Source organism: Streptomyces sp. NPDC002499 (assembly GCF_053595415.1).
Genome location: NZ_JBSFXO010000002.1, coordinates 228281 through 284224, shown reverse-complemented (window position 1 = coordinate 284224; position 55944 = coordinate 228281). Strand labels below are relative to the sequence as shown.

The 55944-nt window shown below is 70.2% G+C and carries 53 protein-coding genes (2 of these 53 only partly in view); 23 read left to right on the top strand and 30 right to left on the bottom strand.

The features are described from left to right. The 6 genes in view from ACWD5F_RS05935 to ACWD5F_RS05910 are tightly spaced (at most 28 nt apart) and all read left to right on the top strand, a layout consistent with a single transcriptional unit that may run on beyond the window. Positions 1-560: the end of a YcaO-like family protein gene (locus ACWD5F_RS05935; RefSeq protein WP_451251488.1), read on the top strand. The gene continues 766 nt to the left of window position 1, outside the view; the window shows 560 of its 1326 coding nt (coding positions 767-1326); its start codon lies beyond the left edge, outside the window; the stop codon is at positions 558-560. Positions 561-588: 28 nt separating this feature from the next. Further along, a complete protein-coding gene (locus ACWD5F_RS05930) occupies positions 589-1767 on the top strand; it encodes a FecCD family ABC transporter permease (RefSeq protein WP_451251486.1) in 1179 nt (392 codons plus the stop codon). After that, the gene (locus tag ACWD5F_RS05925) at positions 1767-2576 is read left to right on the top strand and encodes an ABC transporter ATP-binding protein (RefSeq protein WP_451251484.1); all 810 of its coding nucleotides are present in this window, start codon (positions 1767-1769) and stop codon (positions 2574-2576) included. Before ACWD5F_RS05930 ends, ACWD5F_RS05925 begins: the two co-directional genes overlap by 1 nt. Further along, positions 2573-3580, top strand: coding sequence for an ABC transporter substrate-binding protein (locus ACWD5F_RS05920; protein WP_451251482.1), 1008 nt, complete (start codon positions 2573-2575; stop codon positions 3578-3580). The genes ACWD5F_RS05925 and ACWD5F_RS05920 overlap by 4 nt, the downstream gene beginning before the upstream one ends. Further along, positions 3580-4821 carry an MFS transporter gene (locus tag ACWD5F_RS05915; RefSeq protein WP_451251480.1) on the top strand — a complete coding sequence of 414 codons (1242 nt, stop codon included), beginning with the start codon at positions 3580-3582 and terminating at the stop codon, positions 4819-4821. The genes ACWD5F_RS05920 and ACWD5F_RS05915 overlap by 1 nt, the downstream gene beginning before the upstream one ends. Positions 4822-4830: 9 nt before the next feature. Continuing rightward, positions 4831-5166: a cupin domain-containing protein gene (locus tag ACWD5F_RS05910; protein WP_451251478.1), complete on the top strand. Its 336-nt coding sequence runs from the start codon at positions 4831-4833 to the stop codon at positions 5164-5166. A 34-nt stretch (positions 5167-5200) separates the two neighbouring features. Here the strand turns inward: ACWD5F_RS05910 and ACWD5F_RS05905 are convergent, their stop codons facing one another. Genes ACWD5F_RS05905 through ACWD5F_RS05895 form a run of 3 tightly spaced genes read right to left on the bottom strand, consistent with a single transcriptional unit; the run spans position 5201 to position 7691 of the window. Beyond that, positions 5201-5878 (bottom strand): response regulator transcription factor, encoded by a 678-nt coding sequence (locus ACWD5F_RS05905; protein WP_451251476.1) that lies wholly within the window; start codon positions 5876-5878, stop codon positions 5201-5203. After that, positions 5875-7248 carry a sensor histidine kinase gene (locus tag ACWD5F_RS05900; RefSeq protein WP_451251474.1) on the bottom strand — a complete coding sequence of 458 codons (1374 nt, stop codon included), beginning with the start codon at positions 7246-7248 and terminating at the stop codon, positions 5875-5877. Before ACWD5F_RS05900 ends, ACWD5F_RS05905 begins: the two co-directional genes overlap by 4 nt. Next, on the bottom strand, positions 7212-7691 hold the full coding sequence (locus ACWD5F_RS05895) for a hypothetical protein (RefSeq protein WP_451251472.1): 480 nt from the start codon (positions 7689-7691) through the stop codon (positions 7212-7214). The genes ACWD5F_RS05900 and ACWD5F_RS05895 overlap by 37 nt, the downstream gene beginning before the upstream one ends. Positions 7692-7845: 154 nt before the next feature. On the opposite strand from ACWD5F_RS05895, the gene ACWD5F_RS05890 reads away from it, so the two are divergent. After that, positions 7846-10299: a glycoside hydrolase family 3 C-terminal domain-containing protein gene (locus ACWD5F_RS05890; RefSeq protein ID WP_451251471.1), complete on the top strand. Its 2454-nt coding sequence runs from the start codon at positions 7846-7848 to the stop codon at positions 10297-10299. An 84-nt stretch (positions 10300-10383) separates the two neighbouring features. Here ACWD5F_RS05890 and ACWD5F_RS05885 read toward each other — a convergent pair whose 3' ends face one another. Beyond that, positions 10384-11121, bottom strand: a complete 738-nt coding sequence (locus ACWD5F_RS05885; RefSeq protein ID WP_451251469.1) for an SDR family NAD(P)-dependent oxidoreductase — start codon at positions 11119-11121, stop codon at positions 10384-10386. An 88-nt stretch (positions 11122-11209) separates the two neighbouring features. On the opposite strand from ACWD5F_RS05885, the gene ACWD5F_RS05880 reads away from it, so the two are divergent. The 3 genes from ACWD5F_RS05880 to ACWD5F_RS05870 all read left to right on the top strand — a co-directional run bounded on the left by ACWD5F_RS05880 (position 11210) and on the right by ACWD5F_RS05870 (position 13791). Continuing rightward, positions 11210-11884 (top strand): GntR family transcriptional regulator, encoded by a 675-nt coding sequence (locus tag ACWD5F_RS05880; protein WP_451251467.1) that lies wholly within the window; start codon positions 11210-11212, stop codon positions 11882-11884. 157 nt (positions 11885-12041) lie between these two features. Further along, positions 12042-12854: a phytanoyl-CoA dioxygenase family protein gene (locus ACWD5F_RS05875; RefSeq protein WP_451251465.1), complete on the top strand. Its 813-nt coding sequence runs from the start codon at positions 12042-12044 to the stop codon at positions 12852-12854. Positions 12855-12924: 70 nt separating this feature from the next. Further along, complete coding sequence (locus ACWD5F_RS05870) at positions 12925-13791, top strand: AraC family transcriptional regulator (protein ID WP_451251464.1); 867 nt, start codon at positions 12925-12927, stop codon at positions 13789-13791. Positions 13792-13965: 174 nt separating this feature from the next. Here the strand turns inward: ACWD5F_RS05870 and ACWD5F_RS05865 are convergent, their stop codons facing one another. Further along, on the bottom strand, positions 13966-15471 hold the full coding sequence (locus tag ACWD5F_RS05865; RefSeq protein ID WP_451251462.1) for a cellulase family glycosylhydrolase: 1506 nt from the start codon (positions 15469-15471) through the stop codon (positions 13966-13968). A gap of 336 nt (positions 15472-15807) precedes the next feature. On the opposite strand from ACWD5F_RS05865, the gene ACWD5F_RS05860 reads away from it, so the two are divergent. Next, positions 15808-17316 carry a discoidin domain-containing protein gene (locus ACWD5F_RS05860; RefSeq protein WP_451251460.1) on the top strand — a complete coding sequence of 503 codons (1509 nt, stop codon included), beginning with the start codon at positions 15808-15810 and terminating at the stop codon, positions 17314-17316. A 72-nt stretch (positions 17317-17388) separates the two neighbouring features. Here ACWD5F_RS05860 and ACWD5F_RS05855 read toward each other — a convergent pair whose 3' ends face one another. Continuing rightward, entirely contained in the window at positions 17389-19479 is a 2091-nt protein-coding gene (locus ACWD5F_RS05855; protein WP_451251458.1) for an NPCBM/NEW2 domain-containing protein, read from the bottom strand. Positions 19480-19729: 250 nt separating this feature from the next. Beyond that, positions 19730-21226: a HEAT repeat domain-containing protein gene (locus ACWD5F_RS05850; protein WP_451251456.1), complete on the bottom strand. Its 1497-nt coding sequence runs from the start codon at positions 21224-21226 to the stop codon at positions 19730-19732. Between the two features lie 174 nt (positions 21227-21400). Here ACWD5F_RS05850 and ACWD5F_RS05845 point away from each other — a divergent pair, with 174 nt between their 5' ends. Beyond that, the gene (locus ACWD5F_RS05845; RefSeq protein ID WP_451251454.1) at positions 21401-22930 is read left to right on the top strand and encodes a CoA transferase; all 1530 of its coding nucleotides are present in this window, start codon (positions 21401-21403) and stop codon (positions 22928-22930) included. 23 nt (positions 22931-22953) lie between these two features. Here ACWD5F_RS05845 and ACWD5F_RS05840 read toward each other — a convergent pair whose 3' ends face one another. From ACWD5F_RS05840 to ACWD5F_RS05815, 6 genes are all read right to left on the bottom strand, one after another. Next, entirely contained in the window at positions 22954-23565 is a 612-nt protein-coding gene (locus ACWD5F_RS05840) for a dihydrofolate reductase family protein (protein WP_401714722.1), read from the bottom strand. Positions 23566-23646: 81 nt separating this feature from the next. Then, positions 23647-24489: a helix-turn-helix domain-containing protein gene (locus ACWD5F_RS05835; protein ID WP_451251452.1), complete on the bottom strand. Its 843-nt coding sequence runs from the start codon at positions 24487-24489 to the stop codon at positions 23647-23649. A gap of 97 nt (positions 24490-24586) precedes the next feature. Then, positions 24587-25255 (bottom strand): dihydrofolate reductase family protein, encoded by a 669-nt coding sequence (locus tag ACWD5F_RS05830; protein WP_451251450.1) that lies wholly within the window; start codon positions 25253-25255, stop codon positions 24587-24589. After that, entirely contained in the window at positions 25255-25755 is a 501-nt protein-coding gene (locus ACWD5F_RS05825) for an SRPBCC family protein (RefSeq protein ID WP_451251448.1), read from the bottom strand. Before ACWD5F_RS05825 ends, ACWD5F_RS05830 begins: the two co-directional genes overlap by 1 nt. A gap of 3 nt (positions 25756-25758) precedes the next feature. After that, positions 25759-26100: an ArsR/SmtB family transcription factor gene (locus tag ACWD5F_RS05820; protein ID WP_401714714.1), complete on the bottom strand. Its 342-nt coding sequence runs from the start codon at positions 26098-26100 to the stop codon at positions 25759-25761. Positions 26101-26179: 79 nt separating this feature from the next. After that, the gene (locus tag ACWD5F_RS05815; protein WP_451251446.1) at positions 26180-27154 is read right to left on the bottom strand and encodes a helix-turn-helix transcriptional regulator; all 975 of its coding nucleotides are present in this window, start codon (positions 27152-27154) and stop codon (positions 26180-26182) included. A 63-nt stretch (positions 27155-27217) separates the two neighbouring features. On the opposite strand from ACWD5F_RS05815, the gene ACWD5F_RS05810 reads away from it, so the two are divergent. Together ACWD5F_RS05810 and ACWD5F_RS05805 are read left to right on the top strand one after the other, a co-directional pair. Further along, positions 27218-28366, top strand: a complete 1149-nt coding sequence (locus ACWD5F_RS05810; protein ID WP_451251444.1) for an epoxide hydrolase family protein — start codon at positions 27218-27220, stop codon at positions 28364-28366. Between the two features lie 151 nt (positions 28367-28517). Further along, the gene (locus tag ACWD5F_RS05805; protein ID WP_401714710.1) at positions 28518-29090 is read left to right on the top strand and encodes a MarR family winged helix-turn-helix transcriptional regulator; all 573 of its coding nucleotides are present in this window, start codon (positions 28518-28520) and stop codon (positions 29088-29090) included. A 27-nt stretch (positions 29091-29117) separates the two neighbouring features. Here the strand turns inward: ACWD5F_RS05805 and ACWD5F_RS05800 are convergent, their stop codons facing one another. The 10 genes from ACWD5F_RS05800 to ACWD5F_RS05755 all read right to left on the bottom strand — a co-directional run bounded on the left by ACWD5F_RS05800 (position 29118) and on the right by ACWD5F_RS05755 (position 39377). Beyond that, entirely contained in the window at positions 29118-29873 is a 756-nt protein-coding gene (locus tag ACWD5F_RS05800; protein WP_451251442.1) for a gamma-glutamyl-gamma-aminobutyrate hydrolase family protein, read from the bottom strand. A 20-nt stretch (positions 29874-29893) separates the two neighbouring features. After that, on the bottom strand, positions 29894-31384 hold the full coding sequence (locus tag ACWD5F_RS05795) for an aldehyde dehydrogenase (RefSeq protein WP_451251440.1): 1491 nt from the start codon (positions 31382-31384) through the stop codon (positions 29894-29896). A 122-nt stretch (positions 31385-31506) separates the two neighbouring features. Next, entirely contained in the window at positions 31507-32967 is a 1461-nt protein-coding gene (locus tag ACWD5F_RS05790; protein WP_451251438.1) for an APC family permease, read from the bottom strand. A gap of 193 nt (positions 32968-33160) precedes the next feature. Further along, the gene (locus ACWD5F_RS05785; RefSeq protein ID WP_451251436.1) at positions 33161-33757 is read right to left on the bottom strand and encodes a TetR/AcrR family transcriptional regulator; all 597 of its coding nucleotides are present in this window, start codon (positions 33755-33757) and stop codon (positions 33161-33163) included. 28 nt (positions 33758-33785) lie between these two features. Continuing rightward, positions 33786-34631, bottom strand: coding sequence for a fumarylacetoacetate hydrolase family protein (locus tag ACWD5F_RS05780; RefSeq protein WP_451251434.1), 846 nt, complete (start codon positions 34629-34631; stop codon positions 33786-33788). A 9-nt stretch (positions 34632-34640) separates the two neighbouring features. Continuing rightward, positions 34641-35576, bottom strand: coding sequence for a 3,4-dihydroxyphenylacetate 2,3-dioxygenase (locus ACWD5F_RS05775; protein WP_451251432.1), 936 nt, complete (start codon positions 35574-35576; stop codon positions 34641-34643). Next, complete coding sequence (locus ACWD5F_RS05770; protein ID WP_451251430.1) at positions 35569-37029, bottom strand: aldehyde dehydrogenase; 1461 nt, start codon at positions 37027-37029, stop codon at positions 35569-35571. Before ACWD5F_RS05770 ends, ACWD5F_RS05775 begins: the two co-directional genes overlap by 8 nt. Positions 37030-37152: 123 nt before the next feature. Next, a complete protein-coding gene (locus ACWD5F_RS05765) occupies positions 37153-37965 on the bottom strand; it encodes an acetoacetate decarboxylase family protein (RefSeq protein WP_451251428.1) in 813 nt (270 codons plus the stop codon). Positions 37966-37977: 12 nt separating this feature from the next. Further along, positions 37978-39189 carry an NAD(P)/FAD-dependent oxidoreductase gene (locus ACWD5F_RS05760; protein WP_451251426.1) on the bottom strand — a complete coding sequence of 404 codons (1212 nt, stop codon included), beginning with the start codon at positions 39187-39189 and terminating at the stop codon, positions 37978-37980. After that, positions 39189-39377, bottom strand: coding sequence for a ferredoxin (locus tag ACWD5F_RS05755; protein WP_451251424.1), 189 nt, complete (start codon positions 39375-39377; stop codon positions 39189-39191). The genes ACWD5F_RS05760 and ACWD5F_RS05755 overlap by 1 nt, the downstream gene beginning before the upstream one ends. A gap of 377 nt (positions 39378-39754) precedes the next feature. Between ACWD5F_RS05755 and ACWD5F_RS05750 the strand changes: the two genes are divergently transcribed. The 3 genes from ACWD5F_RS05750 to ACWD5F_RS05740 all read left to right on the top strand — a co-directional run bounded on the left by ACWD5F_RS05750 (position 39755) and on the right by ACWD5F_RS05740 (position 43821). After that, positions 39755-41068 carry a glutamine synthetase family protein gene (locus tag ACWD5F_RS05750; RefSeq protein ID WP_451252272.1) on the top strand — a complete coding sequence of 438 codons (1314 nt, stop codon included), beginning with the start codon at positions 39755-39757 and terminating at the stop codon, positions 41066-41068. 28 nt (positions 41069-41096) lie between these two features. After that, positions 41097-42383, top strand: a complete 1287-nt coding sequence (locus ACWD5F_RS05745) for a cytochrome P450 (protein WP_451251422.1) — start codon at positions 41097-41099, stop codon at positions 42381-42383. 73 nt (positions 42384-42456) lie between these two features. Next, a complete protein-coding gene (locus ACWD5F_RS05740) occupies positions 42457-43821 on the top strand; it encodes a pyridoxal phosphate-dependent decarboxylase family protein (RefSeq protein WP_451251420.1) in 1365 nt (454 codons plus the stop codon). Positions 43822-43859: 38 nt separating this feature from the next. Here the strand turns inward: ACWD5F_RS05740 and ACWD5F_RS05735 are convergent, their stop codons facing one another. Together ACWD5F_RS05735 and ACWD5F_RS05730 are read right to left on the bottom strand one after the other, a co-directional pair. Further along, positions 43860-44630, bottom strand: a complete 771-nt coding sequence (locus ACWD5F_RS05735; protein ID WP_451251418.1) for an SDR family NAD(P)-dependent oxidoreductase — start codon at positions 44628-44630, stop codon at positions 43860-43862. A gap of 203 nt (positions 44631-44833) precedes the next feature. Beyond that, positions 44834-45439 (bottom strand): TetR/AcrR family transcriptional regulator, encoded by a 606-nt coding sequence (locus ACWD5F_RS05730; protein ID WP_451251416.1) that lies wholly within the window; start codon positions 45437-45439, stop codon positions 44834-44836. Positions 45440-45647: 208 nt separating this feature from the next. Here ACWD5F_RS05730 and ACWD5F_RS05725 point away from each other — a divergent pair, with 208 nt between their 5' ends. Then, a complete protein-coding gene (locus ACWD5F_RS05725) occupies positions 45648-46442 on the top strand; it encodes an FkbM family methyltransferase (RefSeq protein ID WP_451251414.1) in 795 nt (264 codons plus the stop codon). A gap of 83 nt (positions 46443-46525) precedes the next feature. Here the strand turns inward: ACWD5F_RS05725 and ACWD5F_RS05720 are convergent, their stop codons facing one another. Both ACWD5F_RS05720 and ACWD5F_RS05715 read right to left on the bottom strand, forming a co-directional pair. Then, positions 46526-47920: a cytochrome P450 gene (locus ACWD5F_RS05720; protein ID WP_401714686.1), complete on the bottom strand. Its 1395-nt coding sequence runs from the start codon at positions 47918-47920 to the stop codon at positions 46526-46528. Positions 47921-48440: 520 nt separating this feature from the next. Beyond that, positions 48441-49076 (bottom strand): TetR/AcrR family transcriptional regulator, encoded by a 636-nt coding sequence (locus ACWD5F_RS05715; protein ID WP_451251412.1) that lies wholly within the window; start codon positions 49074-49076, stop codon positions 48441-48443. Positions 49077-49169: 93 nt separating this feature from the next. On the opposite strand from ACWD5F_RS05715, the gene ACWD5F_RS05710 reads away from it, so the two are divergent. Then, on the top strand, positions 49170-49823 hold the full coding sequence (locus ACWD5F_RS05710) for a CatB-related O-acetyltransferase (protein ID WP_451251411.1): 654 nt from the start codon (positions 49170-49172) through the stop codon (positions 49821-49823). Here the strand turns inward: ACWD5F_RS05710 and ACWD5F_RS05705 are convergent. Then, positions 49820-50731 carry an alpha/beta fold hydrolase gene (locus tag ACWD5F_RS05705; RefSeq protein ID WP_451251409.1) on the bottom strand — a complete coding sequence of 304 codons (912 nt, stop codon included), beginning with the start codon at positions 50729-50731 and terminating at the stop codon, positions 49820-49822. The two genes, ACWD5F_RS05710 and ACWD5F_RS05705, sit on opposite strands and share 4 nt — an antisense overlap. A gap of 103 nt (positions 50732-50834) precedes the next feature. On the opposite strand from ACWD5F_RS05705, the gene ACWD5F_RS05700 reads away from it, so the two are divergent. Together ACWD5F_RS05700 and ACWD5F_RS05695 are read left to right on the top strand one after the other, a co-directional pair. After that, positions 50835-51245, top strand: a complete 411-nt coding sequence (locus tag ACWD5F_RS05700) for a winged helix-turn-helix transcriptional regulator (RefSeq protein WP_451251407.1) — start codon at positions 50835-50837, stop codon at positions 51243-51245. A gap of 292 nt (positions 51246-51537) precedes the next feature. Beyond that, positions 51538-52818, top strand: coding sequence for an acyltransferase family protein (locus ACWD5F_RS05695; protein ID WP_451251406.1), 1281 nt, complete (start codon positions 51538-51540; stop codon positions 52816-52818). A gap of 110 nt (positions 52819-52928) precedes the next feature. Here ACWD5F_RS05695 and ACWD5F_RS05690 read toward each other — a convergent pair whose 3' ends face one another. Further along, the gene (locus ACWD5F_RS05690; RefSeq protein ID WP_451251404.1) at positions 52929-53810 is read right to left on the bottom strand and encodes a helix-turn-helix transcriptional regulator; all 882 of its coding nucleotides are present in this window, start codon (positions 53808-53810) and stop codon (positions 52929-52931) included. A gap of 166 nt (positions 53811-53976) precedes the next feature. Between ACWD5F_RS05690 and ACWD5F_RS05685 the strand changes: the two genes are divergently transcribed. Continuing rightward, the gene (locus tag ACWD5F_RS05685) at positions 53977-54756 is read left to right on the top strand and encodes an SDR family NAD(P)-dependent oxidoreductase (protein WP_451251402.1); all 780 of its coding nucleotides are present in this window, start codon (positions 53977-53979) and stop codon (positions 54754-54756) included. Between the two features lie 99 nt (positions 54757-54855). Continuing rightward, positions 54856-55701, top strand: coding sequence for an SDR family oxidoreductase (locus ACWD5F_RS05680; RefSeq protein ID WP_451251400.1), 846 nt, complete (start codon positions 54856-54858; stop codon positions 55699-55701). A 105-nt stretch (positions 55702-55806) separates the two neighbouring features. Here the strand turns inward: ACWD5F_RS05680 and ACWD5F_RS05675 are convergent, their stop codons facing one another. After that, a protein-coding gene (locus ACWD5F_RS05675; RefSeq protein ID WP_451251398.1) for a LysR family transcriptional regulator crosses the window boundary here: on the bottom strand, positions 55807-55944 show its end. The gene runs 774 nt beyond the window's last position; only the last 138 of its 912 coding nucleotides appear in the window; the start codon falls outside the window, past its right edge; it ends in the stop codon at positions 55807-55809.

The window sequence follows — 55944 nt, the reverse complement described above, 5'->3', positions numbered from 1 at the left end:
CCCTGGGCGTCGCCGCCCGCGCCGACGAGGAGGCCGGCCTCCTCAAGGCCTACGGCGAGGCCCTCCAACTCCAGCTCTTCACCGCCGACTACGACGACCCCACCGGCCCCTACATGCGGGCCGCCGCCGACCCGCGCAGCCCCCTCAAACCCTGGCGCCCCACAAGGGATTACGGCTTCGGCGGCGCCTACCGCACAGACCTCCGCGATGTCGTCGACTACGGCTGCCACCTCCAGCTCCACCTGGACCCGCGCATACAGGACGCCTTCGAGCAGGAACTGGAACTCGCCCTCAAGGAAGGCTCGGAGACAGGCTCGGGGACGGAACCCGCCCCCGTCACCCTCGACGCCCTCGTGTCCCGTATCGGTACGGCAGGACACCAAGTCGTCGCCGTCGACGTCACGACCCCCGATGTCCGCGCCGCGGGCCTGCACGTCGTCCGGGTCGTCGTCCCCGGTCTGTACTCCAACACCGCGGCCGGGCTGCCCTTCCTGGGCGGTACCCGGCTCGCCGCCGCCCTGGGTGAGGCGCCACGTCGTGTGCTGCCGCTGCCTCACTGAACCGCCGACCCTCTCGAAGGAACCGCCCGTGATCGTCCCGCCACCGGCCGCCGCCGACGGCCCACCGCCGGCACCTGTTCCGGCGCGGCCCGTCCGCCCCGCTCTGCGGGCCGCGCGGGTCACCGCTCCGGACCGGGAAGGCGCTCCGCGACCGCGAGCCGCCCGCGTGATGTCCGCACGGTTGCTTCTGCTCTGCCTGCTGCTCGCGCTGCCCGTCGCCGCGCTCGCGTCCGTCGGCCTCGGCGCGGCGTCGCTGCCGTTCGGAGAGGTGTGGCGCGATGTGGCGTCCCATGTGACCGGCGGCGGCCGCCCGTTGGGGATCACTGGCATCGACGACGAGATCATCTGGGGCTCCAGGATGCCCCGCATCCTGCTGGCGATGGTCGCGGGAGCGGGCCTCGCCGTCGCCGGGGCGGTGCTCCAGACCGTCGTACGAAATCCACTCGCCGACCCCTACGTACTGGGCGTCACCTCCGGTGCCTCGCTGGCCGCGGTCGCCGTGCTCACGCTCGGGCCCGTCGGGCTGCTCGGTCCGCTGGAGATCGGGGTGCCGGCCGCTGCCTTCGCCGGGGCCTGCGGGACGCTCGCGCTGGTTGTCGCGCTGAGCCGCAGCCGGGGCACGACCGCACCGGTCCGGCTCGTGCTGGCGGGGGTCGCCCTGTCGTATCTGCTTCAGGGCGTGACCAGTTACCTGCAACTGAGGGCCCGCCCCGACCAGCTCTCCGGGGTGCTGTTCTGGCTGCTCGGCTCGGTCGCGGGCGCGCGGTGGCCCGATCTGGGTCTGCCGGCCGCGCTCGTCGTGGTCTGCACGGCCTGGCTGCTGCTGCACGGCCGGTCGCTGAACGCCCTGGCCATGGGGGAGGAGACGGCGGCCTTCCTGGGTGTACGAGTTCACGTGCTGCGCCTTCAACTCCTCGCCGTGTCCGCTCTGTTGACGGCGGCGGTCATCTCGGTGGCAGGCGGCATCTCGTTCGTCGGGCTCGTCGTACCGCACAGCGTGCGGCTGCTGATCGGCTCCGACCACCGGTCACTGCTGCCGGCGACCGCCCTGGCCGGCGCCCTGTTCCTGCTGCTTGCCGACCTCGCGGCCCGTACCGTCGCCGCCCCCATGGAGCTGCCCCTCGGCATCCTCACCGCGGTCGCCGGGGCCCCGTTCTTCCTGTGTCTGCTGCGACGCGACCGCTCGGTCCCGGGACGGGAGGCCTGATGGAAGTCCGCCTCGAAGCAGTCGATCTCGACATCGCCGGCGTACGGATCGTGCGGCAGGCCTCCTTGCACGCGGCCCCGGGGGAGATCATCGGCGTCGTCGGACCCAACGGAAGCGGCAAGTCGACACTGCTGCGGGCTGTCTACCGGTCGATGCGCCCCGCGTCCGGGGCCGTCCTGGTAGGCGGGGACGACGTGTGGCGGGGCCTGACTCCGCAGGCCGCCGCACGCCGTACGTCCGTGGTGGCCCAGGAGAACCCGGCCGCCTTCGACTTCACCGTGGGCGAGGTCGCCGCCGCCGGACGGACTCCGCACCGTACGCCGTGGTCGGGCGAGAGCAGCGCGGATCGCGCTGTCGTGGCCGACGCACTGGACCGGGTCGGCATGGCGCACCTGGCCGGCCGGCAGTACGCCTCGCTCTCCGGCGGTGAGAAGCAGCGCGTCCTGCTGGCCCGGGCGCTGGCCCAGGATGGGCAGTTGCTCGTCCTGGACGAACCCACCAACCACCTGGACATCGGCACCCAGTTGGACCTCATGGAGCTGGTGCGCGATCTCGGGGTGACCACGCTCGCCGCGCTGCACGACCTCAACCTCGCCGCCGCCTACTGCGATCGCGTCCACGTGCTGCGCGCCGGACACCTCGTCACCTCCGGCACACCCCACGAGGTGTTCACCCGCGAACTGCTCGACGCGGTCTTCCAGGTCGATGCCGTGCTCGGCACGCATCCGCTCACCGGACGTCCCCAGCTGAGCTTCGCGCCTCTTCCCACCCATGCCATGCGCCCTAGCCACCACGGAGCGGACCAATGACCCGTCGACACCTCAGAGGCCTGCCGGCCCTCGCCTGCGCGGCCCTCGTCCTCACCGCCTGCGCCTCGCCCGCGAGCACGGACACGACCGGCGCCGCCAACGCCGCCGCCCGCCCGTCAGGCGGCTCCGACTACCCGGCACAGGTCACCAACTGCGGCCGCACGATACGGGTGGAGAAGGCACCCGAGCGCATCGTCTCGTTCTTCCCGTCCAACACCGAACTCCTGCTCAGGCTCGGCCTCAAGGACCGGATCGCGGGCCAGACCTGGACCAACCAGTCCCCGCCCAAGCCGGCCTACGCCACCGACTACCGGAAGGTGAAAGTGCTCGCGCCCGGCGAGATCGGCCGGGAGGCGCTGCTGGCGGCCCGCCCCGATTTCATCGTCGCCGACGGCGAGTACCAGTTCGACGGCAAGAAGCTGCCCACCATCGCCGAACTCGCCCGACTGGGCGTCCCCGTCTACATCGACAGCGCCTTCTGCCTGAAGACCACCGGCACCGCTACCCTCGCCGCCACGACCACCGACCTCACCGCGCTCGGCACACTCCTCGACGCCCGACCCGCGGCACTTCGGGCCGCGGCCGAGACCCGGGAGCGGCTGGCGGCGGTGGACAAGGCCCTCGCCGGACGGCCCGTCACCACGGCCGCCATGGTCCAGATCGTCGACAAGCAGCTCTACGCCCTCGCCGGCGGCCTCTACTCCGACGTCGTCCGTCGCGCCGGAGGCCGCAACCTTCTGGACGACGCCGTGCCCAAGGGCAGCAACTTCGCACCGCTGTCCGTCGAGGCCCTCGCCAAGAAGAACCCCGACGTCCTCATCTACCACTACACCGGAGCAGCCGACCGTGCCGCCTCCGCGCAGTGGCTGAAGACCCACCTCGCCGCCACCAGCGCCGTACGACACGGCCGTCTCATCGCCGTACCCGCCGCCGACTTCTCCGAACTGCGCGCGGTCGACGGGACCGTCACCCTCGCCAAGTCCCTCCACCCCGACGCCTTCTGATGACCGTCCGGACCGGCTTCGGTCTCTTCCTCACCGCGCGCGTGGTGTCCTGGGCCGGTTCCACGGTCACCGCCGTGGCGCTGCCGGTTCTGCTCTACCAGCGCACCGGCAGCGCCACGCTCAGCGGCCTGCTCACCGCCCTGGAGGCGCTGCCGTACCTCGTGCTCGGCCTGCCGGCGGGCGCCCTCGCCGACCGCTGGGACCGGCGCCGCACCATGACCTGGTGCAGCTGGTCCAGCGCGGTCCTCATCGCGGCCATCCCCGTCGCCTCGGCACTCGGCCTGCTCACCACGGCCCAACTGCTGGTGACCGGCCCGGCGGTCTCCGCGGTCTTCGTCTTCTTCGACGCCGCCGCGTTCGGCGCGCTCGCCACCCTGGTCGGTCGCGACGGCCTGGCCCGCGCGACCGGCCGCATGATGAGCGCCAGCACCCTGATCGGCCTCCTCGGACCCTCCGCCGCCGGACTGCTCGTCGCCACCCTCGCCCCGCCCACGGCGATCACGCTCGACGCTCTCAGCTACGCGGCCGCCGCCCTTCTCCTGGCTCAACTCCCTTTGGAGCCAAGCGCCCGCGCCAAGACCCGCGCGCCTGTCCGGGACACCCTCGCCGACATCGCGGAAGGCCTCCGCTACATACGTCGGCACCCCCTCATCCGCCCCCTCACCCTTCTGGGCATCGGCAACAGCTTCACCGAAGGAGCCGTCGTCGGACTGATCGTCGTGACCGCCGTGCGCACCTTCGGGATGGCCCCGGACGACGAACGCATCGGCCTGTTCTGGGCAGCCGCCGCGCTGGGCGCACTCGCCGCCGCGACCGCCCTGCCGCGCCTGCAGAAGACCGTGCCCCTCGGCTGGATCACCCTCGGCGGGCTCGCCGCCAACACCGTCTTCCTCGCCTGCTGGGCCGCCTCGCCGGGACTGGTGACGGGCTTGGCCGCCCTCGCCTGCTGGCAGAGCGCCAACGCCCTGGTCAGCCTCAACGGCATTGTCATCCGCCAGCAGCTCACCCCGGAGCACCTCCAGGGCCGGGTCAACACCACCGCCCGCATGATCGCCTGGGGCGGCCAGCCTCTCGGCGCGGCCGTCTCGGGCCTGCTCGCCGACGCCGCGGGTGTCCGCACCGCCCTCCTGACAGCCTGCCTCGGCGCACTGCTCTCACTCTCCGCAGGGCTCACAACTCCCCTTCGGCGGCGAGAGGTGAACACGGGAAAGGAGCGCCACGCCGCACGAGCCCAGTACTAGGGTCCCGTCATGGAGATCATCAAGGGCGCAGGCGTGTGGAGGCATCCCGGCGAAGCGGGCAACGACTGGATCGAACAGCTACGGACATCGGATCTGTCGGTGGGGACGTACTGCATCCCGGTCGGCGGGCGAGACACCCAGAGCCCGCACACCGAGGACGAGATCTATGTCGTCACAGCCGGACGCGCCAAGATCGAAACACCGCGCCGGACGGACGAGGTGGGCCCCGGGCAGGTGATCTTCGTGCCGGCCGGTGAAGAACACCGATTCACAGAAGTGACCGAAGACCTGGTGCTGCTCGTGGTGTTCGGGCCTGCGTACGGTTCGCGCTCGTCCAAGGGGTAGGTGTGCCCCGTGTGTCCCGTGTGCCCCGCGCGCCTCACCGGTCGGCGCGTGCGTCGTACGCCAACAACGCCACCTGCGTACGGTTGTTGAGGCCGAGTTCCCGCAGGAGGCGGGTGACGTGGGCCTTCACCGTGGCGACGCTCATGTGCAGGGTCACGGCGATCTCCTGGTTGGTGAGGCCGTCGGCGAGGGCCTCGGCGACCTGGCGTTCCCGTGCGGTGAGAGCCGCCAGCGCGGTGCGGGCGCGGGTGCGGCGGGCCGGGGCGGGGTCCTCGGCGACGTAGTCGAACAGGCGGCGGGCAGCGGCCGGGGACAGCACCGGCTCGCCGGCCGCGACGCCGTGCACGCAGGACACGATCCGGTCCGGCGGGGTGTCCTTGAGCAGGAAGCCGGCGGCGCCCGCGCGCAGCGCCCGCAGGACCTGCTCGTCCGTGTCGAAGGTGGTGAGCACCAGCACCTGGGGAGGCACGGGCAGCGACCGGAGCCGCTCGGTAGCGGTGATGCCGTCGACGCGGGGCATGCGGATGTCCATCAGGACCACGTCCACGGGCGGTACGGCCCGTTCCACGACGGTCAGCGCCTCGGCGCCGTCGCCCGCCTCGCCGACGACCTCCAGGCCGGGGCCGCCCTCCAGCAGGTTCACGAGGCCGGAGCGGACGAGTGGGTCGTCGTCCACGATCAGCACCCGGACCCGGGCGGCGGCGGTGCTCATGGCGCCCACGGCAGCCACGCGGTCAGCCTGAATTCGCCGTCGCGCGTGGGTCCATGGCTCAACCGACCCCGGGCGAGCGACACGCGTTCGGCCAGGCCCACCAGGCCGGTGCCGCTGCCGGGGACGGGGGTGGTGGCTGGTTCGTGGCCGAGGGTCGTCGCCTTGCCGAGTGCCGTCTGTTCGCCGGGGGCCGGTGTGCCGGCGGGGACCGTCCCGTCGCCGGAGGCCGCTTCCTCGTCGGAGACGGGCGCCCTGCTGGTGATTGGCGTCTTGCTGGAGATCGGCGTGCTGCCAGCGACCGTCCCGTCACCGAGGTGGCGCAGCCGGTTCGCCGTTTCGATGGTCAGGCCCTCGCCCGGTCCGCCCCGTACTTCGAGCCGGACCGTGCCCCGCGCCGGCGCGTGTTTGCGGGCGTTGGTCAGCGCCTCCTGCACGATCCGATATCCCGTCCGGCCGAGTTGTTCGGGGACCTCGGCGGCCGGGTCCAGCCGGTTCTCGTATGCAAGGGACAGGCCCGCCGTGCGGCTCTCCGCCACAAGCGCGGGCAGGTCGCCGAGCGTCGGCTGCGGGCGGTCGCGCTCGATGTCCGGGGCGCGCAGCAGGCCGATGATCTCCCGCAGGTCATTCAGCGACTGATGAGCGCCGGACCGGATCACCGCCGCCGTCTCCGCCAACTTCTCCGATGGCAGACCCCGCCGGTACTCCAGCACGCCCGCGTGCAGGCTCAGCAGGGACAGACGATGGGCGAGTACGTCGTGCATCTCGCGCGCGATCCGCTCGCGCTCGGCCCTGCGAACCCGCTCGACCCGCAGCCGCTGCTCGGTCTCGGCCTGCCGGGCCCGATCCGCCCAGGCCAGCACCAGTTGACGGCGGGATCGGACGACAGCGCCCCAGCCGGTCAGCGCCAGACAGAGCGCCGCGGATCCGGCAGAGCCGCCAAGCGTCCCGGCGGGCCCGGCCGTGCCCGGCCACAGCAGGTACTCCAACGGCGTGGACAGCACCGCCGGCACGGTGACCGCGCAGGCGACCGCCGCCCTGCGGTGCACCGCGACCGTGAACAGCGCGATCGCGCTCGCCGCACCGACCACGGGCAGGACGACGGACAGCGCGATCAGGCCGACCGCCACGGGGACCGGGAACCGCCGTCGCCACAGAAGGGCGACGCTTCCGGCCACCCCCGCCACGACGTCCACGCCGATCGGGATCCGGTCCGACGTCGGGTCCAGCCAGATCCCCACCGCCGCGAGGGCCGCCGCCAGCAGTACGCACAGCGCGTCGACCGCGACGTCGCGTGCGGTGCGGGGACCGCCGGTCGGCTCGGCGGGGAGCCGGCTCAGGACCGGGAGGTCGGGGCCGGGCTCGTCAGCCATGCGGTGATCTGTCGTTCCCACTCCCGGTCCCGGGTCGTCTCCATGAACTCCTTGCGGTCGATCAGCAGGTAGATCTCGCCGACCGTGGTCGTGTCCAGGATCAACGGCTTGCCCGCGTTCAGCAGACCGCCGATGAAACGGCCGTACAGCTCCGTGAACCGTGTCTCGACCTTCGTGATCTCGGCGCGGCTGAGGACCAGGTCGGCGCCCTCGCTCCACCCGCCCAGCACCAGCCGGTCCTGGGCGAGGGTGATGACCCCGCGGCGCTGGAAGAGCACCTTCTGGCTGATGCCGGCCGAGATCCGGTCGGCGCCGGTCTTCGCGCGCAGCTCGGCCGCAGTGGCGCCCACGTAGTCGCCCTGGGGCTGTCCGGCTCCCGACGTACCCGCTCCTGGCGAACCCGCTCCCGACGGTCCCGTTCCTGACGTCCGCTCTGTGTTCATGGTCCCAGCCTGCGGCGACGCCCTGCGTGTGCGCATCGGCGCAAGGTCTTCGGTGAGTACGACTTTGGTCGATGCCGTCAGCCACCTCCGGCCGTGTCCTGGCGACGGACCCGATTCCTACGCTCGCCGGACGAAACCCGCACAGGAGGACGTCATGACCGACAGCACCGAGCCCGCCCGGAGCGAACTCAGCCGTCGCCGCCTGCTCGGTTCGGCGGTCGTCGCCGCGGCAGGCGCGACGGCCGCGGGGCCGGCCCGGACCGCCCAGGCCACCACCGCTGCCACCACTGGGACTGCCAGTGCCACTGACACCAGTGCCGCCACTGCCACGGCGACCGCTTCCGCCGCCACCGACGAAGAATCCCGCTGGCACCCCGGAGTCAGACCCCTCCTCGCCCGCATGACCCTCCCCGAGAAGATCGCGCAGCTGAACATCCCCCAGGTGCTGCCCGCCGGTCTGGTCCCGCCCGACTCCCCGGTCACCAGCGACGAGGACCGGGCCCGTTTCGTCGCCGGGACCTGGCGGGACTTCCTCGGTCCGGGCGGCGGCTTCCTCGGGCTGATGAACGAGACCGTGAGCGGCATGATCCCGGTCGAACACCCCCGTACTCCCCGGCAGCAGGCCGAACTCACCAACCGTCTCCAGGAGTTCGCCGCCCGCACCCGCCTGGGCATCCCGCTGCTCCAGATCGCCGAGGGCACCAACGGCTTCAGCGCCCCCGGCGCGACGATCTTCCCCGAGGGCCCCGGCATGGGCGCCACCTGGAACCCCGCCCTCGTGCGGGAGGTGTACGCCTGCGTCGCCGCCGAGGCCCGCAGCGTCGGCGTACACGTGCTGAACACCCTGCCCGCCGAACTGACCCGCGACCCGCGGCTGGGCCGGGTGTGCGAGTTCTTCGGCGAGGACCCCTTCCATGTGGCGAGCCTGGTCGCGGCCGTCGTGCAGGGGGTGCAGGGCACCGACCCCGCCGGGTCCGGCCGGGCCGCCGCCTCCCTCTGCCACTTCCCGGCGCAGACGCCCAACGTCGGCGGCCTGGAGGGGAGTTCGGTCGAGATCGGTGAACGCGCGCTGCGCCAGACGCACTTGCCGCCCTGGCAGGCAGGTTTCGGAGCGGAGGGCGCGCTGATGACGCTGGCCTGCCAGTCGACGATCGACGGTGTCCCGACACACGGTTCGCGGTTCCTGCTCACCGAAGTGCTCCGCGGCGAACTGGGCTTCACCGGTGTCGTGATCGCCGAGGGCGGCGGCCTGACCACCCTGGTGACGGAAGGGCTCGCCGAGAACCAGCGGCAGGCCGGGGCACTGGCGCTGGTCGCCGGCGTGGACGTCGGCATCACCTGGGAGGAGGCCTACCTGGGCGAACTGGCCGCCGCCGTGCGCGCGGGCGAGATCCCGGAGCGACTGGTCGATCGCGCGGTCGGCCGGGTCCTGAACCTCAAGTACCGCCTGGGCCTCTTCGACCGGACCCACGTCGACCCGGACCGCGCCGAGGCGACCGTGCGCAGCGCGGCCCACCAGGCGGTGGCGCTGCGGGCCGCGCGCGAGTCGATCGTGCTACTGAAGAACAGCGGCGACCTGCTGCCGCTGGGCCCGTCCGTGCGCCGGCTCGCGGTGATCGGCCCGAACGCAGACGACGTGGCCGATCTGCTGGGGGACTACACCCCGTGGCCGCCCGGCGCACCCGTGGCCACGGTCCTGTCCGCACTGCGCACCACCGCACCGGACGGCGTGACGATCCGGCATGCCAAGGGGTGCGAGGTGACGGGCGGCGACCGCTCGGGCATCCCGGCCGCCGTCGCGGCTGCCCGTGCCGCGCATGTCGCCGTTCTCGTCCTGGGGGAGCGGCCTACGGCTTTCGCAAGCGCGGACAGTACGGACGGCGAGTCGAGGGACGCGGCGGATCTCGAACTGACCGGTGTACAGGAGGAGTTGCTGAAGGCCGTCCACGCCACCGGCACGCCCGTCGTGCTCGTACTCGTCAACGGCCGCGCCCTCGCGGTGAACTGGGCCGCCGAGCACGTGCCGGCGATCGTCGAGGCGTTCCTGCCGGGGGAGTTCGGCGGGAGGGCCGTCGCCGAGGTGCTGTTCGGCAAGGTCAGTCCGAGCGGACGGCTGCCGGTGACGGTGCCGCGCGGAGTCGGTCAACTGCCGCTCACCTACGACCAGAAGCGCATGCGGGCCCAGGCAGGCGACTACGTCGGACTCAGTGCCTCGCCGCTGTACGAGTTCGGCTTCGGTCTCAGCTACACCACCTTCTCCTACGCCCGGCTGCGGATCTCCCGCCCCCGCATCCGGGCGGACCAGAGCACGGTGGTCCGGGTGGACGTCACCAACACCGGTGACCGGCACGGCCAGGAGGTGGTCCAGCTCTACCTGCGCGACCGCCTCGCGTCGGTGTCCCTGCCCGAACGCATGCTGCGCGGTTACGTCAAGGTCGACCTCGCCCCGGGCGAGAGGACCACGGTCGCGATGACCCTCTCCCCGCGCGAACTCGCCCTGGTGGACCAGCGGATGCGGACGACCGTCGAACCTGGCCTGTTCGACGTACTCGTAGGCCGCTCCTGCCGCTCGATCGAACTGACCGGACAGCTGGAGGTGACGGCCTGACGGCCCCCTTCGGCAGCGTCCGAGACGGTCGCCGACGCGCTCCCACCGTCGGCGACCCGCACCACGGACCGGTACGGCAAGTGGTCATCTCGCGGCGTAGGCGCCGCCGTTGAGGTGGATCACCTGGCCGGTCAGATGGCCGGAGTCGGGTCGGCCGAGGAAGAAGATCGCCTCCGCGATCTCCTCCGGAGTGCCGGGCCGGCGGTTGAACGCGGTGGAGACGCGTGCCGCGATCCACTCCTCCGACACGGTGCCGGCGAAGAACTCGGTGTCCGCGGTGACGCCCGGCGCCACCACGTTGGCGGTGATCCCGCGGGAACCCAGCGTCTTCGCGAGGCCGACGTTCCACGCCTCCAGGGCGGACTTGGCCGCGCCGTACGAACCGGATCCCTGCTTGGCCGCTATCGATCCGACGGTGACGACGCGTGCCCCGTCCGTCAGCCGCGGCTTGAGCGCCTCGGTGACGAGGACCGTGGTGAGCACGTTGGCCTCGAAGTTGGCCCGCCACGCGTCGGCCACACCGGCGAGGTCGCCCTCGGCGGCCGGCGGGCGGCGCCGGTCGGTGTTGCCGCCGGCGTTGTTGACCAACACGTCGACGGCGTCCGGCAATTGGTCGAGCGCCGCCTGCACGGCGGCCGGGTCGGCCGCGTCGAACGCGACGTGGGCCACGCCCAACCGCTCGGCGGTGGTGGCCAGTACGTCGGCACGGCGGCCTGTGATCGTGACGTCGTGGCCGGCTTTGGCGAACAGTTCCGCGGTGGCGGCGCCGATGCCGGTGCCACCACCGGTGATGACGACAGTGCGCTTCGTCGTAGAGGTCATGAGCCGGAAGTCTGAACTCAAGGTGTTCGAGGTGTCAATGGATATTCGAATATCTTGGCCTGTATCGAATCTGTGTATCCTGCTCCGCATGTCCACCAGTGCGAAGACCCGTACCGACGAGGTGCACACCCGGTTGCGGGCCGACATTCTCGCCGGGCGTTTCGCACCGGGTGAGCGGCTCAAGTTCACGCCGCTGTGCCAGGCGTACGACGCCAGCGTCGGGCTGATCCGGGAGGTGCTCAGCCGACTGGCCGAACAGGGACTCGTACTGGCCAACCCGCAGGTCGGCTTCCAGGTCATGCCGATCTCCGTCGTCGACCTGCTCGATCTGACCCGGACGCGGACGGACATCGAGTGCCTGGCCCTGCGGCGGGGCATCGAGCGGGGCGACAGAGCGTGGCGGGCCCGGATCGTCGCGACCCACTTCACTCTCGCGGACACACCTCGCCGCGACGCGTCCGCCCCGACCCGCGTCACCCCGGCGTGGGAAGCCGCCCACGCGGACTTCCACGACGCGCTGCTCGCCGGGGCCGGCAGCCCACGGCTCTACGCGATCGCGACAGCACTGCGGAGCAGCGCCTGCCTCTACCGCCGGTGGCAGGAAGCGATCGACCCGTTCGACGCCGCGCGCGACCCGGCGCAGGAGCACGCCACGATCTGCCGGCACACGCTCGACGGCGACGCGGACTCCGCCGTGGCCGCGCTGGCGGCCCACATCGAGCTGACCACCACGTTGATCGTGGCCTCACGCGCCGCGTCGTGAGCGGCCCACCGCCGCACCCGCCTCCCCTCAGCCGTCTGCCTTTCAGGGAACGGCCGTTGAGGCTCGCGGAAAGGTGGGAAGCAGCTCGTGAACACCCGACGAAGGCGGTGCGGGGAATGTCGGGTGATCGGAGCCGATGCCGTCGCACGATGAGGGCATGGACGACACGATCTTGGTGAGCCGCTTCCTCCGCGACGGCTTCGTGAAGTTGGAGGGCGCCGTCGCGCCGCGCGTGGCCGCGGACTGCGCCCGGTTGCTGTGGCGGGAGACGGGCTGCGACCCGGACGACCCTACGACGTGGACACAGCCCGTGCACTGGGTGACCGGCATGGCGCAAGGGCCGTTCGCCGCCGCGCCCAACTCCCCGGCCCTGCATCACGCGTACGACCTGCTCGTCGGCGCGGGACGCTGGGAGCCGCGCTACTCGCTGGGTACGTTCCCGCTGCGCTTCCCGCACGAGGACGAGCCGGACGATGCGGGCTGGCACATCGAGGGCAGCTATCTGCCGGAGGGCGAGAGCTGGTACTTCACCAACCTGCGCTCCGCGGGCCGGGCGCTGCTGATGCTGTTCCTGTTCAGTGAGGTCGGTGTGGAGGACGCCCCGACCCGGATCCGGGTCGGCTCACACCTCGACGCACCGAAGGTGCTGGAGAAGTACGGGGAGGACGGGGCGAGCGGCCTGACTCTCGCCCCCGATCTGGTCGCCGCGTCCGACCACCGGCCGCTCGCTCTCGCCACCGGGTCCCCGGGCGACGTCTTCCTGTGCCATCCGTTCCTGGTGCACGCGGCGCAACCGCACCATGGGGTACGGCCGCGCTTCATGGCCCAGCCGCCACTGATGCCGGCTGCGCCGTACGAACTGGACCGGGCCGACGGAGCGTACTCACCTGTGGAGGTCGCGATCCGTCGGGGCTTGGGGCGGGAGACTCCCGGTCCGGACGGGGACGGCGCCGACCGCAGTGCCGGATAGACGTGCTCCACGACCATCGCCGGCCAGGTGAGGTCGTGGAAGGTGGAAGGGAACAGGAAAGAGGACGAGGGTGCTGGAGCGTCTGAACCGGGCCATGGAGCACATCGAGGACCATCTCGACGGGGCTGTCGACGTGGAGGAACTGGCACGCCTCGCGGCCACCTCGGAGTACCACCTGCGCCGGATGTTCTCCGCGCTCGCCGGCATGCCGCTGTCGGAGTACATCCGGCGCCGCCGGCTCACCCTCGCGGGCGCCGAGGTACTCGCCGGGCGCGACACCCTGCTGGAGATCGCGGTGCGCTACGGCTACGGATCCGGCGAGGCGTTCGCTCGGGCGTTCCGTGCCATGCACGGCATCGGACCCGGCGAGGCCCGGCGTACCGGCGCCGCGCTCAACTCCCAGTCCCGGATGGCCTTCCGGCTCACCGTCGAAGGCAGCGGCAGCATGCGATACCGCGTCGTGGACAAGACGGACTTCACCGTCGTCGGGCAGAAGGTGCGAGTACCGCTGGTGCATACAGGGCCCAACAAAGCGATCATGGATTTCGTCCGCGGGATCGATCCACAGATCCTCAAGCGCCTGGAACAGTTGTCCGACCAGGAACCGGAGGGCATCGTCGCGGTCTGCGACGATCTGGACCCCAGCCGCGCCGAGGGCACCGAACTCGACTACTACCAAGGCGTGATCACCTCCGTGACCGCCTACGAGGGGGCGACCACGTTGGCCGTCCCGGCCGGCGCCTGGGCGGTCTTCACCACTTCCGGGCCGGCGCCGCACACCATCCAGAACCTGTGGCGGGACGTCTTCACCGAGTGGTTCCCGTCGAACCCGTACCGCACCCGCAGCGGCCCGGAGATCCTGCGCGCCCGCTTTTCGCCGCGGACCGGCGAAGCCGACGCCGAACTGTGGCTCCCGGTGGAGCCCGAACGCAGCTGAACCCATGGGAAGGAGAGCCGGCGACCGAACCGGCCGAGATGCCGACGACGATCGCTGCCGCTGATCGGAGTGTCACCCGCCCACCCCTCGGCGTCGCCGACGTTCCGCTTGTCGACGACTCCGAAGGGTGGGCCGCATCCCGGGATGCCCCGGTGACCGCTCCGGGGAAAACGGTTACGTGGTGGGGAAGTTGTCGGGAGTGCGGATCTGGTCGCGGATCCAGGTCCCGGCGGGCTTCAGCTGTGCGGTTCCGGTCCAGGGGCCGCCGGCGTCGCAGGTGCCTGGCTTGAACACGGCACCGGAGCGGTCGTCGTCGGAGTAGTTCCAGTTCACCCAGCTGATCTTCTTCGACGCCATCAGGTCCAGGTAGCGCTTGGACATGGTGAAGTCGTTGGCTCCTTCGCCCGCCGAGTTCTGCGTGCCGAACTCGGTGACGAACATGGGGAGTTTGTCGGCCGCGCGGGACAGGGTGCTCAGGTACTCGTCGTCGTGCGACGCGGCGTAGAAGTGGAAGGTGTACATGATGTTGGTGGCGTTGACCGGGCTGGACGTGATCTCGCTCTCGGTGCTGCCGTCCGAGACGCCCAGGGACGACCAGGCGCGCGTGCCGATCAGGATCGTGGTGTTCGGGTCCTGCTGCCGGATCACCGGTATCAGCTGTTCGGCGTAGGTCTTGATCCTGGACCAGCTGACACCGTTGGGCTCGTTGGCGATCTCGTAGATCAGGTTGGTCTTGGACTTGTGGCGCTGCGCGATCTCGGTGAAGAAGGTCTTGGCGCGGGCCAGGTTGTGGTTCGGGTCTCCCGGCGTCAGCTGGTGCCAGTCGACGATGACGTACAGCCCACGGGCGGTGGCCTGTTCGATGAGGCTGTGCACGAGGTCGGTGAAGCGGCGCGGGTCGGTCTCGTAGCCCCCTTCCTGGACGTACGTCGACACACGCAGGACGTCCGCGCGCCAGTCCGTGGCCAGGGCGTCCAGCGAGCCGTTGGTGAGGCACTGGCTGTACCACTGGGTGCCGTGGCTGCTCATGCCGCGCAACTGGATGGGGTTGCCGTACTGGTTGCACAGTTTGGTGCCGCAGACCTTGAGGCGTCCGTTGATCCCGGCAGGGGTGCCGGTGCCGGGCCCGCCGGGACCGCCCGGGTCCTCGGCCGTGTCGACGGACAGATGGTCCACGTTGGGCCCGCCGTTGGCGGTGGTGGCGGTCGCCCGGACGGTGTTGGCTCCCGCCTTGAGGTCGGTGGCGAGGGTGACGGTCGACCAGTTCGTCCACGCGCCCGTGCCGGGGAAGGCCCTGGCGGCGGCGATCCTGGTGCCGTTGACGGTGATGTCCATGGCGCGGTTGGCGGTGGTCCCGTTGGCGAAGCGGAGCGTGAGCGAGGCGGGGCCGCTCTTGGCGGCATCGACCGCCCACTGGACGTAACTGCCCGTGACGTTGTCGTAGTTGACGAATCCGCTACCGGTGAAGCCGGCGTGGTTGGACTCCACCACACCGCGCGACACGGTGGCGGTCTCGGCCTCGTGGACGACGGCGGCGAGGGGCGTCGGCCGCGCGGTGGAAGGGGCGGCCGCGAAGGCTCCGGTCGAAGCGGGGAGCACCGCGGCCAGTGCGAGTGCCAATCCGGCGGCGGACGCGGTGAGAGCGCGTGCCCCGGGGCGGGGTGAGCGCAACGGTTTCATGGGCGTGGACTCCAATGAGTGGGGGGTTGCGCGTGCGGTTGCACGACGAAGTCGCTTGACGTGAGCTGTAAGGAAACTTTCCTAACCTTTTAAGGAGATAGCAGTGGCGCATCGTGCGGGGCAAGGGGTGTGACAGCGCTTCAGGATGCGTGGACGCCTCGTCGGGGGCTGCGTGGTGAAGCTCGACCGCAGCTCAAGGAGGCTTTGGTGGCGGCGAGTTGGCTGCCGAGGATTCTCGGGACCCGGCGACGGGGGAGTGGCGGACAACGGTTGGATAGTAAAGTTTCCTAACATACGTCTTGACGCTCAGTCCTGCTGCCGCCCACCATCCGTGTCATGCCCCCCTCACTCAAAAGGTCATGGGCCGCCCTTTGCGCGGCAACTCTGGCCGGTGGTCTGTTAGTCGGAATCGGCGAGGCCTCCTCGGTCTCCGCCCTCCCCGCGGCCGCCCCGAACCTGGCGCTCAACCGCCCGGTGACCGTCTCCTCGTCCGAGACCGGCGAACTCGGCGGCGCCCGAGCCGTCGACGGCTCGGCATCCACCCGCTGGGCAAGCCTGGAGGGTTCCGACAATCAGTGGCTCCAGGTCGACCTGGGCGCGAACACCTCGGTCTCCCGTGTGGTCTTGAAGTGGGAGGCCGCCTACGCCTCCGGCTATCGCCTCGAACTGTCCGACAGCGGCAGCACCTGGCGGCAGCTGTACAGCACGACCGCCGGTGACGGGGGAACCGACGACGTGTCCGTCACCGGTACCGGTCGCTATCTGCGCGTTCAGGGAACCAAGCGGGCCACCGCCTGGGGATACTCACTTTTCGAGGTCGAGGCGTACGCCGACGGCGGCACCACGCCCACCGATCCGCCGACCGACCCCCCGCCCAGCGGCCCCGTGGTGAACGTCTCCACGGCCGCTCAGCTCAAGTCCGCTCTCGCCGCGGCCAGTCCGGGGCAGACCATCAACCTCGCCGCCGGCACCTACCGGGGTTCGTTCGTGACCCAGCGGTCCGGCACCGCGTCCCAGCCCATCACCCTCACCGGTCCGCGCAACGCCGTGCTCATCAACGACGGGCCGGCCGGCGAGCCCACCGGAAGCTGCCCCGCCCCCGCCGACGGCTACGACTCCGGCTACGGCCTGTGGCTGTTCAAGGCGAGCAACTGGAATCTGTCCGGCTTCACCGTGGCCGAGTCCAAGAAGGGCATCGTCCTCGACACCGCGACCAAGGTCGTCATCGACAACCTGTACGTCCACGACATCGATGAGGAAGGAGTGCACTTCCGCCGCTCCTCGGCCGACGGGGTGATCCGCAACTCGACGGTCGAGAAGACCGGTCTCGTCCAGCCGGGATACGGCGAGGGCGTCTACATCGGCTCCTCGAACTCCAACTTCGCCTGCTACGCCGACTCCACGGGCGTGGACGCCTCCCACCGCGTGCAGGTGATCGGCAACCGCATCGGCCCGAACGTGGCCGCGGAGGGCATCGACATCAAGGAGGGCACCACGGGCGGGGTGATCCGCGGCAACACCTTCAACGGAACGGGCATCACCGGCCAGAACTCCGGCGATTCGTGGATCGACGCCAAGGGCAACAACTACGTCATCGAGAACAACACGGGCACGTTCTCCTCGCCGGGCACCTTCGCCAACGGCTACGAGACCCACAACCTGCTCGACGGCTACGGCTGCGGCAACGTCTGGCGCAACAACAAGTCCGACCTCGGCGGTGTGGGCGAGTACGCGATCTACGTGTCGTCGGCCTCCAAGTGCGCGAGCAACCCCAACGTGGTGTATTCCTCCAACACCGTCACCAACGCCCGTAAGGGCCTGACGAACATCACCGTCACGCCCTAGGTCTGTTCCGACAACCTCGCAGCGAATCCGCCGCACCCACGTGAGCTGTCACGTGGGTGCGGCGGATTCGAGTCAGCAACTGGCGTTCAGGCCCGCCCAGTTGGCGCGGTCGTTGTAGCCGCCGTCGCCGGCGTCGCCGACCACCAGGTCGAGCACGCGGACGCCGGTCAGGTCGATGTCGGCCTGGCGGACGTCGTCGCGGCCGAGCACACCGCTGTCGTACAGCACCTTGCCGTCGCCGATGACCTGGAAGGTCGAAGTGCCGCCCTCCGGGCCGACGTTGCGCACCGCGTCGTCGATGCCGACGGTCGTGTTCAGCCGGGTGCACCGGTCGCCGAGGTAGTAGCGGATCGTGGAGGGCGAGGCGACTCCGATGCCGGTCGGGTACTCCTGGCCGAGCATGCTGATCGGCGTCCAGCCTCCGACGCTGCGGTCGACCGTCGGGCTCATCCATCCACTGGTGGCGCTGATCCAGTCGTGGTGGGACAGGACGACGTCACCGCTGGGTGCCGCCGGTGCCACCGTCAACGCCGTGGTCGTCTGCTGACGCAGCCGCCCCTTGCCAGGCACCTCGTACGAGGTGGTGGCGGTCAGACCGGCGCTGCCGGGTGCGGCGGTGGCCGGGAGGGTCACGGTGAAGGCCACGTTCGCGGAGCGGTTCGGCTTCAGCACCTTCGGTGTCTTGCCGGCCGCACGGACCGTCCACCCGGCGGGCACCTTCAGCTCGACCCGCGGGTCGGACACTGAACGCGTCCCGTCGTTACGGACGTTGACCTCGACCTGAGCCTGGTCGCCGCCGGCGGCCACCGGGGCCACGCCCGCCGTGACCGCGTCGCTGCCGACCTTCGTCACCTGCGGCAGGCCGGCGACGACGTGCGGAACACCGGGCTTGCCCGTCGCCCGGGCGACCCGGAGCAGGGCCGAGCCGTGCGCCGGAACGGCCGCGCTGAGAGTGCCGCCGCTCTCCGTGACCTGGTTGGTCCAGGCGTTCTTCAGAGTGAACCGACTCCCGGACAGCCCGACCGACTTGGCGGTCGTGGTCAGCGTCGCCGGAGTGTCCCCCCGGTTCAGCAACACCACGGCCCGGTCCCCGTTGGCCAGCCGCTTCACCCAGGTCTCCGTCGTACCGGCGGGGCCGACGCGGATGGCCTGGACGCCGGCGGAGTCCTGGTTGATCGCGAGGACGTCCCGGTCCTCAAGGATGCCGAGCGAGGTCTTGCTGAGCTTGCGGACGTCGCTGCCGATCACCAGCGGCGCCGCCGCCACCGACCAGAGCGTCATCTGCGTACGGAACTCCTCGTCGCTCATCCCCAGTTCGGGTCCGAGGTAGTCCGGGTCGTTGAAGTGCCCGGGCCCGGCGACCTCGGGATGCCGCGCGTTCGCGTCGTAGTTCCGCAGGACGTCCTTGAACTTGATCTCGCCGACGAAACCGACGTCGGTGTACGTCCGCCAGGACTGTGCGATCGCGGGCGCGTAGGACCAGGAGTTCGTCGACTGCTGCGACTCCGGGTAGTTGCCCCAGTCCGGAGAGGTCACCGGGTTGCAGAGGTTGAAGATCATGGGGCGTCCGCTGGAGTTGTTCCGCAGCGCCTTCGCGAACTCGGTGTAGACGGTCTTGGGGTCGAGGTCCGCGGCGATCCCGCAGAGGTAGTCCACCTTGACGGCGTCGAACTTCCAGGCGGCGAACTGGTTCGCGTCGCGCTGGTAGTAACCGTGGCTGCCGAGGCCGCACTTGCCCGGGATGTAGGGGCCGGCGTCCGTGTAGATGCCTGCCTTGAGGCCCTTGCTGTGGATGTAATCGACCAGCGGCTTCAGCCCGTTGGGAAACTGGGCCGGGTTGGGCACCAGATCACCGGCCGCGCTGCGCGGGGTCGGTGCCGCCCAGTTGCCGTCGATCCAGACGTACTGGTAGCCGGAGTCGCGCAGACCGCTGCTGACCAGGAAATCGGCCACCGATCTGATCTCCGACTCGGTCGGATCGCCGCCCAGCGCGTAGTAGGTGTTCCAGCCCATGTAGGGCGTCTGGCCGAGCGCCTGCTTCGAGGTGGCTGCCGTGGCGTCGGCACGGCCGGAACTGCTCGCCGAAGGGACGGCATGGGCGGGCGCCTGTACGGCCAGCAAGGAGATCAGGAGGGCAAACAGGACGGTGAGATGTCGTTTCACAGCGGGTCCTTCACTGTCCGATCACGCGTGCAGGCCCGTCCCGGTCGTGTGCCCGAGGTACCGCTGCCAGTCAGCGCCCGATCGTCTGCGGGTTGGTGCCCAGGATCTTGCAGCGGTCGCCGGCGCGCGTCAATATTAATTCCTAAATTAGGAGTTAGGTGGGCGCGGGTCGTTCGGTACCCAACGGCCGTGTGTGAGGCGGAATGTGGCTGGAGGTACGACGGCTGCCGCCGCCGGTACCCCTGTGCCGTCAGCTGTTCCGGTGGTCGTCCAGGACTCGAATCGCCTCGGTAGCCGCCTCACGGACGGGACCCGCGGGGTCCGAGGCCAGGACAGTTAGCCGGGCGCGCACCCTCTCCTCGTCCGCGGGGAGGGTGCCCGTCTCCTGCACCGAGTGGGCGAGGCCCTCTGCGGCGGCCATGCTCACCCACCTGTCCGTGTCGTCCAAGTGCCGGACGAAGAGCGGCAGATCGTGCGGGGTGTCGGCGTCCGTCGCGTTGTGCGGGTCCAGGAGCGACAACGCGGCGGCTCGGAGAATGGGGGAGGAAGTCCGGTCGACCAGTTCTCGCATGCCGGGCAGAGCTTCCGCCGAGCCCGCGAGGACCTCCTTCGCGACCACGACCAGGTACCGGTCGGGGCGGAGACGGGTCACCAACGCCCGGGCGACCGCCGCTTGTTCCCCCGGCCGGAACCCGGTCTCGGCCAGGGTACCCAGGCCGCGCAGCGCACCTTCGTACACGCCGGGTGCGGCATGGTCCAGCAGGGGGAGCAGCAGCCGCACAGCGTCCCGTCTCCCCATCTCCGCGTACGTCGTGGCCGCTGCCGTGAGTGTGCCGGCGGCCGCCCTCGGGTCGGTCAGGACAGCCCGCAGAAGCCTCGTGGCAACCGTGCCTCCGACCGACCCTAGGGCGGCGGCGGCCGACGCGCCGGCCTGCTCGTCGCTCAGCCAGCGCGTGGCTGGATCCAGCAGTCGCTCGTCACCCGAGCGCGCAAGCAGGGACAACAGTTCTGCTGCCATCTCCGGGTCCCGCTCCGTCTCCAGAGCCGCGAACACCGCGTCCTGCGTTTCCGGGCGGTTCATGTACACCAGTCGGCAAGCCACGGCGCGGCGCACCTTGACAGAAAGGTCGTCGGTGAGATTTCTCAGCAGGGTCGGCAGCAGTCGGTCGCGGGCCTGGTCCGGCAGCATGAACACGGCGCTCGCACGCGCGGCGTCCTCGCCCCACTGGGCTGTACGGACCAACTCCGCCTCGACGTCCGGGTCCTTCAGGGAGCCCCAGACCATGGCCGAAGCGAGACTTGAGATGCGCTGTGCCGGATCCCCCAACAGCCGGACGAGCGCGGGAACATCACCAGGCAAGCCCAGCTCGTGCAGCGCCTCCAAGGCGTTGATGCGCAAGTGATGGTCAGGATCGCTGAGCAACCGCCCATAGGCCTCCACGACGTCGGAGTCGCTCAGCCCGAGCCAGATCGACGCGAGCGAGGCCTTCCTGCGCACCCACGGATCCTCGTCGCCCATCAGCGCGGGCAGGACCTCCGCCCCGGCCTCGGGGACCCCCAGCCTGCCGAGGCCCACCGCCGCGCCCGCGCGGACCTCCGGGGCGGGGTCGGCAGCCGCCCGTACGAGCGCCGCGGCGTGCTCGGCGCCGCCGAGCATGCCGAGTCCCTTCGCCGCTGCCGCCTTCCGGCATGTGTCGGCCGTCTCCAACTCCCTCAGGAAGAAGGCGGCCTGGTGTCCTGTCGTCATCCGTACCCCGGAAAGTAGGACTGCCGAACCGACGAGAGGTTGTGCCGACGCACGCCGAACGCATTCATAACGATAGATTCGTCAGCATTTGGGAAGGCGTGCCACAGAGCCGTACCGCCTGGCACAGAGTCATAACGCCGTCACTCCCACCACGAAGCAGAGGTCGCCGCAACCATGACCGCCGCCGAACTCACCGCCCGTATCCACGAGGCCATCGCCCATCCGCTGACCAGTGACGCAGGCTTCGACATCCACCTCGCCCTGCGTGACGTCCTCGTCCCGGTCGGCCTGCGTCCGGAGGACAGCGGCGGAAGGATCACGTTCATCGGCAGCGATCCGATCGTCCCGAGCGTCATGCGCCTGGGCGCCGTCCCGGCGCTGGGACTGACCGCCAAGTCCGTCGCCCTGGCCGCGCTCTGGCGGCAGCGTGGCGGCGAGGGTCAGGACATCACGATGGACCTGCGCAAAGCCCCGCACCGGCTCTGCCCCTTCTACGACAAGAAGTGGGAGCTGCTCAACGGCTACCCGGGCGGCAACTCCGCGGATCCGGCCAGCCCCCTCAGCTTCGGCTTCTACCGGACCCGCGACGGCCGCTGGGTCATGCCGCTCAACCCCTACCCGAAGATCAGGAACGCCGTCTACAAGCTGCTGCGGACCTGGCCCGAGGAGCAGGCCGTCGCGGACGCCGTCGCCCAGTGGGACGCCGCCGACCTGGAACAGGCCGGTGACGAGGCAGGCGTGGTCATGCCGATGCTGCGCACCACCGAGGAGTTCCTGCGGCATCCGGCGTACGAGTACATCGCCCGGGAACCACTCATCAGGATCGAGAAGATCGGCGACAGCCGACCCGAACCCCTCCCCGCCGCAGCCGACCAGCCGCTCTCCGGAGTACGCGCCCTGGGGATGGGCCACGTCATCGCCGGCGCCGGCATCGGCCGGGACCTGGCCCAACACGGCGCCGACGTGCTGAACATCTGGCGCCCCGACGAACTGGAACACGACTCCACGTACAACACCGCCAACGTCGGCGTCCGCTCCACCACACTCGACCCCTACAGCACCGACGGACATACGAAGATCCACGACCTGCTGCGCGACGCCGACCTCTTCTACGCCAACCGCCGCCCCGGCTACCTGGAGAAGATCGGCCTGAGCGCCGAGGCGGCCGCGGCCGTCCGCCCCGGCATCGTCCACATCAGCATCACCCTCGCGGGCGAGAGCGGCCCATGGGCCCACCGGGTCGGCTTCGACCAGACCGCCGGAGCTCTCACCGGCATCATGCTCATGGAGGGCGAGGACGGCATCGCCGCCCGGCCGACCAGCAAGCCGGCCCTCCCGTACATCAACGTGGTCAACGACTACGTCCTCTCATGGCTGGCCACCACCGGCGCACTCGCCGCCCTCATGCGCCGCGCCACCGAGGGCGGCAGCTACCGCGTCACCCTCAACCTCACCCGCATCGCCACCTGGATCCTCAGTCTCGGCCTCTTCGACCGCACGTACGCCCACCGGACCGCCCTCGACCCGGATCCCGGTTCCCCGCACGCCTACCTCGACCCCGACACCTTCACCGCCGACACCCCCTGCGGCCACTACCAGGGCGTCACCGACCAGGTGATCCTGTCCAGGACCCCCGGTCGCTTCCGTGACGTCCTGCTTCCCCGCGGCAGCAGCGCCCCCGTCTGGCTCGCCCGCGACAACTGACCTGCCGCAACCGTCGTCGGTCCCTAGCGGCGCACCTTGAACCTGAGGTGCAGGACCCTTTCGCCCTGGATGACCACGTGCGGGTCCTCCAGCAGCTGCTGCCCGTCGATCCCGCCGAAGAAGCGAATACCCGACCCGAACACCACCGGGACCAGGTCCATGGCCACCTCGTCCACGAGGCCGGCCGCGAGGATCTGGGCGCCCGCATCGCCGGCGTTCACGGCGACGATCCGGTCACCGGCGAGTTCCTGGGCCTTGGCGATCGCGGCCGTCACGCCGTCGACGAAGTGGTAGGACGCCTCGGGGTGCCAACCCTCGGGCTTGGGCCGGTGGGACACCACGACCACGTGATCGCCCGCGGGCGGACTGCCCTCCCAGCCGTTGACCTGGTCGAACAGGTTGCGGCCCATCACGATCGTGCCGATCGACTCCCACACCGACCGGACGTAGTCCGCCGACGCGTGCGAGACCCTGATGCCGTTTCCGGTTCCGGAATGGTCGTACGGCCCCTCCTCGCCTACGACGATCGGGACGTCCCCGCTGAAGTACCACTCGTGGAGGGACCTGACATCGCCCTTGTCGTCGGCGATGAAGCCGTCCACCGACACCACGCTCTGCATGATCACCGTGCCCACGGGTCGTCCTCCATGTCTTGATGTCTTCTTGCGCGTTCGCCGCCATGCTCGCGCTTCGCGGGGATCCGGGCATGTAAGAAATCAATCGGCGGGCATCGGCCCGATGTCCTGCGGATCGCGCCGCTCGACGGGGAACCGGCGGCGCAGGGCCAGGTACTCCGTCGGGGTGTGTCCGGTGAAGTCCTTGAACTCCCTGCTGAAGTGGGCGTGGTCGAAGTAGCCCGCCGTCTGGGCGAGTTCCGCCCAGTCGACCGGGCCCAGGGCGTCCACGGACACCATCAGCCGCGCGAAGCGGTAGATCCGCGCCACCCGTTTCGGGGTGACCCCGACATGGGCCTTGAAGAGGTTGGCCAGGTGGTTGCCGCTCACCCCGGCGGCCTCGGCCAGCGCACCGACCGGGATCGTGCCGTGCGTGACCTCCAGCCGCCCGCCCGTGTACTGGACCAGGTCGAGGCCGCGTGCCGGGGCGTCGGCGAGTCGCGATCGCAGTTCCTCCTCCAGCGCCCGCAGCATCTCGGCGGCCGACGTGAGCTCGCCGACCCGGTCGCGCATCCGGTCCATGGACCGTTGCCAGACGGCATCGACCGGCACCCACCGGTCGCGCAGCTCCGCCGCGGGCATGCCGATGAACGGCGCCATGCCCCAGGGCTTGAAGTGCACGCCGAGGAGCCGCACATGCGCCGGGTACTCGAAGAGGAAACGCCTGGTCCATACGCCCATGAACCACCCGTCCGTGAACACGGCCGACGGCGTCGAAGGGTCGGAGTCCCACAGCCGGACGGGCCCGTCCAGGTGTAGGAACAAGTGCGCGGACGGCATCGGCGGGACGCTCATCAGCCGGTGGTCCGGCACCCCGGTCAGGCAGTAGATGTCGTCGATGAACCGGTCCAGCGGCGGAGCGGGCACCCTGCCGACGTATTCCATGGCCCCAGTGTGACCAGCCGACCGCTCCGTCCGCGAGGTCGGGGTCGTCGCAGGCCTGGGCCGCGCTGCCGGGGCGCCGGGTGAAGCGGTGGCGCGGCTACCGTGAGTGCACGGCATACGTCAGATGCGTCACCCGCGCCGAGGCCTGCGAACGGACCGGCTCCAGCGCGACCTTGGACGCGTCGACGCCGTCGAACAGCCGGGTACCGGCGCCGAAGAGCACCGGCGACAGCGCGATCGAGAACTCGTCGACCAGGCCGGCGTTCAGATACTCCAGGATCGTCGCGCCGCCGCCGGCGATGCGGACGTCGCGGTCGCCGGCCGCCGCACGGGCCTGGTCGAGCGCGGTCTCGATGCCGTCGTCGACGAAATGGAACGTGGTGCCGCCGGGCCGCTCCCAAGGATCACGCTTGGTGTGCGTCACGACGAAGACCGGGGTGTGGAAGGGCGCCTCGTCCGGCCACGACTGCTCGCCGAGATCGAACATGCGCTTGCCCATGACGCTCGCGCCGGTGCGCTCGAACGTCGTCCTCGCCATGTCGTTGTCGAGGCCCTCCTCACCGCCCTCGCCCAGCTTCAGGTTCTCCCGGAAGAACCGCAGCGGGAACACCCACTGCTGCAACTCCGCCCACTGCGCCATCCAGCGCCGGACATCCGGGTCGTCCTGCCTGTCGGGCGCGAAGAGCTCGCCCTGGGCGGGCACGGGCTCGGGCGCGACGAACCCGTCCAGCGACATCGACACGCTGAAGAACACCTTCCCGGCCATCAGCCCTCCGCCCCCTTCCGCACGAGGTCGGCGACGTAGGCGGCCAGACCGCTCAGGGTCTGCTGCCCGCCCTCGATCGCGTGATACTTCTCGACCGCCTCGTCACGCAGTTCCTTGGTGGGGAACACCGTGCGCATCTCGATCCGGGTCGCCGCGCCGTCCGGCGCGAACGTGAGGACCGACCGGAAGGCGTTCGGGTCGTCGCGGGACTCACCGTGCAGCAGCGCGATCCGCTCCGGCGGGGCGATCTCGCTCCAGGAGATCCACTCCTGGTAGTCGGTCCCGTCCGGTCCGTGCATCACGAAGTCCCACACCCCGCCGGCGCAGAACTCGAAGGACCGCGTGGTGGTGGTGAACCCCTCCGGACCCCACCACCGCGCCAGGTGCCGAACCTCGGTGAACGCCTCGAACACCAGCTCCCGAGGGGCGTCGATGACCCGGGAGACCACGATCTCCCGGTCGGCCGTCACCGCCCCCGTCTCCTGCCTTCCTGCTGCCATCGGTCATTCCTCCTGCCGTGCCTGCTTGAGGTCCTGCACATAGGTGTCGAGGCGGTCGAAACTGTCGTTCCAGAACTCCTCGAATCCGCCGACCCACTCATGGACCGGCCGCAGCCCGCGGGCGTCCAGGCCGTAGAGGCGCTGCCTGCCCGCCCCGCGGACCTTCACCAGCCCCACTTCCCGGAGCACCCGCAGGTGCTTGGACGCCCCCGGCTGGGTCATCCCCAGCTCCTGGGCCAGGTCGGTCACCGGCCGTTCGCCCCGCCGCAGCAGCGCCAGGATGTCCCGGCGCTGCGGCTCGGCGATCGCGTTGAAGACGTCTGACGTCGTGGCTGCTCGTGCCATGGCCACGATCATATTCTCATATCGGCATACGTCAAGCCGTTCGGGAACGAGCCGAGCGAGGACAGCGAGGTGGATCCACTCAGCGCTCGGGCGGAGTGGAGCGGGCGTACCGGTCCGCCAGCCGGCGGAGATACGTGACCAGTTCCGTGGGCTCGGTGACGGTGACGGTGAAGTCGAAGTCGAGCATGCCCAGGTAGACGGCGAGGGTCTGCACCGTGTCCGCACCGGTGATCAGGACACAGCTGTCGGCGTCGAGCGCTTCGACAGTGCCGACCGCGGGGTTGATCTGCTCGAGCACCGCCGTCGCCGGGGCATGGAAGGTCACCCGCGCGTGGTAGCGCCAGGCCGCACTGGACACCCGTCGGGAGACGTACGCCGTGATGTCGCCGCCGGGCGGTTCGCGCGGGGTGAAGCGCGGTCCCGTCGGGGTGCGGGGCTGGATCCGGTCGATCCTGAAGGTCCGCCAGTCCTCGCGCTCGACGTCCCACGCCACGAGGTACCAGCGCCGTCCCCAGTTCACCGCCCGATACGGCTCCACCACACGGCGGGTGGGCGACCCGGCGTGGTCCAGGTAGTCGAAGCGCAGCCGTTCCCGGTCGCGGCAGGCGGAGACCACGGCGGTGAGCACGTCCGCGGAGACGGTCGGCGCCGGGCGGTCGGCCGGCACGGCCACGGTGTACGCCTGGAGTGTCCGCACCCGTCGGCGCAGCCGTGAGGGCAGCACCTGCTCCAGTTTGGCCAGCGCCTGAAGTGAGGTCTCCTCGGTGCCGGGGACGGCGCCCTGTGCCGCGGTGCGCAGCGCGATCGTCACCGCGACCGCCTCCTCGTCGTCGAGCAGCAGCGGGGGCATCGCCGCGCCCGCGCCCAGCCGGTAGCCGCCGGTCGCTCCGCGTGTGGCGTCCACGGGGTAGCCGAGTTCGCGCAGTCGGTCGATGTCGTTGCGGACGGTGCGGCCGCTCACTCCCAGGCGCTCGGCCAGTTCGGATCCCGGCCAGTCCCGCCGGGTCTGCAACAGCGAGAGCAGACGCAGCAAACGTGCGGAGGTATCCAGCATGAAGTCCAGCCTGAGGTGTTATTAGGAACGTAACGTGCCTATATCGAGAATACTGTCTTACCCATGGAGACCAGCAGCAGCAACACCGACGACCGGATCCGCCCCTACCGCATCGCCGTCGCGCAGGACGAGCTCGACGACCTGCGCGAGCGGCTGGCACGTACCCGCTGGGGCAGTGAGATCCCCGACGCCGGCTGGAGCCGGGGTGTGCCCACCGACTACCTCAAGACCCTGGCCGCGTACTGGGCCGACGGTTTCGACTGGCGCAAGGCGGAGGCGGAGCTCAATGAGTTCCCCCAGTTCACCACAGAGATCGACGGCCAGAACATCCACTTCCTGCACGCCCGTTCGCAGAACGCGGAGGCGCTCCCGCTGCTGCTGGTGCACGACTGGCCCTGCTCGTTCGTCGAGTTCGTCGAGGTCATCCGCCCGCTGACGCAGGACTTCCACGTCATCGTGACCTCCACGCCCGGCACCGGCTTCTCCGGTCCGCTCGGCGAGGCCGGCTGGAACAACGGCCGTATCGCAGGCGCGTTCGTCGAGCTGATGGACCGTCTCGGCTACACCTCCTACGGCGTTCACGGCACGGGCGGCGGCGCCTGGATAGCCGGCGAGATGGGGCGTCAGGCACCCGAGCGGATCGTCGGCATTCACGTCAACGGCCTGGTCACCTTCCCCTCCGGGGATCCCGCCGAGTTCGAAGGCCTGACCGGGCCCGAGACCGAGCGGCTGGCCCGGCTGGAGAACTTCCAGCAGGACAAGATGGGCTTCAACGCCATCCAGTCCACCCGCCCGCAGACCCTCGCCTTCGGCCTGCACGACTCGCCGGTCGGCCAACTCGCCTGGATCGCCGAGAAGTTCAAGGAGTGGACCGACCCCGCCGCCGAACTCCCCGAGGACGCCGTGGGCCGCGACCGGCTGCTGACCAACATCAGCGTCTACTGGTTCAGCGGCACGGCCGGCTCCTCGGCGAACCTCTACTACGAGGCCGGCCACGACGCCGGCGCCTGGGCCCCCAAGCCGCGAGGCACCGTCCCGACCGGTGTCGTTGTCGCCCTGCACACCGACATCGCCATCCGCCGCTTCGCCGAGCGGGACCACAACGTCACCTACTGGAGCGAGCTGGAGCACGGCGGCAACTTCCTCGCACTCGAGCAGCCGGAGGCGTTCGTCGCCGACGTCCGCGCCTTCTTCCGCACGCTCGGCGCCTGACACCTGCGGATGGCGGTCGGTCCTTGCGGCAGGACGCCCTGCCGCAAGGACCGACCGCCGGATCATGGAGTCCCTGCCCTGGTGAACCTTGGGGCAGGGCTCCGTACAATTTGATCCCGAACGACCTGTGTCAGTGAGAGAGGGAGCGCCCGTGCCCGGCCATCGATCCATTACCGAAGCCGAGAAACTCGCCGCGCAGAGGCTCGGCGGTTTCCCGATACGCCGGGATCAGATGGCGGCGGTCGCCAACATCCACCGGGCCGCGGCGGCGGCGCGCCAGCATCTGGAGAACTCCGTGCTGCGGGGCTCCGACCTGACCTGGACCGCCTTCGTCGTCCTGTGGGTCGTCTGGGTCTGGGACGAGTCGGAGACCCGGCACGTCGCGGAGGAGGTGGGGATCTCCAAGGGGACGCTGACGGGTGTGGCGCGCACGCTGGAGTCGCGCGGGCTGCTCAAGCGGGCCGGTCATCCGTCGGACGGCAGGCTGGTTCTGCTGAGTCTCACGGACGAGGGCGAGCAGCTGATGCAGCGGCTGTTCCCGGAGTTCAACGAGGAGGAGGCCTTCGTCACCGGACAGCTCACCGACGACGAGTGCCGCGGCCTCGCGGACATGCTGCGACGCGTCGTGCTCCAGATCGAGGACCACGGTGAGGAGCGCCGACAGTCCCTGCTGGACGGAGCGGCACCGGCACCCCGCCGCAGCGGACGCCGGCCCAGGGCCTGAGGCTCAGCGGGACAGCGGTCGATTGGGTCAGCGGGTTCGCCGAGCCTCCCGCACGAGAGCCCCGAACAAGCCCTGCTGCGCCTCCTCCGCATGCGCGGTGTCCTCGGGATGCCACTGCACCGCCGCGAACCAGCCGCGAGCGCCGGGGAGTTCGAGCCCCTCGACGGTTCCGTCGGCGGCCCGCGCGGTCACCCGCAGTCCGCTGCCCAGGCGGTCGACGCGCTGATGGTGATAGCAGGAGGCGTCCACCTTCTCCGCTCCCGTCGCGCGCACGAGGAGCGATCCTGGCTCCAGGGCCACGGGGTGCACGACGTGCCGGTGTTCGCGGTCCGGGCCGCCCATGTCCTGCTCCAGGGTGCCGCCGAGCGCCACGTTGACGACCTGGAGTCCACGGCAGACGGCCAGCAGCGGCAGCCCCGACTTCAGTGCCTGCCGGGCGACTTCGAGATCGAAGCCGTCCTGACGGTCGTCGACGTCGTACACGCTCTCGTGGGTCGCGCCCAGTCCGTAGCGGTACGGTGCGAGGTCCCCGCCGCCGGGCAGCAGCACCCCGTCGAACCGGGCGAGGCGGGCGGCGACCTCCGCCGGGTCGGCGGTGCCGCCGGGGGCGTGCGGGTGGATGGTCGCGGGTTCGCCGCCGGCCCGCCACACCGCCTCCACGAGGGCCCGGGCGTTGACCTCGGCCGCGTACCGCAGCGCGGAGGTGGTGGCGGAGAAGCGGGCGGGCAGGGCGATCAACGGACGCGCCGGGACGGTCACACTTGGATCCGGCGCGACGGTCACACCTGCATCCGGCGGCACGGTCACAGCTGGATCCAGGTCGTCTTGAGCTCGGTGTACTTCTCCAGGGCGTGCGCGGACTTGTCGCGGCCGTTGCCCGACTGCTTCATCCCGCCGAAGGGCACGGTCAGATCACCCTCTTCGTAGCAGTTCACCCAGACCGTGCCCGCCTTGAGAGCCCGGGAGACCCGGTGGGCGGTACTCAGGTCGGAGGTCCACAGACCGGCGGCCAGGCCGTACTCGGTGGCGTTGGCCAACTCCACCGCCTCCTCAAGGGTGTTGAAGGAGATGATGGACAGGACGGGCCCGAAGATCTCCTCGCGCGCCAGCCCGGCGCCGGCCTCGACCCGGTCGAACACGGTCGGTTCGACGAAGCTGCCGCCGGAGTCCGTACGGGTGCGTGCGCCGCCCGTACGCAGCCGGGCACCCTCGTCGACACCGCGCCGCACATGGCCCAGTACGCGCTCCAGGTGCCCCTCGCCGACCAGCGCGCCCATCTCGGTCGCCGGGTCCAGGGGATCGCCCACCCGCAGCTCCCGGGCCCGTGCGACCACGGCCTCGGTGACCTGCTCGGCGACGGAGGAGTGCACGAGCAGCCGGGAGGGAGCGGTGCACATCTCGCCCTGGTTGAAGAAGATGCCCCATGCGGCCGTGGCGGCGGCTTTCTCCAGGTCGGGGGCGTCCGGGAGGATGATGTTGGGCGACTTCCCGCCCAGCTCCAGCCAGACCCGCTTGAGGTTGGAGTCGGCGGAGTAGCGCAGGAAGTGCCGGCCGACGGCGGTGGAGCCGGTGAAGGCGAGGACGTCCACGTCAGGGTGAAGTCCGAGCGCGCGACCGGCAGTTGGCCCATCTCCGGTGACCACGTTGAGGACACCCGGCGGCAACCCGGCCTCCGTCGCGAGCCGGCCGAGCAGCAGGGCGGACAGCGGTGAGTTCTCGGACGGCTTCAGTACGACCGTGCAGCCGGCGGCGAGTGCCGGAGCCACCTTCCAACCCGCCAGCGTCAGGGGGAAGTTCCACGGGACGACGGCTCCCACGACACCGGCAGGTTCGCGGGTGACGAGGGCGAGCGCGTCGGATGCGGTGTGCGGTGACTCGTCCGTCAGCTTGTCGGCCAACTGCCCGTACCACCGGAAGGTGTTGATGGCCGCGCGCAGTTCGATGTCGTGGGCGTCCGTGATCGGCTTGCCCATCTCCAGGCTCACCGCGAGGGCGAGCGACTCCCGCTGTTCTTCGAGGAGTTCGGCGAGGCGGAGCAGGACCCGGCCGCGTTCGGCGGGGGCCAGGCGCGGCCACGGGCCGGTGTCGAAGGCACGGCGGGCGGCGGCCACGGCCGCGTCCACCTCGGCGGGACCGCCGTCGGCGACCTCGGCGACCACCTGGCCGTCGCGGGGCGAGACGACCCGGAAGGTGCCGCCCGCTCCGGGTTCGTCGGCGCCGTCGATGTGGTGGGCGCCGGACACCTGGAACGCCTTGGCGCGGCGGAGCCATTCGTCATGGGTGACGGCCGGCATGGGGATCTCCACTTCGTCATCGGGTGGGGGAGTGCGGATCACGTGCCCGCGGCGGGTGCCGTCCCTCCCGCCGGTGCGCGCTCGTCGTGTCGTCGCACGCGCACCGGGGGAGGGGGCATCGGTCAGCCGTCGGCGGTCGCCGGTGCCCGGCCGGTCAGCCGCGCCGTCACGACGCCCAGCGCCATGACCACCGGGACCGACAGGGCGAGCCACACGGCGGTGCCGCGCTCGCCGCCGATGAGGGTGGTGAAGTTGGCGAGGATGAGCCAGACGGCACCCGCGACCGCGATCGTGGCCAGGACCGGGGCGATCAGCGTGTTCCACAGCCGCACCTCCAGCCGCTCGCGGCGGAAGAAGACCACCACGGACACCGAGGTCAGCAGGTAGAGCAGCATCATCGCCAGGACGGCGACCCCGCTGAACCAGGAGAAGAGCGTCAGGACCGGGTCCTTGCCCGCGATCGCGAACGGCACCACCAGGGCCACCGCGACGAGGGTCTGCACACATCCCGCGGTCCAGGGCGCGTGCCGGGTGTTGAGGGTGCACAGGCGGCGGGGCAGCAGCCCGTCGCGGCCCAGCGAGAACAGGTAGCGGTTGGCCGAGTTGTGGAAGGTGAGCAGGCCGGCGAAGAGCGAGGTGGCCAGCAGGACGGGCAGGACGTCGTTGACCCAGCCGCCGAACTGCGCGGCGATCGGCGCGAAGACGAACGCCGTCGAGTCCCCGCTGGACAGCGCCTTGCCCGCCGCGTCGACGGCCTTGGACGGGCCGTACGCGGAGACCAGCATCCACGAGGTCAGCGCGAAGAAGCCCACGACCACCACGACCGCGAGGTACGTGGCCCGAGGGACGGTCTTCTTCGGCTCGCGCGCCTCCTCGCCGTAGATCGCGGTGGCCTCGAAGCCGAACATGGACGCGACGGCGAACATCACGGCCACGCCCGGCGCGCCCTGGGTCACGGCGCTCGGTGAGAAGGATTGCGAGAAGCCGAGGCCCTCCGGACCGCCGCCCTTGAAGAGGGTGACGAGGCTGAAGACCAGCAGGATGCTGAACTCCGCCAGGACGAACACGGCCAGCAGCTTGGCGCCCATGTCGATCCCGGTGGCGCCGAGCGCCTGTACGACGGCCATGGTCGCCAGCGACCACACCCACCACGGCAGGTCGAGCCCCGTGTGCGCGTCGACCAGACCGCTGACGATGGAGCCGTACAGCCCGTACATGGCGGCCTGGATGGCGCAGTACGCGAAGAGCGCCACGCTCGCGCTGCCGGCCCCGGCGGTCCGGCCGAGGCCCGTGCCGATGTACGTGTAGAACGCGCCGGCGTCCACGACGTGCCGGCCCATGGTGACGAAGCCGACCGAGAAGAGCAGGGTCACCAGGCCGACCAGCAGGTACGCGCCGGCGGTGCCGGGACCGTTGCCGATGCCGACGGAGATCGGGACCGCTCCGGCGATGCCGGTGAGCGGCGCCTGGGCGGACAGAACGAGGAAGAGGATGCCCAGCACGCCGAGCGCGTTGGGTTTGAGCGTGCCTGCCGTGGGTTCGTCCCGCACGGACCGCTGGGATGCGACCGCCTGACTGTCCACTCGGATCACCTGCCATGAAAGGGAAGGGTCGTTTCAGGCCAAACGAGTTGCCTCATCGTGGGGCGGAACTATCCGTTTGGCAAGGGGGTGGCACGGAGAATCCGTGTCCGACACGGATTTCTTACGCGGCTGTGATCGGGGGAGCCGTGATCAGTGGGGGAGGAGCCGAGATCCGTGGGTGAGGGCGGGGCGTTCAGTGCCCGTCGCGCTCCCGCGCGAGCAACCGCAGGACGCGCCGCAGCTCGTCGAGGGCGTCCTCGATGACCTCGCGCTCGCCGAAGACGAGCTGGTGCAGGACCAGGCCCTCCAGGGTGGCGAACACCATCCGGGACAGGCCCTCGTCGACCGGTCCGGGCAGCATCTGGGTAAGCTCGCGCCGGGTGGCGGCGAAGTACTCGTCGTAGAGCGCACGGAGGTGGGACAGCAGCTCCGGCCTGCGCCGGGACTCCAGGAGCAGTTCGTACTGGAAGGCCTGGAGGTCCGGTCCCGACGCCACCATCTCGGTCAGGCCGAGCGAGAAGTCCTCGGGCTTTCCGGTGCCGGGTTCGAGGTCGCTGCTGCTGAGGGAGGAGCGGATGGCGTGGGTGAGCGCCGCCTCGATGAGCGCGTCACGCGTCCCGAAGTGGTGCACCACGAGCCCGTGGGTGACCCCCGCCTCCTCCGCGACGGCGCGGTAGGTGAGCCTGCGCAGTCCGCCGCGTGCCACCACGCGCACCGCGGCGTCCAGCAGCGCCTCGCGGCCCGCGCCGTAGGTGACGCGCTTGCGGGGGCGGTCGGCGGGCTCGGTCATGCAGGCGACCCTACCTGCGCCGGGGCCGTCAGCGACGCGGCGCACGAACGCCCCGGAACTCCCAGTCACCGCCGAGCGCGGTGGACAGGACCTCCTCGGACTCGGTCGGCTGGGCGCCGACGTCGGCACGGATGGCGGTGGGTCCGGTGACGACGTGGTTGGTGAGTCTGCCCAGCCCCTCGACCTCGACCTCGACGACGTCCCCCGGCTGGACGGGACGGGAGTTGGCGGGCGTGCCGGACAGCAGTACGTCCCCGGGGTAGAGGGTGATGGTGCGGGCGATGTCGGCGACGAGGTAGTGCATGTCCCACTTCATCTCGTCGGTCGAACCGTCCTGTACGACCTGGCCGTTGACGTAGGTGCGCAGCCGCTTGCCGTGGAAGTCCCAGTCGGTGACGAGACCGGGGCCGAGCGGGCAGAGGGTGTCGGAGCCCTTGACGCGGAGCATGGAGCCGGCGTCGGTGTCGCGGAAGTCGTGCAGGCCGTAGTCGTTGGCGATGGTGTAGCCGGCGATGTGGTCGCCCGCCTCGGCCGGGGAGATGTTCCGCGCGGTCCTCCCGATGACGATGGCGACCTCGCCCTCGTAGTTGAGCCACTTGCAGCCCTCCGGGCGGACGATCGCGCCCTTGTGGGAGTTGAGGGAGGAGGTCGGCTTGTGGAAGTACGTGGGTGTGTCGGGCAGTTGGATGCGGAACTCGTCGACGCGGCTGCGGTGGTTGAGGTGGACGGCGATCACCTTGGACGGCACGACCGGAGGCAGATGCAGCGCCTCTTCGGTCTTGACGCGTCGGCCGTCCCCGGCGACGAGTTCGTCGCCGTCGACGGTGACCTCGAGGGTGGCGCCGTCCAGCAGAATGCGGCGGTACTCGGGCATGAGGTTCTCCTAGGCGCGGCTGTGCGGGGTACGAGGGGAGGCGGGTGCGGGCAGGTCGTCACCGGTCCAGCCCCCGGCCGGGCGGTCGAACCAGAGGTGGACCTGGCCGGTGCCGACGGAGTTCTCGTACTCCCCGTACTGACGGGCCCGGGCGGTGCAGGCCTGTTCGCCCAAGGCCCCGGCCATCATCAGGTAGTGGAAGAACTTCGCCTCGGGCTTGTGCTTCCAGAACTCGTCCATGGTGTCGAGGACCTTGTCGTGCCGGCCCTCCTTGAACCAGGCGATCCGCTCGTAGTCGGCCTCGCGGGCTTCGGGCGTACGAATGTGCGCGGGGTCGCTGGCCTCGTGGTCGCGGATCTCGCGCAGCGGCCAGAAGGTGTGCGAGAGGGCGCCGGAGGCGATGAGCAGGACCCGGCGGCCGGGGGTGGCCGCGATGCCGTCGGCGAGCGCGCGGCCCAGGCGCAGATGGTCCTCCATGTCCCCGGTCTGGCAGACGCCGATGGTCACCCACCGCTTGTCCGGCAGGCCTTCGCCGAGGAACTTCCAGAGGTTGATGGTGGCGTAGTAGACCGGCAGGTGGTCGTCCTCGATCGGGGTGATCCAGGTGCCGTGCCGGTCGGCGAACTCGGCGATGTTGTGCGCGAGTTCGGGGTCGCCCGGGTAGTCGTAGGGCATGCGGCACATGCCGCGCGGCAGCTCCTCGGAGGTGAACAGGCCGGCGCGGCGCTGCTGGGCGGCGACGACGAACTCGACGGTGGTCGCCCAGTGCGAGTCGAGGACGACGACGGTGTCGTAGTCGTCGCGTGCGAAGACGTCCTCGCGGAGTTGGCGGAGGCCGGTGACGAGGGTGATCTCCTTGCCCTCGTTGAGTTCGAGGCGGTCGGCCTCGGGCAGGACGATGGTGGGCACATGGGCCAGCAGGCCGGCCCCGACGATCTCACCCATGGTTGTTCCATCCGTTGGGGGCGGTGACGGTGTTCTTGAGGTCGCAGTAGAAGTCGAAGCTCCAGGTGCCGCCCTCGCGGCCGACGCCGGACTGGCGTGAGCCGCCGAAGGGGGCCTGGAGGTCGCGTACGAAGAAGCAGTTGACCCAGACCGTGCCGGCGACGAGCCGGGCGGTGACGCGGTCGGCGCGCTCGTGGTCGCCGGTGGCGAGGGTGGCGGCCAGACCGAAGCGGGTGTCGTTGGCGAGTTGGACGGCTTCGTCCTCGGTGGTGAAGGTCTGGAGGGTCAGGACCGGTCCGAAGACCTCCTCCTGGACGATCTCCGAGTCCTGGGCGACATCGGCGAGCAGGGTCGGCGCGTAGAACTGGCCGTCCTCGGGGTGTCCGCCGATGACCGCGCGCGCTCCCGCCTCGACCGCGCGTCGCACGAACCCGTCGATCTTCTCCAACTGACGGGGATGGATGTTCGGCCCGATGTCGGTCGCCTCGTCCCGCGGATCGCCCTGGACCAGGGCGGCGGCCTTCGCCCTGAACCGTCGAGTGAACTCCTCGGCGACCGACTCCTCCACGAGGATGCGGGTGGCGGCGAGACAGACCTGTCCGGCGTTGTCGTACTGCTCGACGGCGAGGTCGACGGCGAGATCGAGGTCCGCGTCCGCGAAGACCAACAGCGGTGACTTGCCGCCGAGTTCGAGGCTGAGCGGGGTGAGGTTGGCGGCGGCCGACGCGGCGATCCGCTTCGCGGTGGGTACCGAGCCGGTGAAGCTGATGCGGCGGACGTCAGGGTGCGAGGTGAGGGCGTCACCGATCTCCGCGCCGTAGCCCTGCACGATGTTGAGGACACCGGCGGGCAGTCCGGCCTCGGTGGCGATGTCGGCGAGCAGCGAGGCGGTCAGCGGCGACCACTCGGCGGGCTTGAGGACGACGGTGTTCCCGGCCGCGAGAGCCGGGGCGACCTTCCAAGTGGCCAGCATCAAGGGGGCGTTCCACGGCGTGATCAGCACGCTCGGGCCGGCCGGGTCCCAGCTGACGTGGTTGGCGTGGCCGCGGGTGTCGAAGTCCTCGTGGCAGAGGCCGAGCAACCAGTCGGCGAAGAACCGGAAGTTGTGCGCGACACGGGGCATGACGCCCCGGCGGTGCGAGCGCAGCAGAGCGCCGTTGTCGTGGGTCTCGACGATCGCGAGCTCCTCGATGCGCTTCTCCACGCCGTCGGCTATGGCGTGCAGGATGCGGGCGCGCTCGGCACGGGGAGTGGCGGCCCAGGCGGGGAACGCCTCGCGGGCGGCGGAGATCGCGGCTTCGGCCTCGGCGGGGCCACCGCGGGCGATCGGGCCGAGGAGTTGGCCGTCTATGGGGGAGACGTCGTCGAAGGTGTCGGGGGAGGCGACGCGTCGGCCGCCGATGAAGTGGCGCGTGTCGACGGATACTCCGGCGACGACGATTTTGTCGGACACGGGAAGGGCTCCTTCTTGAACAGGGAGAGAGGTCACTCACCTAGGGGCGCGGGGCTGTATCGATCTGCGGCTCCGCCGCGTGGGCGCGACAAGCCACAACGGCGCCGCACCCGCCCACACACCTCACCCGGCAGACGCTCCGGACGTACCTGCTTCCAGAAGCCGCCCACCATCCCAGACCACCCCGACCTGCCGGTAATACGCGGCAATCGGCTCACGAACCTCCAGCCGATCCAACTCCTCAGTGGGGGCCTCGAACAGCGCCAACTCGGCGTCCCCGACCCACGGTTGCCCGCCCTCGAAGTCGGCCGCACCCGTCTCGATCAGCTCGTCGAGTGCCAGGCCCTTGCCCTTCTCTACGGAGGGGAGCCAGCGGTGATGGGCCATGGGGTGGGCGTTCACGAACCCGTTCGTCTCCGCGGGCTCGCGCAGGGTCACCACGGTCTCGGCGAGCCGCCGGTCGGCCGCGGCGAGGGTCGCGCCGAAGCGGGCGCCCGCCTCGATGCTGGGCGCGGGCCCATAAGGATGCGGCCGCGTCTGATGAATGGACCCGAGCTTCTTCGGATACCCCTGATGCAGCCCACGAGCGATCGCGAAATCCTTGTCGACCCAGATGTACACGCACCGCGAGTACGTACGGCCCCGGAACGAGCAGCGCACGACCGCGAACGCCTCCTTGTACTGGGCCCGCACAGGGTCGAGAAGTTCGTCCCCGGCCTGCGAGCAGGACTGCCAGTCGGCCCAGATCAGGGCGACCGCACCCGGGTCCTCGTCCGCCAACTCCAGCGGCTCGGGCAGCAGTTCACGCACCCGTGCGGGATCCGTGCGGTATTCGACGGTGAGCAGGTCGCCCGAGTAGCGCCAGGGCGGCGCGGGGATCAGCGACGACGAACCGCTCGCTGTCTTGGGGTGGAAGTAACCACGGACGCTGGCCATGACGTTGGTTCCTTACGCGGTGAGGGCGGGCTGTTGGAGCAGCGCGGTGCGGTAGCGGGCGGCCCGCGCGGCCGTCGTGGGAGCGCCGAGCGCGACGACGCCGACGAGCAGGCCCTCGCGGTGGTAGCCGACGATGACGTCACCGTCCGGATCGCCGTCCAGGACCCGGACGTCACCGAGGCCGAGCAGGGGCGAACCGAAGGACTGCAGACGGAAGTCGTGCTGGTCGCTCCAGAAGGTGGGCAGCGGCGCGAAGGCCGCCAACTCGCCCTGGGAGCAGCTGAGATGGGCCACCAGACTCCTGGCCGCGTGCTTGGCGCTGTCCGTCGGAATGGACCAGTGCTCGACCCGGCGCGGCACACCGTCGTAGCGGGAGTTGGGGAAGCGGGCGACATCGCCGACCGCGACGACGGACGGCAGCCCCCCGACCCGCAGCAACTCATCGGTGAGCACACCGTCGCTGAGATCCAGCCCGTTGCCCTCCAGCCACTCGGTGTTGGCGAGCGAACCGACCGACTCCACCACCACATCGGCGGCCAGGACGGTTCCGTCGCTCAGCACGACACCCGTGACCCGGTCGTCGCCCTCGAACCCGGCGACACCGGTGCCGAGCGCGAATCGCACCCCGCGTTCCCGGTGCCGCCGCAGCAGCGAACCGGCGAGCAGCTCACCGAGCGGTCCCACCATCGGCAACGGCAGCGGATCGACGACCGTCACCTCGGCGACGCCCAGTCCTACGGCGGTGGCGGCCACCTCGCAGCCGATGAACCCGGCGCCGACCACGACCACGCGCACGCCGGGCCGGGTCAGTTCGGAGTGCAGGCCCTGGGCGTCGGCGAGGGTGCGCACGGTGTGGCGGCCGGCCAGCGGCCCGGGGCAGCGCAGCCGCCGGGGGCGCATACCGGTGGCGACGACGAGACCGTCGTAGGAGAGCGTCGTGCTGTCGTCGAGCGTGAGGGTGTGCTCGGCGAGGTCGGCCGCGACGGCTCTGCGGCCGAGTCGCCACTCCACGTCGGCGGCGCTCGACTTGGGGGTGAAGGCGAGGGAGTCGAAGGACGCCTTGCCGGCGAGGACCTCCTTGGAGAGCGGGGGCCGGTTGTAGGGCATGTGCGGCTCGTCGCCGATGACCGTCACGGGCCCGGTCCAGCCGGCTGTCCGCAGTTGTTCGGCGGCGCGCAGACCGCCCAGCGAGGCGCCGACGACGACCACACCCGCGCCGGTCATCACTCCTCGATCCGGATGGCCTGGAGCGGGCAGACGTCCGCCGCTTCCTCGACCTCGTCGCGCAGGGCGTCGTCGGGGTCGGGGACGTAGGCCAGGTGTCCGTCGTCGTCGAGCTGGAAGACGTCGGGGGCCGCGAAGACGCACTGGCCGTGGTCCTGGCACTTGTTCATGTCGACGACGACCTTCATGGCCGGTCCTCCTGAGGTGAGGGCGTCGGAGAGGTGATGGGGAGAAGGGGCCCGGCCCGGAAGCCGGGCCCCGGCCAAAGGGGCTCGAAGACCCGCCCCTGACTCGTTTGGCTTCAAACAAGATAGGAAGCCGCCGGGGTGGGGTCAATACCTATCCGGATGGATAATTTTCTTGTCGCCGCCTCTTGCGGGACGGGAGAACCGCTCCTACCGTTTGGCGTCAAACAACGTGACCGGGCTGCCCGCGACCACCGAGTCCCGGCCTCATGCCTCATGCCTCACGCCGCCCGCCTCCGGGCCCTGTCCCGTAGGCGTCCCACCGTCCGTCCGAGGAGTCAACGGTGAGTGTTCAAGACATCCCGGAAGTCCGCCGCCACATGGAGCGACTCGCCGCCGACGGCATCGACGTGGTCCGGGTGACCTACCCCGACCTCATCGGCACCGACCGCGCCCGCGACGTCCTGCTGGCGGAACTGCCCCGGGCCATGGAGCACGGACTCGCCTTCTGCCGGGCCGTCTACCACACCAGTCCGCAGGGCGATGTGGTCCCGGTCAGCGGCGGCCTCGACGCCGGTCTTCCCGACATCTGCGTACGTCCCGACCTGGACACCCTTCTCCCGCTGCCGTGGGAGCCCGGCGTGGCCACCTGTCTCGGCGAGGTGCTGGACCCGGCGACCGGGGCACCCGCCCCCGAGTCGCCGCGCGACCTCCTCCAGGCCGTCCTCGCCCGGTGCGCCGAGCACGGTCTGCGGCCGGTCGTGGGTCCGGAGCTGGAGTACTTCCTGTGCGAGCCGACCCCCGACGGAGGCTGGCGCCGGTACGCGACCGACCCCGGTGTCGTCTACACGGCGGGGCTGCGCGCCGACCCCGACAACCACCTCCTGCGCACCCTGCGCCAGGTGCGCGACCTGAACATCGGCGTGCTCAGCGGCAACCACGAGTTCGACGGCGGACAGTTCGAGATCAACCTCGTCCACTCGGAGGCGATGTCGGCGGCCGACCGGGCGTTCCGCTTCAAGGCCGCCATCAAGGAACTGGCCCGCAAGGAGGGCCGGTTGGCCACCTTCATGGCGAGGCCGTTCAACGACGCCGGAGGCTCCGGCTTCCACCTCCACCTGTCGTGCGACGACACCGAGGGCCGCAACGCCTTCGACGACCCGTCCGGCGCCCACGGTCTCTCGGCCACCGCACGCCATGCGGTCGCCGGGGTGCTGGTCCACGCGCCCGCCCTCGCCGCGCTGCTGAACCCGACCGTCAACTCCTACAAACGCTTCGGACCCGACACGCTCGCGCCGTGGCTGATCGACTGGGGACTGGACAACCGCAGCGCGATGGTCCGCATCCCGCCCGAGCGCGGCGCCGGAGCCCGCCTCGAACTACGGCTGGGTGACGCGGGCGCCAACCCCTACCTCGCGATCGCCGGCACGATCGCCGCCGCGCTGCTGGGCGTGGTGGCCGCCGAGGAGCCGCCCGCCCCGCTCGAGGGCTACGGCTACGACCCGGCCCGCTCCGCGACCCTGCCCGGCACCCTGTCCGAGGCCCTGGACGCGCTCGAGGCGGACACCGTCCTGGCCGAAGTGCTCGGCAAGGACTTCACCGCGTCCTTCCTCGCCTACAAGCGCAACGAGGTCGAGCGCTTCCAACGGCACGTCACCGACTGGGAGTTCACCGAGTACGCCTACCACCTGTGACAGCCCGTACGACCCCCAGGAGCCACCGATGACCGAGACGACCCTGACCACCGCCGCGAACGAGCCGCTGCCGCTCGCGGACGTGAACCTCGCCGACCTCGACAACTTCACCGACGGCGTGACCCCGTGGCGCATGTTCCACACCCTGCGCCACGAGGACCCCGTCCACTGGCAGCCGGAAGAGGCCCCCAACTCCGGCTTCTGGTCGGTGACCCGGCATGCCGACATCGCCCGCGTCGACCGGGACGCGGACACCTTCACGTCCACCCGGTTCGTCAACCTCGAAGAGGTCGACGACGACCAGATCAAGAAGCGCGCCTCCATCCTGGAACTCGACGGTGTCCGCCACCGGGCGCTGCGCAGTGTGATCCAGCGGCAGTTCGGGGCGGGGGTGATCAACAGCTACACGGACTTTCTGCGCGGCCTGACCGCGAAGACCCTGGACGCGGCGCTGGCCAAGGGCAGCTTCGACTTCGTGAAGGAGATCTCCGCCGACTTCCCCATCAACGTGCTCGCCCGGCTGCTCGACGTCCCGCCGGAGGACAACCAGCAGCTCATCGACTGGGGCAACCGCATCATCGGCAACACCGACCCGGACTACGCCGACGTGCTCCTGCACAGCGAGGAGAGCGAGAAGTACCGCGACCTGCCGTTCCGTTCGCCCGCATCGCTCGAAGTCTTCGAGTACGGGCGGGAGTTGGCCAGGCAGCGGCGCGGCGGCGAGGGCACGGACCTGGTCTCCAAACTCGTCAACACCACCCCGCGCGACGGCGTCCCGCTCTCCGCGCAGGACTTCGACAACTACTTCCTGCTCCTGGTCGTCGCCGGCAACGAGACCACCCGCCACACCATCACCCACTCCATGCTGGCCCTGCTCCAGCACCCCGAGCAGCTGGCCCGCCTCAAGGCCGACCCGTCCCTGATCCCCACGGCGGTCGAGGAGTTCCTGCGCTGGGCGTCCCCCGTCTACCACTTCCGCCGCACCGCGACCCGGGACGTCGAACTCGGCGGCAAACGGATCAAGGAGGGCGACAAGGTCGTCATGTGGTACGCCTCCGGCAACCGTGACGAGGAGGTCTTCACCGACCCCTACGCCCTCGACGTGGCCCGGCAGCACAACGACCACGTCACCTTCGGCAAGGGCAGCCCCCACCTGTGCCTGGGCAACCTGCTGGCCCGCACCGAGATCCGCATCATGTTCGAGGAACTGATCCCCCGCCTCGCCGACATCCGTCTGGTCGGCGAAGTGCCGCGGGTGCGCTCGAACTTCGTCAACGGAATCAAGCAGCTGCCGGTGGAGGTCACGCTCGCCTGAGGAGGCGTGAGAGCACGAACCGAATCGCTCGGTGGGCCTCCGGCTCACCGGAGAGAAGACGTGAGGAAGAGCAGTGGATCTGCAGCACTGGCTCGGCCGAGCCACCCACGCGATACAGGACTGGGCCGACACCTACGGCCCTTACCGAACACACCCTTCCCTCCTGGTGGACGACGACCGCTTCGCCGTCGCCTTCGGGGAACTCACGGGAAGACTGAAGGACAACTACCCCTTCTTCCACCCGCATTACGCGGGCCAGATGCTCAAGCCCCCGCACCCCGCCGCCGTGGTCGGCTATGTCACCGCGATGCTGATCAACCCCAACAACCACGCCCTGGACGGCGGTCCCGCCACCGCGGCGATGGAACGCGAGGTCGTCGCCCGGCTCGCCTCGATGTTCGGCTACGACACCCACCTCGGCCACCTCACCACCAGCGGCACGATCGCCAACCTCGAAGCCCTCTTCGTCGCCCGCGAACTCCACCCGGGCCGCGGCGTCGCCTACAGCCAGGACGCCCACTACACCCACGGCCGCATGTGCCACGTACTGGGACTGAAGGGTCACCCCGTACCCACCGACGACCACGGCCGCATGGACCTCGAAGCTCTGGAGGACATCCTGGGCACCGGGGAGGTGGGCACGGTCGTGGTCACCACCGGCACCACCGGGCTCGGTGCGATCGACCCGGTCCACGAGGTTGTTCCCCTCGCGGAGCGGCACGGTGTCCGCGTGCATGTCGACGCGGCCTACGGCGGCTTCTTCACCCTCCTCGCCGGCGCCGACGGTCCCGAGGGGCTGCCGGCGGAGCCCTGGAGGGCCATCGCGCGATGCGATTCGGTCGTGGTGGACCCCCACAAGCACGGCCTCCAGCCCTACGGCTGCGGAGCGGTCCTCTTCCGCGACCCCGAGGTCGGCCGCTTCTACCTCCACGACTCGCCCTACACGTACTTCACCTCTGCCGAACTCCACCTCGGCGAGATCAGCCTGGAGTGCTCCCGCGCCGGCGCCTCCGCAGCCGCCCTCTGGCTCACCTTCCAACTCCTGCCGCCCACACCGGACGGTCTCGGCCAGGTCCTGGCCGCCGGCCGACGCGCGGCACTGAAGTGGGCGGACCTCATCGACGCATCCGAGCACCTGCGGCTCTACCAGCGGCCGGAACTCGACATCGTCAGCTACTTCCCGGCCGTCGAACCGGCCACCCTGACCGCCATCGACACGGCCTCCGCCCGCATCCTCACCGAGGGCATGACCAGCCCCGACCCGATCTTCCTGAGCACCTTCAGGGCCGACCGCGAGGCGTTCACCGCGCGCCACCCTCGGATCACCGCGGACGTCGACGGCGCCCGGATCCTCAGGAGCGTGCTGATGAAGCCGGAGTCCGAGGACCACGTCGAGTATCTGCACCAACGGATCGAACACCTGGCCCGAGCTCGCTGACCGGCTGGTCCGCGGCTGGTGATGGTGTGCGGGTGTGGTTACCAGTCGAGGTGTGCGGCGAGGAAGGGTTCGGTGTCGGGTGCGGCCTTGCGTGCTGCGAGGACGGCTTCCGCGTTCTCGCCGACGGGGATGCGGAAGGGAGCCTTGTCGCCTTCCGCGATCGTCGTCGTCACGGCGTCGGCGACTTCCTGGACGGAGACCGGCGCTGCGCGGAAGGGGCCGAGCCTGTCCAGCAGCGGGCGGTAGGGGTTGGTGTCGTCGAGGTGGACCTGGGCGCGTTCGGCACCACCGGAGGCCACGGCGGGCGGTTGCACGACGTGTACGGATACGCCGAAGTGGCGGGTCTCGATGGCGAGGGTCTCGGCGAGGGCCTCAAGGGCGTGCTTGGTCGCGCCGTAGGCGCCGATGAGCGGGATCACGTATCGACCCTGGACGCTGGACATGAAGATCAGCTGTCCAGTTCCGCGTCGGCGCATCTGGGGCAGGACGCCCTGTGCGACGCGCAGGGCGCCGAAGGTGTTGAGTTCGAACAGCTCGCTCAGGGCGGTGAGCGGGATCGTCTCGAGGGGCGCTCGCACGGTCGCTCCGGCGTTGCTGAGCAGGACATCGATGTGACCTGCCTCGGCCAGCGCATGGTCGACCGAGGCCTGGTCGGTGACGTCGAGCTGAAGCTTCTGCGCCGCCGGCAGGTCGTCGAGCATGGACACGCTGCGGGCGGTGGCGATGACCTCGTGGCCTTGTTCGTGCAGCGCCGTCGCGACGCCCTTTCCGATGCCGCGGGATGCCCCGGTGATGAGTACGCGAGCCATGGGTGGAGCCCCTTTCCTGTCACTGGCGGGCGGCATGCCCTTGGGCGAACGGCCGGTCGGCTGGGGATGCCGTTCATACGCCCGCCAGAATAGTATGTAGGTCAGCATACATAGTGCGCTGCGGCAAGTCGCGAAGGTCGGCCCGCGGTCTCGGGGGTGCTCGGGAGCGCGTCGCGCCGCGCCAATGCGATTGCGGGCGGCCTTCAGGCGCGACTGCGCTGCGTGCTCTTCGGCGACACACTCGCGGCGTGGCTGACCAATACGGTTCGCACGGAGTCGTAGGGGGTGGGGCTGCGCAGGGCGCGGGAGGTGATCATCGCTCCCTGGACGCCCGCGATCACGGCGTCGGCGAGCACTCTCGCCGAGGCGCGCTCCACGCCGAAGGCGACGAAATGGAAGGCCAGCCTGTCGGTCATCTCCGAGAAGGCGCGCCGGCCGGTTTCGGCGATCTCGGCCGAGTCCTGCGCGGCGCCCTCGGTGATGAGAGGTGCGACGCCGCAGCCGCGCGCGTAGTCGCTTGCCGCCATCGCGTCGCGGCCCAGGTCGAGGTAGATCTCTACCAGCTGGCTTGCGGACGTGGCCCGGCCCGCGGCCCGGTCGATGATCTCGACCTGCTCGAACGCGTGGGCTTCGGCGGCTTCGATCGCCAGTTGCGCCTTGCCGCCGGGGAAGTGGAAGTACACCGAGCCGCGGGAGGTGCCGCTGAGTTCGAGGACGTCGGAGAAGGCGGTGGCGCTGTAGCCGCGCTGACGGATCAGCTGCTTGGCGGCCTGCACCATCTTCTGCTTGGCGTCCGTGCGCTTTCCCATCCCGCATCCTCTCCACGCGCCATATATGTCGACCTGCATAGTACCTGTACGGATGGTCCGAGGAGAGCGGCGGCAGAAGTGCTGGGGGACGGATGCGGCAGGGAGCGGGCAGCCGTTGCTGACTTCGACGTCATCCGGGACGCGGCCGAAACGAAGGATGCGGGCTGGTTTGTTGGCTCCAACCCTGATACATCATCTTGTCATGGTCATGAGCGCGATCGAGCTGCACAGCATCAATCGCTGGGAGGCGTCCTTCCTCCGCGAGGAGGTGGACGGCTACTTCACCCACGGCATCGAGTGCACGCCGGGCGCGACGGTCCTCGACGTGGGCGCCAACATCGGCGTGTTCTCGGCCGCCGTCTACGAGCGGCTGGACGGGGACGTGCGGATCTACGCCTTCGAGCCGATGCCGCCGCTGCACGCGACACTCGAACGCAATGCTCGCGAGTTCTTCAACGGACGTCTGACCGCGCTTCCTTACGGCCTGGCGTCCCGTGACGAGGAGCTCGACTTCAGCTACGTCCCGGCCGCCACGATCTTCTCGTCCTCCTCGCGGGACGAGGGGAACATCGACGATGAACGGCGCCGGGTCACCGCCAGCGTGGTGGAGATGATCCGGCAGGGCGGCGCAGGACCGGTCCTGCGCCGCGTACCCGCCCGCGTCCTCACCGCTCTCATCGGCCGCAAGCTGCGGGTGCTGCGACAGCTCGAGACGCACCGGGTGAGGGTCAGGCCTCTGTCGTCGGTGCTCGACGAGCAGGGCATCGACCGCATAGACCTGCTCAAGGTCGATGTGGAAGGCGCCGAACTCGAAGTACTCAAGGGCATCGAGGAACGTCACTGGCCGCTGGTCCGCCAGGCCGTCGTCGAGGTGGAGGGCTGGCAGCAGAATCGCGACACGGTCTGCGAGGTCCTCCGCGCCCATGGCTTCACCGTCACCGCCGAGCAGGACTCGGTTCAGCGGGCCGGCGACATCGGGATGGTGTTCGCGGTCAGGCCATGACCCCACGTGCGGTAGCCACCCGAACCACCCCCAGGACCACTGCAGTTCGGCGTACGTCCACAAGCAAGCGCGACGGCATGGAGCTAGAGGCCGACCTCGGCTCGGGGACGGTTGCGGGCGCGGACGGTCATCTGCAGGGTGCGCGGCCTTACCGTGAGTCGGGCGACCTGGCGGATGACCTGGCCCTCGGCGAGTTCCAGCCGTACCGAACGCAGCATCGTCGAGAGCGCCGTGACCATCTCGGTGAGGGCGAGACGGTCCCCCATGCACTTGTGCTTGCCGTCCCCGAAGGGCAGGAACGCGCCCGGCGGAGGCTGCTGCTGCGCAGGGTCGGTCCACCGGTCCGGGTCGTAGGTCTCCGGGTCGGGGAAGCGCTCGGGGTCGCGGTGCAGGGCGTGCTGGCAGTAGGCCAGTTCGGTGCCGGCGGGCAGCGTCCACCCGCCGAGCCGGGTCTCCTCGGTGGTGCGGCGGGTGACCAGCCAGCCGGGGTGGTGCAGCCGCAGGGTCTCGGTGATCACCCGGTTCAGGTAGGGCAGCCGGGTCACGTCGTCGAAGGTGACCGGCCGGTCGCCGACGACCTCGTCCAGCTCGGCCAGGATCCGGGCCTCGATCTCGGGGTGGCGGGCGAGTTCGTACAGGGTCCAGGACAGCACCGACGCGGTGGTCTCGGTGCCCGCCACGGCCAGGGTGAGGATCTCGGAGCAGATCTGATGCCCGGTCAGCGGCTGGCCGGTCTCCTCGTCGACGGCGCGCAGCAGCATGGAGAGCATGTCCCCGGTGTCGTGCCCGGAGGCCTGCAGTTCGTCGACGGCGGCGCTGATGGTGGCGCGTACGCCGTCCCGGGCCCGGTCGAAGCGGCGGTTGAAGGGCAGCGGCAGGCGCTCGGCCCAGTCGGGCACCATGATGCGCACACCGACGTCGTTCAACACCACCGACAGGTCGCTGCGCAGCCGGCGGAAGACGCCGTCGTCGAGACTGCCCGCGAACACCGTCTTGGCCAGCATGTCGAGGCTGAGCCCGACCATCGCCTCGCGTACGTCGAGGGTTCGCCCGGGTTCCCAGCCAGCGACGGTTGCTGTCACCTCGGCGCGCATGAGGTCGACGTAGCGGCTGATCTCGGTGTGGGCGAACGCCGGTTGCAGCTGGCGGCGCTTGCGTACGTGGTTGCGGCCGACGGCCGTCACGACGCTGTCGCCCAGCAGCTGGCCCAGCTTGTCGTAGAGCCGGCCCTTGTCGAGAGAGGGCCCCAGGGCCTTGAGCATCTGGTGGATCAGGGCCGGGTCCTGGACCACGATGGTGCGCGTGCCGGGTTGCAGGATGATCTCGACGAGGGGTTCCCGTGTCTCGCGCAGCGAGTCGATGAAGCCGAGGTTGTCGCGCATCTTCAGGGCGTGACCGATGAACGGAAACGATCCTGCGGCTCGGGGTATGGGGGGAGGCGCAGTGGACGTCACTGGTCGTCCTTTCGCGGCAATCATGGGCGCCCCTATGACTTCCCTTCTCCTTCACCGACACAACCCTGTCATGGACGTGTCGTGCGCCACGTGTGACGAGATGGTTGGGAGGGGAGAGGGACGACCACGGGAGGCCGGCCGCGCGTACGGTCATGGCGGTCACCGCCATGCGGTCGGCTCGACCCGCGCGGGGCCGGAGCGGGCTTTGGCCGCGCGGGCGGGGTGAGGCCGAACTCGGCGTGGGGCGCGGGGAGATGCGGGGCCGCAGGGGCGTCCGAGCATCGAACGCTTTCGGCTCGCGCAGGCGGCGTACGGGACGGGGTGGTGCTCGGCAGCAGCCGACCGCCTGCTGCCGGAGCCCCCCGTGTTGAACAACCCTGAGACTAGGCCGGGTTCGGCACGACACGGACCTGACAGATGTCAGGACCGAGTCGTTGTCGGGACCGTGCGATGCGTCAACCGGCAGCGCGCTCGGCCCAGTTCGTCTTGCCGGTAGTGATGAGGCTGCACCCACCAGTCCTGGCGTTCGCTCCCTGTCTCCTCGTTACTCGCTCTCTGGCCGCTCTACTCGGCTGGCGGAGAAGGCGCCCGCGGCGGCCGCCAGGACTGCCATCTCCGCGGCTCGTTGCGGGAGTTGCGGGTCCGGATCGGTGCGCAGGAGTACCAGCTGGTGGTAGAGCGGCGCCGTGGCGGCGATGAGCAGGCTCCGTGCGTCTGTGTGCTGCGCGGGGAGTTCACCGCGTTCGATGGCGTGCTCGACAAGGATCTCGCACTGGTCGTAGCGGTCCGTCCACAGCCGCGTCTGGGCCAGCGCGGCCTGTTCGAAGTGGAAGGAGGCGGCCATCAGGGCGAGGGCGAACGACGGCTGTACGACCAGAGACTCCTGGATCTCCTGGTTGAGGGCCGTCAGATCGCCGCGCAGCGAGCCGGTGTCCGGCGGCTGCCAGTCCGTCTCGCCGGCGGCGTCGATGACGTCGACGAGCAGGCCGCCGACATCGTGCCAACGCCGGTAGACCGTGGCGCGGTGCACTCCGGCCCGCGTCGCGACCCCCTCCATCGTGAGTCCTTGATGACCGCCTTCGGCGAGTTCGGCGCGCACCGCGTCGAGAACCTGGGCGCGGATGCGGGCGGTGCGGCCGCCCGGACGGCGGTCCGATGTCGTATCGAGGGGGTCTGTCATCGGCAGTCGGTATCCGGTTGATGAGGGTGGCAGGGCTGTGCCAGCATCTTAACGCGACAGTTGTCGCTCTAGGTCCACTGGAGAGGAACCGCGATGCCGCCCGTTCCCGCCGACCCCACCGTGCTCCACCCGATGCCCGGGCACCCGCGCGTGGTTCTGCTCAAGCCGTTGGTGCGGTCGCCGCTGATCGAGGTCGGTGACTTCTCCTACTACGACGACCCGGACGACCCGACCGCGTTCGAGACACGCAACGTCCTGTACCACTACGGTCCCGAGCGGCTGGTCATCGGCAAGTACTGCGCGCTGGGGACGGGCACCCGGTTCATCATGAACGGCGCCAACCACCGCATGGACGGTCCTTCCACCTTCCCGTTCCCCACCATGGGCGGCTCCTGGGCCGAGCACTTCGACCTGATCACCGGCCTGCCCGGGCGGGGCGACACGGTCGTCGGCAACGACGTGTGGTTCGGCCACGGCGCCACGGTCATGCCCGGTGTGCGCATCGGTCACGGCGCGATCATCGCCGCCGGTGCCATGGTCACCACCGACGTCCCTGACTACGGCATCGTCGGCGGCAACCCCGCCCGGCTCATCCGCACCCGCTACGACACCGCGGACATCGCCCGGCTCCTCGCCGTGGCGTGGTGGGACTGGCCCGTCCAGCACATCACCAGGCACGTACGGACGATCATGTCGGGGACCGTCACCGACCTGGAGGAGGCCGCCGCACAGATCGCCCTGCGCTAGGTGCCGCTGCACTGCCTCGCGGACGCCAAGAGGTTGCGCGGGGAGGCACGCTGGGGAACGAGATCGGCGGAGAGGAAGGGAGCAAGGAGCGCGAACAATGCGTCGGGGCGGTCGAGGGGGATGATGTGGCCGCAGTCCTGAAGGTGGTGTCCGACCAAGTCGTCGGCGATGGGACGGAGTTGGTGTTCGAGCCCCGTGCCGACTGGGTGAGAGCCGACGGCCATCGTGGGCATCGTCAGCCGAGCCGTCGCGACGGCGTCCTGTATCTGCTGCGCGCTGGTGGGCAGGGCCCGGTAATAGGAGAACGCGCAGCGCAGGGCCTCGCTCCCGGTGTAGGCGTGGACGAAGGCCGCACGGATGTCGTCGGGTACTCCTCGCCCGAGCGTCCCCGATTCGAGGAACCAGTCGATGTACGGGGCCTCGTTGCCGGCCAGGACGGTCTCGGCGAGGCCGGGGACGCCGTGGAAGCCGAACCACCACGGAGCGCCGCCCGCGACGACGTGTTCTGCTCCGGGCAGGCGGCCGAGAAGTGCCTCCATCACGACCAGGCGCCGGACGAGGTCGGGGCGGCGCAGCGCGAGGAGGACGGCGGGGGCTACACCCGCGTCGATGCCCACCACTGCTGCCGACGGCTCGCCGAGTGCGCCGAGCAGCCCTTCGGCGTCGGCGGCGAGGGTGCCTGCGTCGTACCCCTCGACGGTTCGTGTGCTGGCACCGAAGCCCCGCAGGTCCGGGGCGATGACCCGGTACTGCCCGGCCAGTCGGCCCATGATGCCGCTCCAGAGTTGCCAGGTGTGGGGGAAGCCGTGCAGCAGGAGAACCGCAGGTCCGTCTCCGGCGATGGCGACGTTGAGTTGGACGCCGTTCGTCGAGATGCGGCGGAGTTGGAGTGAGGTGGTGGCGGGCATGACGGTCCCTCCCGGGGTTGGTTACTATTGGTGACCATCAAACGATAGGTAACCGTCCGACCACCGCCTAGACGGCACTTTCAGGGAAGGTGGTGAGCCACAGGTGACCGCCCAAGAAGCCCGGACCGCCGGTCGCGGGGTGCGCGGCGATCTGTTCGATCCCCAGTGCCCGACGCGTCAGTTGCTGGACCGCATCGGTACGAAGTGGACGTCCATGGCCGTCAAGACGCTCGCCGATGCCGCACCGGACGAGGTGCGCTTCGCGGAGCTGAAACGCCGGATGCCCGGCGTCTCGCAGAAGATGCTGTCCGTGACGCTGCGAAGCCTGACCCGCGACGGGTTGGTGTCGCGCCGGGTCGAACCGACCGTGCCGCCGCGGGTCTTCTACCGACTCACCGGACTCGGGCTGTCCCTGGAAGTCGCGCTCGCGGGGCTGCGGACCTGGGCGGAGGAGCACATGACCGAGATCGACCACGCCAACGAAGCCGCCGACCAGGAGGTCGGTGAGGGATAGGGCCGGTTCCGTATTCCCTCGCCCCGGCCGTCGCCGACGGCGCGGAGTCCGTCGCGACCCTCGCGACGATCGGCCCGGACGGGCCGACGGGACAGTTCGTCGACCGGTCCGGAAGCCTCCCGTGGTGAGCCTGCCGGCCCTTGAGAGACCAGTTCGCCGCGATCCTCCCCGCCCGGAAGGAGTCCGTCGTCGGCCGCCCACCTGACTGTGCGTGAGGAAGCCGACCCGCGTGACCTGCAGGTTGCTGGGTAGACGAAGTCTTTCCAGCGGTGCAGTCGGCAGGTGGGAGGCGATGCGTTTCATGGGCAGGTCAGGGAGTGTGCCGGCGACGGCCGGCGACCGGGAAGCGGGGGTGGCGGACCCGGATGCCTCAGATCCTTCACCCGCGCCGGAGGGATCGTCGAGACGCGCGACGTCCGGCCGGGGTTTCCCGTCGGCGGCCGCGCACCGCGGCCGTGTGAATGGTCTGGACGGTCTGAGGACTGTCGCGGTGGCGATGGTTCTCGTCTACCACGTGAGGCCGGACCTGTTGCCGGGCGGCTCGGTCGCGGTGGATGTCTTCTTCACCATCAGCGGTTTCGTCATCACCCGGCTTCTGCTCGCCGAGTACGCGCGCACGGGCGGCATCGGCCTGTGGAGCTTCTACCGGCGGCGCTGGCTGCGGCTCGTCCCCGCCCTCCTGGTGGTCTGTGCGGTGTGCGTGGTGCTGTCGCTGACCACGTCACTGCGGGCGTTCGACGGCGCCTGGCCGGCCGCCGGCCTCGCGGCGGCGTTCGTGGTGAACATCGTGCGGGCCGTGCAGCCCGGCCCGTACTCCGACCTGACCGGACCGCTGGGGCACACATGGTCGCTCAGCGTGGAGGAGCAGTTCTACCTGCTGTGGCCGCTGGCGTTGCTGTTCCTGCTCAGGCGATTCCAGGCCCGTACGGTATTGCTGTGCACCGCGGCGCTGTGCGCACTGCCGGTGCTGTGGCGATTCCACCTGTGGAACCCCGACGCGGCGCACCGCATCTACAACGGCACGGACACCCGCGCCGACCAACTGCTCGCCGGCGCTTTGGCCGCAGTGGTCCTGGCCCGGCTGCGCGCCGACGATCCCCGGCTGGCCATGGTGCGCAGCTGGGCCGGCCGACTGGCCTGGCCCGCGCTCGGCCTGCTGTTCCTGACCGCATGGAAGGTGCCGGTCACCGGTGGCGAGAGCGCCTGGACGCCGGTCTGGTACACCGTCGGTTTCCTGGCCGTCGCCATGGTGTCCGCCACGCTCGTCATGGGGCTCGAACTGCGCCCGGATGCCTGGCTGTCACGAGTTCTGTCCCTGGCGCCCCTGGCCTGGGTGGGCCGCAACCTCAGCTACGGCATCTACCTGTGGCACTACCCGATCATCCGGATGCTGGGCTCCCTCGGAGTGGTGGACGGTCGGCTGTCGGCCACGGTGGTGCTGACCTTCGTCATGGCTCTGCTGTCGTACGCACTCGTCGAGACCCCGTTCTTGCACAGAGGCCGACGAGTCCGCTCGGAGCCTGCATGCCCCTCTGCGGTGAGCACCCCGACGGCAGCACCTCCACCGAAGTGATCCGAACGGCCGCCGGAGCAGCCGTGGTTCGGAAGTACGGTTCGGGTCAGAAGGACCAGCACGCGCAGAACATCCGCCCCGCCTGATCCCGCTGTCTGCCAACCTCAAGCTCAGCCATTCCGCGTGATCCCCTCGCCCACCTGGCCGCCGGACGTGTGCGTCCAGCTGGCCAGGATGTCGAGGGCGTCCGCGGAGGGTGAGGCGGGTTCGGGGGTGAGGATGGTGAGGTTCTGGTCGGGGTCCCCCTCGACGGCCAGGACGACGTAGTCGAGGGTGAGGTCGCCGACCAGCGGATGGTGGAGGCGTTTGGTGCCGGTGGTGTGGGCGAGGACATCGTGGTCGGCCCACATACGGCGGAAGACATCGCTGTGCACGGACAACTCCCCGATCAGCTCCGTGAGTTGGGGGTCGTCGGGATGGCGTCCGGCGTACAGGTGCAGGGTGGCCACGCAGTCACCGGCGGCCGTGTCCCAGTAGTCGGCGTACAGGGCGTGGGCGGCTTCGTCGAGGAAGACGTAGCGGGCGAAGTTGCGCTCGCGGTGGGGCCTGGCCTGGAAGTCGGTGAAGAGGGCGTAGCCGAGCCGATTGGCCGCCAGAACGTCCATCCGTCGTCCCAGGACGATCGCGGGAGTGCCGAGTGAGTCCAGCGCCCGGTACAGGACCGGACGCACCCGCTGCGGGCTGAGCGGCCGTCCGCGGCGGGACCGGGTTGTGGTGGGCTGGGCCAGATCGAAGAGGTGGGCGCGTTCGGTGTCGTCCAGTTGGAGGGCGCGGGCGACAGCCTCCAGTACGGCGTCGGAGACGCTCTGTGTGCGGCCGCGCTCCAGGCGGATGTAGTAGTCGACGCTCACCCCGGCGAGCTGGGCGACCTCCTCGCGGCGCAGCCCCGGGACCCGGCGGACGCCCCGGTGCGGGGCGAGGCCGGCCTGCTCGGGGGTGACCCGGGCCCGACGGGTGCGCAGGAACTCGCGGATCTCGGTGCTGCGGTCCATGAATCCACCGTACGGCCGCCCCGACCCGTGGGCCGTCCGCAAAGGGGTACTGCCGGACCCCCGGTGGAGGGGTACCCGTTGTGGCGGCCTGGGCGGGGGGAGCGGGTGGTTGCCTGGATTACGGGCCCACCGCAGCAAACGCCCCGACCAGAGAACAGGACACCCCATGAGCTCCCCGACCCCATCGGATCTGAGCGGTACCGTCGCGCTCGTCACCGGCGCGAGCAGCGGTATCGGCGCCGCCACCGCCCGTCGGCTGGCCGAACACGGCGCCTCCGTAGCGCTCGTGGCCCGCCGCAAGGACCGGCTGGATGACCTGGCTGCCGAGATCGAGAAGGCGGGCGGCACCGCGCTGGCGGTGGGGGCCGACATCACCGACCGTGCTCAGGCCGAAGCCGCCGTACAGCGGTCCGTCGAGCACTTCGGACGACTGGACACCCTGGTCAACAACGCCGGTCTGATGCTCCTGGGCCCGGTCGTCGGTGCGGACGTCGAGGAGTGGGAGCGGATGATCGCCGTCAACGTCCAGGGCCTGCTCTACACCACCCGCGCCGCTCTCCCGCACCTGCTCGAGTCAGCCGACGAGGGCCCGCGCCAGGTCGCCGACATCGTCAACATCAGCTCGATCGCCGGCCGGATCGCATGGAGCGGGTACGGCGTCTACAACCTCACCAAGTTCGGCGTGAACGGCTTCACCGAGTCCCTGCGCCAGGAGGTCACCCGGCGGCACGTCCGCGTCGGCGTCCTCGAACCGGGCGGTGTGGACACCGAGTTGGGCTCGCACAACGACCACAAGCCCGAGGTGCGCGAAGCGATCGGCGCCTTCTACGAGCAGACCGCGGTCCTCGCTCCCGACGACATCGCCGACGGCGTCACCTACATGGTCACCAGGCCCCGCCACGCCTCCATCGGCGAGCTGTGGATCATGCCCACCGACCAAGCCTGAATCGTCCCCCGCGCCCCGGCCCGGCCACCCGCCGGGACGCCGCACAACATCACCGCACAACACCGGATGCCTGATCACGGCATCTGAAAGGAACCCCTCATGAGCAAGGCCATTCTCGTCACCGGTGCCGGACGCGGTCTGGGCACGGACATCGTCCGCGAGGCCCTCGCCGCGGGCCACCAGGTCGTTGCCACCGGCCGCCGCCCCGATCAGATCGAGCAGGCTCTGGGCGGACCCCAGGACAATCTGCTGGTCACCAAACTGGACGTCACCAGTCTGGAAGACGCCGAAGCCGCCGCGCAGGCCGCCGTCGACCGCTTCGGCCGCATCGACGTCCTCATCAACAACGCCGGTAATTTCTTCGCCGGATACTTCGAAGAGATCACACCCGCGCAGATGCGCCGGCAGATCGAGACCAACCTCTTCGGACCCATGAACGTCACCCGCGCTGTGCTGCCCGTCATGCGCGAGCAGCGTGCCGGGCACGTGATCACGCTCTCCTCCTCCGCCGGTCTGATCGGTCAGGAGTTCTGCGTCGCGTACGCCGCCTCCAAGTTCGGCGTGGAGGGATGGATGGAGTCGCTGCGCTACGACGTCGAGCCCTACGGCATCCACACGACGGTCGTGGAACCGGGCTTCTTCCGCACCGAACTCCTCGTGGACGCCTCCACCACCTGGCCCGAGCCGACCATCGACGACTACGCCGAGCGCACCACGGCCACCATCGCGGCCTGGAAAAGCATGAACGGCCGGCAGACCGGCGACCCCGCCAAGCTCGCCCGCGCCCTGCTGACCATCGCCGACCAGGACAAGCCGCTGCTGCGCTTCGTCGCCGGCGCCGATGCCATCGAAGGCGTCGAAGCCAAGGCCAGGGAACTCCTCACCCAGGCCCAGGCATCCCGCGAACTGGGCGCAGACCTGGCATACGACGTCGCCAACGGCTGAATACCAGCCGCGCGCATCGTCGACGTCAGTGTGACGGGTGGCTCATGATTTTCGTCATCCTGGAAGCGGCCGCGCGACGATTCCCATTGTTGTCAGTCCGACCGCTCAACCATGCTTTGAAACGGCATCGCCGCCAAGCTGCCACATTTCATAATTCCCGCATTCTGCCGTGATCTCGGCCGCCGCCTGAGCCGCGGTGACGAAGTCGTCGACCAACGGCGAGGTGTGCGATTCCGCCACCGC

Bases quoted from the DNA above. Each gene is read 5' to 3' on its own strand.
- ACWD5F_RS05915 (WP_451251480.1), top strand. From the start codon at position 3,580: ATGACCGTCCGGACCGGCTTCGGTCTCTTCCTCACCGCGCGCGTGGTG.
- ACWD5F_RS05895 (WP_451251472.1), bottom strand. From the start codon at position 7,691: ATGAACACAGAGCGGACGTCAGGAACGGGACCGTCGGGAGCGGGTTCG.
- ACWD5F_RS05760 (WP_451251426.1), bottom strand. From the start codon at position 39,189: ATGACCGGCGCGGGTGTGGTCGTCGTCGGCGCCTCGCTGGGCGGTCTG.
- ACWD5F_RS05845 (WP_451251454.1), top strand. From the start codon at position 21,401: ATGACCGCCGCCGAACTCACCGCCCGTATCCACGAGGCCATCGCCCAT.
- ACWD5F_RS05730 (WP_451251416.1), bottom strand. From the start codon at position 45,439: ATGGGAAAGCGCACGGACGCCAAGCAGAAGATGGTGCAGGCCGCCAAG.
- ACWD5F_RS05830 (WP_451251450.1), bottom strand. From the start codon at position 25,255: ATGGCCGGGAAGGTGTTCTTCAGCGTGTCGATGTCGCTGGACGGGTTC.
- ACWD5F_RS05725 (WP_451251414.1), top strand. From the start codon at position 45,648: ATGAGCGCGATCGAGCTGCACAGCATCAATCGCTGGGAGGCGTCCTTC.
- ACWD5F_RS05765 (WP_451251428.1), bottom strand. From the start codon at position 37,965: ATGGCCAGCGTCCGTGGTTACTTCCACCCCAAGACAGCGAGCGGTTCG.
- ACWD5F_RS05795 (WP_451251440.1), bottom strand. From the start codon at position 31,384: ATGCCGGCCGTCACCCATGACGAATGGCTCCGCCGCGCCAAGGCGTTC.
- ACWD5F_RS05835 (WP_451251452.1), bottom strand. From the start codon at position 24,489: ATGGAATACGTCGGCAGGGTGCCCGCTCCGCCGCTGGACCGGTTCATC.
- ACWD5F_RS05720 (WP_401714686.1), bottom strand. From the start codon at position 47,920: ATGATTGCCGCGAAAGGACGACCAGTGACGTCCACTGCGCCTCCCCCC.
- ACWD5F_RS05745 (WP_451251422.1), top strand. From the start codon at position 41,097: ATGACCGAGACGACCCTGACCACCGCCGCGAACGAGCCGCTGCCGCTC.
- ACWD5F_RS05860 (WP_451251460.1), top strand. From the start codon at position 15,808: ATGCCCCCCTCACTCAAAAGGTCATGGGCCGCCCTTTGCGCGGCAACT.
- ACWD5F_RS05885 (WP_451251469.1), bottom strand. From the start codon at position 11,121: ATGACCTCTACGACGAAGCGCACTGTCGTCATCACCGGTGGTGGCACC.
- ACWD5F_RS05785 (WP_451251436.1), bottom strand. From the start codon at position 33,757: ATGACCGAGCCCGCCGACCGCCCCCGCAAGCGCGTCACCTACGGCGCG.
- ACWD5F_RS05810 (WP_451251444.1), top strand. From the start codon at position 27,218: ATGGAGACCAGCAGCAGCAACACCGACGACCGGATCCGCCCCTACCGC.
- ACWD5F_RS05780 (WP_451251434.1), bottom strand. From the start codon at position 34,631: ATGCCCGAGTACCGCCGCATTCTGCTGGACGGCGCCACCCTCGAGGTC.
- ACWD5F_RS05920 (WP_451251482.1), top strand. From the start codon at position 2,573: ATGACCCGTCGACACCTCAGAGGCCTGCCGGCCCTCGCCTGCGCGGCC.
- ACWD5F_RS05890 (WP_451251471.1), top strand. From the start codon at position 7,846: ATGACCGACAGCACCGAGCCCGCCCGGAGCGAACTCAGCCGTCGCCGC.
- ACWD5F_RS05690 (WP_451251404.1), bottom strand. From the start codon at position 53,810: ATGGACCGCAGCACCGAGATCCGCGAGTTCCTGCGCACCCGTCGGGCC.
- ACWD5F_RS05695 (WP_451251406.1), top strand. From the start codon at position 51,538: ATGCGTTTCATGGGCAGGTCAGGGAGTGTGCCGGCGACGGCCGGCGAC.
- ACWD5F_RS05735 (WP_451251418.1), bottom strand. From the start codon at position 44,630: ATGGCTCGCGTACTCATCACCGGGGCATCCCGCGGCATCGGAAAGGGC.
- ACWD5F_RS05710 (WP_451251411.1), top strand. From the start codon at position 49,170: ATGCCGCCCGTTCCCGCCGACCCCACCGTGCTCCACCCGATGCCCGGG.
- ACWD5F_RS05750 (WP_451252272.1), top strand. From the start codon at position 39,755: ATGGAGCGACTCGCCGCCGACGGCATCGACGTGGTCCGGGTGACCTAC.
- ACWD5F_RS05875 (WP_451251465.1), top strand. From the start codon at position 12,042: ATGGACGACACGATCTTGGTGAGCCGCTTCCTCCGCGACGGCTTCGTG.
- ACWD5F_RS05865 (WP_451251462.1), bottom strand. From the start codon at position 15,471: ATGAAACCGTTGCGCTCACCCCGCCCCGGGGCACGCGCTCTCACCGCG.
- ACWD5F_RS05900 (WP_451251474.1), bottom strand. From the start codon at position 7,248: ATGGCTGACGAGCCCGGCCCCGACCTCCCGGTCCTGAGCCGGCTCCCC.
- ACWD5F_RS05910 (WP_451251478.1), top strand. From the start codon at position 4,831: ATGGAGATCATCAAGGGCGCAGGCGTGTGGAGGCATCCCGGCGAAGCG.
- ACWD5F_RS05775 (WP_451251432.1), bottom strand. From the start codon at position 35,576: ATGGGTGAGATCGTCGGGGCCGGCCTGCTGGCCCATGTGCCCACCATC.
- ACWD5F_RS05850 (WP_451251456.1), bottom strand. From the start codon at position 21,226: ATGACGACAGGACACCAGGCCGCCTTCTTCCTGAGGGAGTTGGAGACG.
- ACWD5F_RS05825 (WP_451251448.1), bottom strand. From the start codon at position 25,755: ATGGCAGCAGGAAGGCAGGAGACGGGGGCGGTGACGGCCGACCGGGAG.
- ACWD5F_RS05705 (WP_451251409.1), bottom strand. From the start codon at position 50,731: ATGCCCGCCACCACCTCACTCCAACTCCGCCGCATCTCGACGAACGGC.
- ACWD5F_RS05820 (WP_401714714.1), bottom strand. From the start codon at position 26,100: ATGGCACGAGCAGCCACGACGTCAGACGTCTTCAACGCGATCGCCGAG.
- ACWD5F_RS05755 (WP_451251424.1), bottom strand. From the start codon at position 39,377: ATGAAGGTCGTCGTCGACATGAACAAGTGCCAGGACCACGGCCAGTGC.
- ACWD5F_RS05880 (WP_451251467.1), top strand. From the start codon at position 11,210: ATGTCCACCAGTGCGAAGACCCGTACCGACGAGGTGCACACCCGGTTG.
- ACWD5F_RS05715 (WP_451251412.1), bottom strand. From the start codon at position 49,076: ATGACAGACCCCCTCGATACGACATCGGACCGCCGTCCGGGCGGCCGC.
- ACWD5F_RS05685 (WP_451251402.1), top strand. From the start codon at position 53,977: ATGAGCTCCCCGACCCCATCGGATCTGAGCGGTACCGTCGCGCTCGTC.
- ACWD5F_RS05815 (WP_451251446.1), bottom strand. From the start codon at position 27,154: ATGCTGGATACCTCCGCACGTTTGCTGCGTCTGCTCTCGCTGTTGCAG.
- ACWD5F_RS05905 (WP_451251476.1), bottom strand. From the start codon at position 5,878: ATGAGCACCGCCGCCGCCCGGGTCCGGGTGCTGATCGTGGACGACGAC.
- ACWD5F_RS05925 (WP_451251484.1), top strand. From the start codon at position 1,767: ATGGAAGTCCGCCTCGAAGCAGTCGATCTCGACATCGCCGGCGTACGG.
- ACWD5F_RS05680 (WP_451251400.1), top strand. From the start codon at position 54,856: ATGAGCAAGGCCATTCTCGTCACCGGTGCCGGACGCGGTCTGGGCACG.